We start from the raw sequence: 57,671 nt of genomic DNA on the forward strand, positions 1-57,671 counted from the left end.
TTAAAAATGAATTTTTCCACACATTATCAGACGTAGTGGATAGGTTGTGTGAAACGATAAATAAATTAACAAAAGAGATGGTTAAAAGTATCTCCAATAGGGATTGGTTATATATCTAGATTTAATAGGATAATAGTATAATTATTACATATAAAAAGCAAGTATTTCAACTTGCCCTTTACTTATCATATATGAGATTTAACTTCTGCTATTCTCTCCTCAAGAGTTTTTAAAATAGCTTCATAACTTTCCAACTTATCTCTTTCTTCTTGTACCAATTTTTCAGGAGCCTTGCTTACAAACTTTTCATTTGCCAGTTTTGAACTAGCTCTTTTTATTTCAGAAATAGTCTTTTCCCTTTCATTGTTAAGTCTTTCATACTCTTTGTTGTAATCCACCAAGTCGTTAAGTGGTAAAAATATTTCTGCACCGTCAACAACTATAGACACATTTTCAGAATCCATTTCAAAACTTTCATCCTCAACTGAAACACTTTCTGAAAAAGCTAAGTTCAGCAGATGTCCTTTATTTTCTTCAACAGCACGTCCGGCATCTTGATTTAAAACTTTAATCACTGTTTGAGATTTATTTTTATTTTCTATATTCATCTCTTGACGTCTGTTTCTTATGAGTCTGATTATATCTTTGATATAATCAATATCTTTTTTTTCAGTTTCAAACTTCAATGACTCTTCAACTACAGGCCAACTTTCCACAATCAACGCACCATTTTCGCTTGGAATGTGGTTCCAAATCTCCTCTGTGATATACGGCATAAATGGGTGAAATAATTTTAAAATTCCCTTTAGTACATAGATTAAAGTTGCCTTGGCAGCTTTTTTAGTCTCTTCATCTTCTCCATACAATCTTGGTTTTACCATTTCAATGTACCAATCGCAGAAGTCAGACCATATAAAGTCATATATATCATTTGCCGCAAGTCCTATTTCGTACTTGTCAATCTTAGTTGTCAAAGACTCAACAGTTTCCATATACTTAGTCAAAATCCACTTATCTTCATTTCTTAAATTCTCAAGCTCTAATTCAAAATCACCGTCTTCAAAATTCATAAATACAAATCTTGTAGCATTCCACAGTTTATTTGCAAAGTTTCTGTTTGCTTCAACTCTTTCAGTATAAAAACGCAAATCATTTCCAGGAGTATTGCCTGAAATAAGTGTGAATCTAAGAGCGTCTGCACCATAATCAGCAATCAACTCAAGTGGGTCGATACCATTCCCCAAAGATTTACTCATCTTACGTCCAAGCGAATCTCTTACAAGCCCTGTCAAGAATACATCTTTGAAAGGAACTTCACCCATTTGTTCGATTGATGAAAATACCATTCTAACTACCCAGAAAAATATTATGTCATATCCTGTTACAAGTACATCTGTAGGATAGAAGTAGTCAAGATCAGGTGTCTTATCCGGCCATCCAAGAGTTGAGAAAGGCCAAAGAGCTGATGAGAACCAAGTGTCTAGAGTATCTTCATCCCTTCTGAAAGTCTTTCCTTCATATCCTTCTTTGCCGGTTGGATCCTCTCTGCTAACTACTATCTCATCAGTTTCATTGCAGTAGTAAACAGGAAGTCTGTGTCCCCACCAAAGTTGTCTTGAAATATTCCAATCTCTTATATTTTCAAGCCAATGTTCATAAACTTTTCCAAATCTCTCCGGAATAAAATCAACTTCTCCATTTCTGTAAGCTTCAAGAGCCGGTTTAGCAAGAGGTTCCATCTTTACAAACCATTGTTTTGAAAGCATAGGTTCAATAACCGTTCCACATCTTTCACAATGTCCAACAGCACTGTCGTGTTCCTTTGCTCCAACATATAGTCCTAGAGCATCAAAATCTTCTATTACCTTCTTACGAGCTTCAGAAGTTGTAAGACCACAATATTTTCCGGCATTTTCATTTAAAACTGCCTTTTCATCAAACACAATAAGTTGACCAAGACCATGTCTTTCCCCTACACCAAAGTCATTAGGGTCGTGAGATGGAGTTATTTTTACACAACCTGTTCCAAAATCTTTTTCCACATACTCATCAGCTATTATGGGAATAGCTTTATTGTCCATTATTGACAATAAGACATTCTTTCCAACTAAATCCTTATATCTTTCATCTTCAGGGTGTACTGCAACAGCAAGGTCTCCTGGAATAGTTTCAGGCCTTGTTGTGGCAACTTCTATACTCCCTGAACCATCTTCTAAAGGATATCTAAAGTGGTAGATATGTCTATGTTCATCAACGTGTTCAACCTCTGCATCTGAAATTGAAGTTCCACAATTTGGACACCAATTTATAATTCTGTCCCCTCTGTATATAAGTCCTTTTTCATAAAGTCTTATAAAAACTTCTTCAACAGCCTTAGAAAGTTGGTCATCTAATGTAAATCTCTCTCTTGACCAATCACAAGAAACCCCCAATTTTTTAAGTTGGTTCTTTATATTTCCGCCATACTCGTAAGTCCAATCCCAAGTCTCTTCTAAAAATTTTTCTCTGCCAATATCTTCCTTTGCTATGCCCTGATCCCTAAGTTTTTGCACAACCTTGGCTTCAGTAGAAATACTCGCATGGTCGGTCCCCGGCAACCAAAGTGCTGAATAACCCTGCATTCTCTTAGTACGAGTTAAAATATCTTGTATTGTGTTGTTAAGCGCGTGGCCCATGTGAAGATTTCCGGTTACATTTGGTGGCGGCATCATTATTGTAAAAGGCTTTTTATTCTCATCAACCTCTGCTCTAAAATGATTGTTTGACATCCAAAAGTCATATATTCTGTCTTCAAACTCTTTAGGATTATAATTCTTTGATAACTCTTTCATTTTTCCCCCTATATTCCATCTTACTCTGCCTTTGGCACTATTTTAAACTTCTCAATTTTAATAATAAAAAGACCCCTCATCTCTAAGGACGAAGGGCCGTGGTACCACCTTAATTTCTGAATAAATCAGCTCAAAAAATATATCGGTTATAACCGCTGCATAGCAGTGCAAAAAAGCAACCTTCACTACTTTCAAATAACACCTTACACCGGCCGATGTCTCTCTAAAATCCTACGATAGCTACTCCTCTTTTTTATAGCAAATATTAAATTATTCCCATTATATTAATTAAAACTCATAAAGTCAACTGCACTTGGATAAAAAAGTTAATTTTTACAATGCTATTATCATCCTATAATAAAACTAATGTTTGTTAATTTATTTAACAGCCTATTTGTTTTATTATTTAGTTATCTTATTTGTAAATTTGTCTTATTGTATAGTACAGGTTTACTCACACTACCTTGTTAGCCCTGACCATACATCTTTATTAACTTCTCTAATTTTTCTTCAAGTTCTGCTATGGAACCGTCATTTTCTACCACAATGTCTGACATGACCTTTTTAGTTTCAACACTGATTTGTGAATTTATCTTCTTAATTGCCATCTCTTTTGAAATGCTGTCTCTATTCATAAGCCGTTTTATCTGAGTATCTTTTTTCACATAGACCAACCAAACTTCATCAGCTTTAAATGAATACTCAAGCATCTTATCTTTCAGTTCAAAATATAACGGCATATCCACAAACAACACTTTGTCTTCACTCTCTTGAATCTTTGCATTTATTTCTTTAAAAATCTCTCTGTGCATTATTTTATTTAAGATTTCTAATTTTTCTTTATTCTTAAATACATAATCCGAAAGAGCCGGTCTATTTACTTTCCCATTTAGCAAAAATTCATCGCCAAAGTTCTCTCTAATCTTCTCTGCTATAAATTCTTTTTCCAAAACTTCATGAGCTATTTCATCTGCATCTATGACTTTAAAACCGTGCCTTCTTAATATTTCCGTAACGGCACTTTTCCCCGTTGCTATTGAGCCGGTTATAACTATGACCTTACTTTGTGTCATATAGGCTGTCTCCAACTTTCATATCTATTTTCAACGCCACCTTCATATCAACTGCATTTTCCATAAGTTGGTGCATGATTTCTTTCACTTCTTCAATCTCCTCTTTAACTGCATCAACTATCAATTCATCGTGAATTTGAAGTATCAATTTTGAATTCATATTTTTTTCCCTAAGTGTTCGATAAACTTTGACCATTGCAATTTTTATAATGTCTGCTGCCGAACCTTGTATTGGTGTATTGATTGCTATACGCTCCCCAAATTGACGTATATTGAAATTCTTTGCTGATAACTCCGGAATATATCTTCTTCTGTTTAAAATTGTTTTGACATATCCTCTCTCTTTGGCAACTTCTACTTCATCCGTCATAAATTTTTTAATACCTTTAAAATTTTCCAAATAGTTATCTATATATATTTTCGCCGTCTTTCTTGGAATATTTAAATTTCTTGAAAGTCCATAATCTGAAATACCATAAACTATACCAAAGTTTACTGCCTTGGCTTGTGATCTCATAAGTGAAGTCACTTCTTCAAGAGGAACTTCAAACACTTCAGAAGCCGTCTTTCTATGAATATCGACATCATTTTCAAAAGCCGATATCATATTTTCATCTTCTGTTATGGACGCTAAAACTCTAAGTTCGATTTGTGAATAGTCTGCATCAACTAGCGAGCAACCTTCTGAAGCCAAAAAAGCTTTTCTAATAAGTCTGCCCTCTTCAGTTTTTATAGGTATATTTTGAAGATTAGGGTCTTGTGATGAAATTCGCCCTGTGCTTGCAACGGTTTGATTGAAGTGGGAGTGAATTCTGCCGGTTTTGGGGTTCACTATCTCTTTTAGTCCATCCACATAAGTGGATTTGAGCTTTGTCAATTTTCTATACTCCAAGATATTGCCGACTATCTCCCCTTCATCTATCAGCTTTTCCAAAACTTCTGCTGATGTCGAGTAGCCTGTCTTTGTCTTCTTTATAACTTGAAAACCAAGTTTTTCAAACAATATAACTCCAAGTTGTTTTGGTGAGCTTATATTAAATTCTTCTCCGGCTTGTTCATATATCAATCTTTCAAGTTTTTCTACTCTCTCGTTTAAATCCGCCCCTATTTCATCAAACACAGATGTCTTGGTTTTTATTCCTATAAGTTCCATAGAAGCCAATACTTCAACCAGTGGCAATTCAACATTTCTATACAACTCTTCCATTTCTTGCTCTCTTAGTAGCTCAACTTGTCTATCTCTAAGTTTATATACCGCACTCAAATAAAAAGCTGCATATTTATTTAAATCATCATCAGATAATTGCGAATATTTTTTCTTTTTTACACCTTTTCCCAGAAGTTCTTCTTCATCTTTATATCCAACACCAAAGTGTTCACTTGAAATATTTGAAATATCATAATCCGATTTAGTTGAATTTAGAAGATATTCAGCTATTTGAGTATCATGAGTGAAATTATTTATACTTATTCCCTCACTCATCAAAACCATGATATCTTCTTTTAAATCATGGCCTATTTTTTCTATTTCTTCAGATTCAAAAACCTCTTTGAATTCAGTCAAGTTTTCTATGCCTTGGTATATTACAACGGCTTTCTCCTTAACTTTTATTGCAAATCTGCAAGGTTTAATTCCTTCATAAATTTTTCCATCCGTTATAAACCTAAAGGCAAAAGATTTTTCGTTTTTAATTTCTTCAATTAAATCTTTACAATCAATATCTCTTACTTCAAATACACTCTCTGAAACTTCTACAACCTCTGCCTTTTGAAATTCTTCCGGCAATCTCTTTAGTAGCGTGTAGAATTCATACTCTCTATATAAGTCAGATAACTCCTTTAAATTATACTCTCTTAACCTCAGTTCATCTAATTCAGTTTCTATAGGCACATTTCTTACAATTGTTCCAAGTTTTTTAGACATAAAAGCTTGAGCCTTATTATCTTCTAATTTTTCCTTTTGTTTTTTAGCTGTGATTTCATCTATATGCTCATATAGGTTCTCAATTGTACCAAATTCGTGTATCAACTTAAGTCCCGTCTTTTCACCTATCCCCGGAACTCCCGGAATATTGTCCGAACTATCCCCCATAAGTCCTTTTAAATCTATAAATTGATCAGGTGTTAAGCCATAATTTTCTTGTAAGCTCTCAACCGTTACAAGGTCCATTTCAGTAATTCCCTTTCTTGTCAAAAGTACACTGGTGTCCTTGCCGACCAATTGATAGTAGTCCTTATCTCCTGTAAGTAGTACAGATTCCATACCGACTTCAGAAGCTAATTTAGAAATCGTCCCTGCTATGTCATCAGCTTCGTATACCGGAGATTCTAAAACTATAATGTTCATGAATTTTAATACATCTCTTACAATTGGAAACTGTTGCTCCAGCTCATTTGGAGTCTTTTGTCGAGTCCCTTTATAATCCTTGTATATATCTGAACGGAAAGTCTTACCTTTCATATCAAAACAAACCACAGCATGAGTAGGCTTTATCCTATCGATAGCATTTTCCACCATCTGTATAAAACCGTACAGTGCATTTGTATAAATTCCCTTTTTAGTTTTTAACAACGGCAATGCATAAAAAGCTCTAAAGAAGAGCGACGAACCATCTATAATCAAAATTTTTTCCATAAAATCACATCCTTATAACTATTATACATTATATTTACAACTAATTTCACAATGATAATTAAAAAAGAACCTAATTATAGGTCCATTTTGAGTTTTATTTAATTGTCATTGCAAAATAAAATATACTCTAATAGTTTCGACTTGATTTAATGCTTAAAGTGTTGTAAAATAATTAGGTAATATGCCGGAGTGATGGAATTGGCAGACGTACCAGACTCAAAATCTGGCGGTGGCAACACCGTGCGGGTTCAAGTCCCGCCTCCGGCACCATCTATATGCTCTCACAAAAGTTTTTGTGAGAGTTTTTTTATTTGCTTTTATGTGTTTGTAAGACAGTGTTTGTCGAAATTATTGTCGATTTGCGGACGGGCCTATACTTTTTTACTATTTATAATTTTTATTTGTTGATTTTATTTTGATTCTTTATTTTTCTTGTAATCACGTGCCGCCCCTACATTTTTTGAAATTGTTGGTTATATTGATGTTTTTTATTCTTTGCAGCAAAAAAACGTGGCTTCCCACGCTTTTTTATAAAATTTGTAATTTGCTTTCTTTTACTATATACAACATCATCCAAACTATTCCAACCCCAAGTGCTATGTGACCTAGTCCGGATATTCCCGAGAACATGTTTTGGTTAAATAGTTCTGTATTTTTCCCTATTACTTGATATATTCCTTTTATCCACATCATCACTATTGTCAGTACTAATCCTGCATTCCAAAGTTTCATCGGCATTTTTATTTTTTTATAGTCAACATTTTTTATTCTGCTCAACAAAAGATATAGTATAATGCCAAATACAAACCCCAAAATCAATGTGTGTGTATGAATTACTGAAAGCATTGTTTTTCCTTTAAATGCAAAAATTTTTGTAAATTCTCTAAAAAATACTCCTGCACTCAACCCAAATATCAATGTTATTAGTGCTGTTTCTAAGATATCTGCTGTTTTAAATTGTGTTTTGTAGTGTTTGTAGGCTACATACACGAGCATAAAGTAAGCCACAGTCTTTGGCATCATTAACATTCCAACAATTGCATATTTATCAGCAAATAGCACCACCGGTACATAGAAAATAAATGACAGTGCAATTAAGATTGAGTATTTTCTAAACTGTCCTTTTTCTTTATATGATATTGCTATTAATATAATTCCCATAATTGTAAACGGTATGTTTCTAATGATATTCCAAGTTAAGTTTGGGTCGCTGGTTCCCCATTTGTTTTGAGGGAGTACTGTTAAAATTATTCTTAATATTGTAAGAAAATATATTGTACAATCGAGCATTTTGTTTTCTTTGTGATTCTCTTTTTTGTAGTGTTTATAATACAGTAGATAAAATATCGTCATGGTTATTGAAGTTATCATTTTGCCCCATGAGAGTATTGATGCAAATTGTTCCATTCCATTTTGTGTCATGTGTGCCATAATTCTCGGTACCAAGTGGAATGAATCCCCAAGTCCTAGAACTACCCCCATTACTCCAAATGTTTTTGCACTTTTATCTTCTAGTAATAATAATTTTATTCCTATTGATATCACTAAAACTAGATATAGTGCATCAAATATTGATTCAAATAGTCCTGCCATTTTTAATTCCTCCAAATATCCAACTGCATTGGATGTCATATTTTTCTATAAATGTGTCTTTATCCCAGTTTTCGCTAAATGCTCTCCTAACCAATTCATGCACAATTGCCTTTATGAACATTATTTTTTCTTCCCTTGTACTCTTTAGTGATTTTGTCATTTCCTTTGTCTTATATTTTGTATATTCTCTTTCTAAGTGTTCTGTCCAGTAGAGATACTTATATTTATACAAATTATAGTTTTCCGGGTTGAAAATTTCTTCGCTTATTTCACGTCCAAATTGTTGAAGTGCTTTTTCATGGTCATAGTTGTTTTTCTTTAATAAACTTGCAAACAATTCGTGTGAGTCCACTATATATTTTTCTAATATCAAAAAATATGCTTCTTCTAAATTTTCAAAATATTGGTAGAAACTTCCCCTTGGAATATTTGCTTTTTGTATTATATTTGCTATTCGAGCTTTATTAAATGGTTTTTGCAAAAATTCTTCACGAATTGCATTTAATATCGACTGTTTTTTCTCTTCTGACAAATTAAAAAAAGTGTCCTTCATTTTTTGCCCTTTCTTTATAAATTTATAAGAATTTTTATTATGACACCATGTCATGTTTTGATTGTATATGACACCATGTCGCTTGTCAATTGTTTTTATATTATTTTATAATGTGGCTTCCTATTTTTATTGCTTTTTCACATATATTATCATCTAAAATTCTTTTTTCTCTTTACTGGCAATAAAATTCCTCTTGATCAGTTCTTCTCTATCCCAATCAAGAGGTTCTATACACAAAATTTTAAAACTTATAAAATTTGTGTAAATACTTAATAAAATAGTGTATCCAAGTTAATAATATCAGTTTAATAAACCCTAAAGTTCATTCTTTTATTTATAGATATTATATAGCACTTGTGCTACTTGCGCTCTTGTAAATGGAGTTTTAGGGCTGAAAGTTCCATCTTCCATACCATTTACAATGCCGGCTTTTGCCATTTCTAACACAGCCTCTTTTGCCCATGGAGAAACTTTGTCCATATATTTAAATTTCACTTCTTTATCACCGTTGAGTTCTTTATTTGTAAATTTAAGATATTTTGAAATAATAACTACCATTTGTTCTCTTGTAAGACTTTCTTCCGGCGCAAATTTATTTTTGCCAACACCATCTACAATTTTATTTTCTTCTGCCCAATTTACATATGGAGCATAGTAAGCGTCGGATTTTACATCATCAAATTTAGATTCCTTATACTTATTAATATCTACATTTTGTATTCTTCCAAGTACTGTTACAAAATCCGCTCTCTTAATTGGCAACTCAGGACCAAATTCATTTTCGCCCATTTCTTTGAAATACCCCTTATCTACTGCAAATTTTATCGCATCTTTTGCCCAATAATGTCAGATACATCCTTAAACAAAGTATTCTTTAATTCTTTTGTCAGGTCTGATTTATTATCTTCGACTTTTACTACAGGAGTTGTATGAGCAGTTGCTTTACCTGTAACTTCAGCAGGTTTACCATAGTGTATTGCAGGTCTTTGATACCAATTAACTACTGTTTCATTAGGTTTAGGATCTACCGGAGATATAGGCGCAGGTTTTTCAATTTCCAATACCTTAATTGTAAATTCTTTTTCTACTTTTAAATTACCTCTAGATATTTCAACAGTAAATGTCTTAGTTCCCGGTGTCTCGGTTTCTAAATATGTTTTCAACTTAAAAGTAGTTCCTGAAGGGTACTCAAGTTCTTCTCCAATTCCTTTAAACTCTCCCGGTTTATATTCTGTCTTGCCATTTACCAATGCTTTATGTTCCCATAAATGTTCATCATTTGCTTTAACTACAAGATTTGAATCGGCATTTAAAGAATCGATGTTTTCAATTTCAAGGGTCGGTTTTTCACTATCAATTCTGGTTGTAAATTCGTATTTTGTCTCTCCTTTATTATAGTCACTTAATTCAATATAAAGAATTTGTCCGTCTCTCGATACTCCTTGATGTCTAAATCTTCTTTCCTGTCCTCTCTCTCCGAAAAGATTCCAAAATTCCACATTAACATTGTCTATTTTTAAATACAATCCGGTAGAATCGTCGGAAATTTTTCCTTCTAAAACATAATTTTCGCTAGGGAAGTAAATTTCAGGTTTAGTTGAACTATCTCCTTCAGGCATTTTTACATAATAAGAGAGACTCATATTAATGAGCCTCCCCAATATTTGACATAGAGCCAAATAATATACCATATAGGCGATCAATTGATCCGATTTCTAAGGATGTTTATTTTTCGAGAGATTCTTCCAAATTGTAAATCATCTGTACAATTTCCGCCCTCGTTGCCAACTTTTTAGGAAGTACTCTTCCCTGTTCGTCGCCTTTTATAAGCCCAAGACTATATGCTATCTTCATATCTTCTATTGCCCAATCGGAGATCGTGTCTGCATCTTTAAACTCAATCGCCGCATTGCCTGTGATATCTATATTTTTCATCTTTAGATATCTAACAATCATAGTAATTACTTCTTCTCTTGTTATATTACTATTAGGTGAAAATTCATCTTCCATTCTACCCTTTACTATATTATTTAGGACTAGTTTTTTTACGTCCTTATAGTACCAGTCAGATTTATTTACATCTTTAAACTTGATATCTCCCGCTACATCATCTAAATCAAAGGCTCTATTCAAAATAGATACATATTCTGCCCTTGTTGCCGGATTGTCAGGTCTAAAGGTATTGTCAGGGTAACCACTTACAATTTTTCTTTCAACCGCTTTCAGTATAATATCTTTCGCCCAATGATTGTCTATATCCGTTAATTGTACAGAAATATTCTCCTTCTTGCTACTTTCTTTAGTTGTTTTTTTGTTCTCAACTGCTCTTACTTCACTTACCTTTGAAGGTTGCCTATATCCACTCATTCTTGAATAAGTGTGGTCTGAATAATAACTATCACTATCTAATTTTTCATCTTTTGAGATAGGTGTTATTGGAGTGCTTGGTTTTTCCGTAGGTGTCGAAGGCGTTTTTAAAATATTAAGAGTATACTCTTTTTCTACTTTATTTCCGTAGCTATCACTTATTGTAACTATTATTTTCTTCTTGTTCGGTCCTTCATTTTCACTGCTCTTTAAGGAAACCTTTATTCCCTCAGGTATTTCAAATAAATTGGCTATATTGTTTAATTCTTCCTCATTGACATTTAGTTTGATCAATTTCGCATCAGGAATTGGAAGAATTTCAATATTATATTCTTGTCTATAAGTGTTTCCGTCTTTTGTAAATTCAACTTTTACAAGAGTTTTACCCACTTTATTTGCATCAATTGGCTCTACAAGTTTTGCACTTACTCCTTCAGGTAAATCAAATAATACATCTATTCCTCTTAATTCTTCTGCTAAAAACTTGTCTTTTTTAAGTACTATATCCAAAGTTTTTTCGCCATAACGACCTGGACGTTTTTTAGCCTTTAAATTTTCTTCTGTCTTAATTCCAGAAGCAACTCCTTCTACTTCCTCATAAATAGCTTGTTTAATAGGAAGTGTATATTCTCTTGTCTTATAGATGTTTTCTTCATTCTTTATTCTTATTTTAACCTTTGCTACTTGCTTATTTCCTTCTACTTGTTCAATTTTTGCTTTCTCTAAAACTTCGGCGCTATAACCTTTTGGAAGTTGAAGGATGGCATTTGCATCGGTCAAGTCACTAAAATCAAAGGCTTCTTTTTTCGCTGGTATTTCAGGGAATTGAACTTCCTTATCTTCTTTTTTGCTTGCGTCAATAATCTTTTCAGAAGTATTTCCCGCTCTGTCGGTAGCTATTACTTGGATGATATATTCATCTCCATATTTTGAAAGCTGGCTTCCACTTTCGTAAGGCTTACCATTTACAAGGATAATCTTTGCCTCATCTGCTATACTTCTATCGTCTTTGATTTCAATATCGAGTACATCACTGCCATTAAATGTTTGATTCTTGACATTTATTGTCGGAAGAACATTATCAAAGGCAACTCTATATTTTAAATTCTCAGTCTTGTTGTGATGTCTATCCTCTGCATATAATGTTATTAAGTCGCCATCTTTTACAGATATTTCACGATTGAATTCCGCCTCATTATCTCCCATCATACCTGGTAAATTTGCACTTGCTACATTATCTCCATTAATATACATAGACCAATTGTCATTAGAATCCCTTACCGTACCCTTTATAGTGATAGTGTCTGAATTTGTAAATATATACTCATTAGAGTCAAAAATATTTGAATCGTCTCTTCCAATTCTTGACTTGTCTATTTTAAATTCTGGTGCTTCACTATCTAGTAGTATAATATGTCCCCTACTATATAAAATCTCATCAGGATTATCTTTCTTATAGACAGTGACATTTATAATATTAAATCCTTCTTGAATTTCAAGATGCTGACTTGGAACTCTTCCGCCTGTTCCCAAATCTGAAATATCTGTCATTGGATTATATCCATTTTTGCCATAATTATAAGATGTCAATCTCATTCTATAGTCTTTAGTACCCTCAGGCATGTTGAAAAACTCTGTATTAAAATAAATTTTATCTTCGCTTTTTGATATATCTTCTATACTTAAATTTACTTCACGCCAATTATACATTATTTTTGATAATTCTGGTCTAAGCTCAGCTTCAGTATCATCGTCAAGCTCCGTATAGACTAAAGCACCTGGCCTTGTATCTGCTTTATGAGAACCCGATGTGCTTTCTTCTGTACTTTCTGCAACATTTTTATTTAAGTCTACATTGTAGTCTTCCATAATATTTCCTGCAGTATCCATTGCCTCTATGCGCAGTGTAGATCTAGTTAAATTATTGATATGCTCGTCTAGATTTTCAATTTTATATTCATCATCACTAATCTTTTGAACTGGAATTATTTTTCCATCTATACTTGCTCCAACAAAAGCAAGTCCATGTTCGTCGTTGATTTTAAAGCTAGCTGTATTTGATCCAAAGGTTGGCATCATTGTCATCTTAGGACCTGTATTGTCAATTCTAACAGGCATATATAACTCTTGATAAGGTGCATTTTCCTTAACACGAGCCCTTATTCTAAAATAGTATTGCCCTTCATCGGCAGGAGTCATTATTCCCGGATATGCTTCTTCATCTTCAGATTGACCATCTCTACTTACATATACCTCGCCATCCCATTGTAAAAGTGGATTTGGTGCTAAGAATTTATTATCATATTGCCATTTATTTTCTAGTGGAAAATGTCCAAAAAACTTTCTGAAATATTTAGATGTGGACAATGTCCTCACATGTTTCTTATCTTTATCAACTATTGCAACTTCTAAATCTCTAGCTTCTCTTAACGGAATGATCCTTGCGGCTACTCCGTCCCATGCTCTTATCCCTTTATTTGAAAAAGCAATTTTACTAGGATCTATATTCCCATTCTCATCTTTTCCAAGCTCAATGAAACCTTGTGAATCATCGTGATGTGCTTCCTTTGTAGCGATTACTGTCGTTAATTTATAAATGGAATCTGCTTCCCATGCTGGCGAATCGATGATTTTACCTGCATTCCAATCGCCCTTATATCCAAAGTAAGGAATTGATAATCCTGGTTGTTTTTCTGGATTTTCGGCATCGAGATAGATAAAGCCTTCTACAAATTCATCCTTTGATTTTCCTGTATTTAATGTTACAGTTATATTTTTTTCTTCCTTAGGCTTTAACTCTACATATTCCATATTTGAGTTTATACTTGCATCTACTATTGCCTTTGAACGTGTTTCATAAATAGTATGGTTCTCAAATTCATCTTCAAAATCTTTATATTTTCTCGCCGAATCTGCCATATTAGGCTTTGACATCTCTTTTACTGTTTCTCCAAGCACAGGTCCAAAGTTCACTTGAAATTTTTGAGCTTCATTGGAATAGTTTTTAATTTTTAAGTTAAATTGTACAGTGTTTTTTTGAATCTCCTTTAGTTCAACAGCGCCTTTATCATTGTGCGTAACTAAAACATTGGTCCTTAGTGCATCATAGGCATTTACCATGCCCGCACCCTGTCTACGAGGAGAGGATTCCGTGCTGGAGTTTGCTGTGTCCATAAGAGGCTCTGCAGTATTCATCAGTAGAATCTTGTTTAGTTTTACCCTGCCTCCCTCATAATTAGCTCCACTATTTATAAGTTCTGTTACCTTATTTTTAAGAATTGCTGAAATTCCCGAAATATGAGGTGTTGACATTGATGTCCCTGACATTAGTCCGTATTTCCCATTGTGGTAGGTTGAATAGACATTTTCACCCGGTGCTACTATTTCCGGTTTTAGTTCTAATTCTGCATTAGGTCCCCAACCCGAGAAACCTGATATCTTTGTATCTTTGTTAATAGATACCAGTGTTTTTTCCTCTTTAAATTCGACTTTTTGTTTCGGAGATTTTTTTATCATTTCCCTAAGGATATCTCCTTGCGTGCCGTCAATACTCGTAATCCACATTTTAGATGTATTGATTCTATCTATTGTCAGCTTGTCTGTATCATAATCCATTATCGGATATTGTTTGTAGTGATCTCTACTATAATATATAGGTGCATTTATAAGAATATATCCTACTGCTCCCTTTTCTGCTGCATTTTCAAACTTATCATATATAGTTCCGCCACCTCTAAGACCAACAGCAACCTTTCCATTTAAATCGAGATCCTTTACGGCTGTTTTTCTGCCATTGCCGACAAAGACAAATTCATACTCCTGATTTTTTGTAAATTTCTTATTGTCTTCATCACTTCCCATGTATTTATGATGGAAATCTGTACCGCCAATTTTTACAGTATCTAGTGGAACTTTATTATTAGTTGTAGAACCAACTGAAAGTCCTTCGCCAACAGATGCAATATATGTCATAGCAGAGTTGTCGATCAATTTAGCATTATTATCTGGATAAAAACCATAAGTGTCTCCTGATGCCGATGAACTGTAATTTCCAATAGCCGATACGACGACAACGCCCTTTTCTGCTGCATTTCTAACGGCTTTGTAATAAATATCTCCCACATAGCCATTTCCTGCCTGACCTATGGACATACTGATGACATCGGCTCCATTGTTTACAGCATCTTCCATAGCATGGTAGACTGCATCGTCGCCACCATATTCGAATTGTGCATAATCCTGTGTCCATTCTCCTTCTTTATCCTTAATTGGGAAGGTTCTATCTGAAAATATTCTATACATAAATAATTGTGCATTTGGTGCTACTCCTTTAAAATCTTCTGAATTAGCAGCCACAATACCAGATACGTGCATCCCGTGAGCTCTTGGAGTTCTTTCCATTAAATCAAAGGATCCCCCGAGATAATTAAAACCATGGGGTACTTTTAATGTAAATCCCTTTTGTATTTTATTTTCTTTTATTTTCACAAAGGGTTTCGCATCATCGTCTATTTTCATTGCAGGATGATTAATATCCATGCCAGAGTCTATTACCGCAACTACCGTTCCACGACCGTCAAGTTTTTCATCCCTAACTTCTTCTGCATATTTTACCGCCTCATTTACCTTTGTCATATCTCTTGCATTTAAATTTTGCGGTACAAAAGTCCCATTTTCTTGGATGTTTTTTATTCCATCAATTTCTTTTACTTTTTCAAGTGTATCAGTAGATATTTCTACAGATACACCATCGAAAAGAGAATTATAACTATATTTTATCTTTAATCCTTCAATTTGATTAAGTTTTGCTATTATAGTATCCCTCTTGCCCTTTTCAAATTCTAGTATATATACTCTTCTCTGTATATCTTTTGCAGTATCTACCTTTCCGTCTAAAAATGCCTCTACTAGAGGATAATTTTCTTTAATTGAATTACTTGAGCCTTCGCTTTCAGGGCTCTTTGCCATAACTGAATATGGAATAGTCCCCAAAAATAAAACAAGTGCTAAAATAAAGCTTAAAGCTCTTTTTGATATACTTTTCATACTTCTCCCTTCGAGTGTAGTATTTCACTTTTATAAAATATTATTTTATAATTCTATACTTAGTTTAAACCAACCTCCAATTATTGAAGGTTGGTAATCTTATTTGTTTTTATCTTGTCTTCTCATTTACTACTTTTACAGCTTCAATTAAGACATCACTTGCCGGCATAATAAAGTAAGTCTTGCCTTGTCCGTCTGTCTTAACTTCTACAGTTTTACCCTTTGCAGTTATTTTCAACTTGTGCTTAGTTTTTCCAAAATTAACTGCTTCTACATAGATTTTAGAACCTGAAATACCTTCATCTAACCATTCATTTTTACCAAAGGTAATTGAACCCTCAGTTTCAATTTTATATGTTTTAGATTCTGAATTTGAATTTTCATCCACAGGCTTGCTGCTACCTTCGCCCGGATTTCCTATACTGGCATAGATATAAATCTGAACCTTGTATTCTGTTGCATTATACTGATCAGACTCCCTAGATACATAATCTAAAAGTTCTTGATAACTATTTGCCGTCTTATTGAATAAAACATCATTATGCTCCTGAGTCTCATTTGTCTTCTCTCTTGCAATATAGAAATATCTAAAACCAGGTGTTTGAGATATTTCTTTTAGTTTATCTAACATCTCTTGGTTTAATAAGGCATATTTTTGACCCGTTTTGAAGTTTTCCTGAGTCAAATGATAGCTTGTTTTATTTTTTACACTATTCCAATCATAAATAAGAACTTTGGCATCAATAGCATTTTCATCTACTACCTCTGGTTCTTCCGGCTAATTTTCATCTACATAATTTGGATCTATGCTGGCATAAATATAGACTTGACCTTTATATTGATCTTCATCAAATTCATCAGATTCTTTCAAGCTATAAGCTAATAATTTTTCCAAATTTCCAATAATTGTGTCATTTCTTGTGGAAGAAGATATAGGTTCTCTATAGATATAGAAATACTTAAATCCCGGTTTATTCGCCAACTTTGTCAATGTCTCTTTCATGCTTTCATTTAGATTAGACAAGGGTTGATCCGTCATAAACTCGTCCTGAACATTTTCTTGGTCAACTGAAAATATAAATACTTTCATCGGCACAGACTGTTTTACTTCTTCTTCCTGTTCATCTACAAATATAGTTTTAATTGTAGTATCCTTATCTATTTTAATTTTAATAGGTTTAGTCTCATAACCTGCTATGCCAGTTATCGGATCTTTTTCCCCTTCAAATACTATTGGTTCATTATTTACCAGAATTTGTTTTAAAGTTTTCCCATCTCCAGTATTCAAAGCTACCCTAATATAGATAGAACTTTCGGGGCTTACATCTAGTGTAGTCCCTCTCATAAAGGACATTTCTTTATAGTGAGCCGTTCTATATTCTCCAGCAGGACCTCCTGAATACTCAACATTGGATTTTTTGTCGTCATTTATCTCATAGGAAGCATCCTTCCACTTTTCTATATAATCGTCCCTTCCATATAGGCAATAGGTATATGGATTCATTTCTGTCGAAGTGAAGCTTATTGTATGTTTATTGTCTTTACTTATTAAAGATTTTTCAAATTGTTCCAAGTTAAAGAGCTCTACACTTATTTCTGTAATTGCAGGATTCTCAAGCTTAAGAATTTTTTCCGCTCTTTTAATTGTTTCTTCTAGTCTATTTGCACTATCTGATGTGTATCCACTTAAATCCAGACTTTTAGCGCTTTCAACTTTAGTTTCTAATGTCGCCTTATCTGCTTTTTGTCCCTTTGCTTTAAACTGTGGATTAAGATTCATTACATAATCATCATCCCACTCATCTAACGCAACCATATCTTTTGTAACCTTTAGGTTTAATAGTTCTTCCGTCGTATAAGTTTTGCCCGTCTTTTCTATTTGCCAAGCAGCTACTTCCATGCCCTCTCCTGCTTCAAAATTTAGAATGGCATCTTTAACCTTGTCAACATCAGAAAATTTTTGGTTGATTCGGATTTCTAAATTTTTGTTAGTGTTGGGATCTATGCCGCCGTTTATATAGACAGTTTCGCCTAACTCTACGTCTTCACCTGGTTCTGGTTGTGGTTCAGGCTGAGGTGCCGGTTCTGGTTGTGGCTCTGGTTGTGGACTTGGACTTGGCTCCGGACTTGGTTTACTACCTTTTTCTCTTACTTCTGCACCAATTTTTACATCTTCTCCAGGCATAATAAAGAACGCTTCTGTCTTACTTGTCGCATTTTTAATTTCAGCATTTCCCTTTAGTAAAACAAACTTGTCAAACTCTTTACCTTTGCCTACTTCTCCCATTAAGAAATAAGTCAAGTTAATTTTTTGTCCTTTTTTAGCCTCAAATTCTTCAGCATCTTGTCCGTCAATTTTTATTTGGAACATAACTTTTGAATTATCTAACTCAATTTTATAAGATTTCCCTTTATCCGGACTTGGTGTTGGTGCAGGCTGTGGACTTGGATCCGGTTCTGGTTGTGGTTTGGCTTTTTCTTTCCACAATGCTTTTACAATAGTATCTCCATTTATTGTAATTTTATCTCCAACTTGCTTTTCCGCTCCCTCAACTTCCCAAGCTTTAAATTCTTTTCCGTCTGCCGGTTTAAATGCATTGGCAGGAAGTGTATATTCTTTTCCCTTTTCAACTACCACACTTGCCATACTTCCGCTTCCACCGTTTGAGTTAAAGCTAATTGTAAATTTCTTTGCAGGTGTTAATGGAGAATCCTCTTTTTCCTTCCAAAGAGCCTTTACTTCAATATCTTTATTTATGCTTATCTTATCTCCAACTTGCTTTTCAGTTCCGTCAACTTCCCAAGCTTTAAATTCTTTTCCGTCTGCCGGTTTAAATGTATTAGCAGGAAGTGTATATTCTTTTCCTTTTTCAACTTTAACACTCGCCATACTTCCGCTTCCACCGTTGACATTAAAGCTAACTGTGAATTCCTTTGCAGGTGTCACCGGTTTTGAAGGAGTGCTTCCACTTGAAGAACTTCCTCCGCTTGAAGAGCTGCTTTCACTTGAAGAACCCCACCATCCGAACCATACATTTGAACTTCCGGAAGTAGTATGTTTTGGAGTCGTTTCTTTGTCTTCACGTCTGCCTTTTCTCAAATTTTCTTTTGTTTTTCTCAAACTCTCTTCTTTTAGTTTGGATTTAGTCTCTTCCATTTTATCAAGAGCATTGTAGAGAGCATTAAACACTATATTTCTAATTGCATAGGCACTTGGTGTTAAATTTTCAACTCCGGTTCCCTCTCCAATGATTTTTAGTTCCTTTGCCCAATTGAAATAGCTATCAGGCCATTTAGCATCTTGTATTTGAGTTGATGATAGATTAACCTTAGTTGCAACCACCAAAATTTTTATAAATTCTTGGTAAGTTATCTTATTCTCCGGTTTGAACTGTCCGTCAGGAAAACCATTTATAAGGTACTGACCATTTGGCATTTTAACAGTGCTTGCAACATTTATGACCCCATTCGCCCAATGATCGGTGCCGACATCCGGAAATTTTCCCTTTTGAGATTGCAAATTCTTCGCTAAATCTTCCAATCCCAAAGAATAAACTATAATTTTTACAAGTTCACTTCTGGTGATTACTTGATTAAACTTTAAATCACCCTTTTCATCACCTTGGATGATCCCCTTTTTCACCAGTTTCTCAATTTTATCGTTTTCCTGTTTAGCCTGATTTGCAAATGCAACACTCGGACTAAAACACGAAAACAAAATACAAAAAACTAATAATATTGACCATAATTTTTTCATTATAAATGAATGTCTCCTTCCTTTTATATTTTGATAATTACTATCATTTATGTAATATCACACTTTATCGCTTTTGTCAATATATTAGCTTTTAATTTATTATTATTTCTAGTTAAAATGATAATAAATTAAAAAATTTTAACCATTACGCTTTTTTAAAAGAATTAGAAAACACAAATACAAACAGAAAAATTAAAAATATAAATGTTAAAACAAAATAGGCCCACCCGATAACAAATAAAAATTTCAAAAACCGGGCGGACCTACACAGCTTCATAATATAATTTCCCCATTTGTCAATTACATCAACAAACCCATTATCTATTTCACAGACACGTGCCGCCCCTACGATAAAACAAATAAAATAATAACGTATAATGAAATATTAAAAATCCAAAAAACCTAAATACCAACACAGCCCAAAAGCGTTTTGAGGGTGTAGGGGGAGGGAGCCCGAGGGAGGGCGTGAGGGAGAATCGAGAGGTGAATTTTTTCCGACAGGAAAAAAGAGAGGTTGCCCTGGGGTACAACGCCCTTAGCCCTCCCTCGGAATAAGAAGATCAAGAAGTAAAAAAACAACAGCACATAGAAAATTCAAACCGAAAACAACCCCCAAAAATAACGGGCGGGCCTATATTGCTTTATATACAATTTTCAATTTGTCCATTTCATCATCAACCACAATCTATTTCACAGACACGTGCCGCCCCTACAATATAAAAAATACGGGCAAGCTACACTATTTCTCTTCTCACCCGTATTACAAATCTCAGTTCTTAATTTTTTCTATCTATCTTGGTATAAATCCAACTTTCTTATATACTTTTCTAAGCGTCTTTCTCGCCAATGCAGAGGCTTTTTGTGCTCCCTCTGTGTAGACTTTTTCTAAATATTCTTTATCGTTTCTGATGGAGTGGAATCTCTCCTTGACAGGTCTTAACCCTTCTACCACAACTTCGGCTAAATCTTCTTTAAATTTGCCGTATCCCAAGTCTTTATATTTTTCAACTATTTCTTCAACACTTAGTTTTGAAAAAGATGAATAGATGTCTATTAAATTCTTAAGTCCCGATTGTTCCGAAGAGTATCTGATAACTCCTTCCGAGTCCGTCACGGCACGTTTTATCTTTCTTCTTATTGCATTTTCATCGTCTAAAATCAATATAAACGCATTTTCATCCGAATCCGATTTACTCATCTTATATTGCGGGTCTTGTAGCGACATTATTCTTGCGCCAACTTTCGGCGTCATCATATCCGGAATTGTAAATGTATCAGAATATCTTGAGTTGAATTTTTGAGCCAGATCTCTTGTGAGTTCTATATGCTGTCTTTGGTCTTCTCCAACCGGCACGTATGCGCTTTGATACAACAAGATATCCGCCGCCATAAGCACCGGATAATTTAATATCCCCGCCAATACTTCCCTGCTCTTGCTTGACTTATCTTTAAACTGTGTCATTCTTTGAAGTTGTCCCATGGATGCTATAGTATTTAAAACCCAACCAAGTTCAGCATGTTCCGGCACGTGCGATTGAATATATATAATTGATTTTTCAGGATCAAGTCCACACGCCAAGTACAGCGCCAATATATCCAGTGTATTTTTCCTCAAATTTTTAGGCTCTTGCGGCATTGTTATCGCGTGCATATCCACTATACAGTATAGACAATTGTACTCTTCTTGCAACTCACTAAAGTTTGAAAGAGCCCCTATATAGTTCCCTATTGTAAGCGAACCTGAGGGTTGTATCCCACTGTAAACTACTTTCTTATCCATCCTAAACTCCTTTATAAACCACTTAAAATTCTGTCCGTCAACTTATTAACTTCATACTTAACTTCTTCTTCATCAACATTTAACACCGCTCTATCCTTCATTATAAACTCACCGTTTACCATCATATCTTTGATGTCCTCAGGAGTTGCACTATAACAAAGCGCTCCTATTAAATCATTTTTTGGCGTGAAGTTAATTGAATTTAAATCAAAGAATATCAAATCCGCACTCTTCCCAACTTCAACAGAGCCGTTGTCAAAACCTGTTATCCTACTGCCGTTCACCGTTGCAAGTTTTAACATTTCATTAGCCTGTACACTTGAGCTGGACTTATTTATAGCCTTATTTACTATAGACCCTACGTGTATTTCCTTTAATATACTCAAGTTGTTGTTTGAAGATGAACTGTCAGTCCCTATCCCCAAATTTATATTTGCATCCAGTATCTTTTTAACCGGTGTAAATCCGCTTGCCAATTTCAAATTAGATACCGGATTGTATACCGGATAAAATTCTCTTCCCACTATCATTTCAATTTCCGAATCCGTTATATACACGCAGTGTGCGGCTATTATCTTAGTATCCAAATATCCCAAAGAGTCCAAATACTCTACAGGTGTCATCCCATATAAACTTTTAGAATCTTCAACTTCTTTCATAGTTTCTGAAACATGTATGTGGAGCATCCCGCCATATTCTTTTGAAACCTTTAAACACTCTTTTAAAAAGTCCGTTGAGCAAGTGTAAATAGCATGTGGTCCCAAGACAACTTTAATATCATCCGAATTATACTCTCTGTAGTTTTGTTTAAATACGTCTATTCTCTCTGAACCACTGCCCACTACATCCAAAACTCCCTTGGCAAGAATCCCCTTTATGCCGACTTCCTTACACGCTCTTGCAGTTGCCTCAACCTTGTCGTACATATCAATCACTGCACAAACCCCGTTTTTTACCGATTCAACTGCAGATAATTTAGCCCCCCAATAAATATCTTCTTCAGTGAGCTTTGCTTCAAAAGGCCATATCTTTTTCACAAGCCAATCTTGAAGCTCTAAATCGTCCGAATAATTTCTCATCATGCTCATCCCAAGATGAGTGTGTGCATTCGTAAATGCCGGCACAATAAGTTTCGAGCTGCAATCTATATAATCATTAGCTTGAAAATTTTCGCCCATCTTTACAATTTTCCCGTCTTCTATTTCTATATCAGTTTGTATTATAACTTTACCATTTTTAACGTCTATATAATTTGCATTTTTAAGTATCATTTTACCCTCCGTAGGTTATTATAACACAATTTTCATCTCTTTTCTCTTTACTTTTACTCAGTTATTTAGTATAATGCTTTCGGCTCTTAAATTATCGCGGCGAGAATATATTAGGAGTTGAATAATAAAATGGCAAGAATGATGGTACCAAGATTTAAACAATCAAGAAGATTAGGTCTTAACGTATGTGGACACCCTAAGGCTATGAAGAGAGCCGTAAAGGGTACTGCAAGAAGCGACAAGAAATTAACTGAATATGGTAAGCAATTACTTGAAAAACAAAGATTAAGAGCTTACTATGGTGTTCTTGAAAAACAATTTGTCAACTTATTTAAGGAAGCTAAGAAAACTGCCGGACAAACAGGTCCTAACTTAGTTATCTTCCTTGAAAGAAGACTTGATAACTTAGCTTATAGAATGGGCTTTGCTTCTTCTATAAGACAAGCAAGACAAATGGTAACTCATGGACACTTAACTGTAAACGGTAAAAAGGTTAATATTCCTTCATACAGATGTGACGCAGGAGACGTTATCGAACTTTCTGCAAGAGGTAAAAAAGTTGCTATGTTCAAAGAAAACTTTGAAACAAACTTCGTAACTTCATATCCTTACATCTCCAAGGAAGAAGGCTTTAAAGCTACTTTAGTTTCTATTCCGGCAAGAGAAGATGTGCCAATAGAAATTGAAGACCAATTAATCGTTGAGTTCTACTCAAAGAATATGTAATTAAAAAAAGATGACAGATACTAACCCAATCCGTCATCTTTTTTTGTATATGGGTATATATTAAATATATTTATCAAGGAGGTTTTAATATGTTTAAATTTAATAAAGAAACTGAAAGAGAACCTGAATTCGTTGAATTAATCTCTGTAAACGACAGATTAAAACTTGGCGGGATAATAGGTATTTTAGACGATAACAACATACCTCACTTTGAAGAGTCCTCTCAAATGAATGACTCCACCGCTCAAGTTATCTATGCAAATGTAAACGTCGGAATAAGAGTCTATGTCCCCGATGAAAATTTAGATAAAGCTCGTGAGCTTCTGCAAATCATCGGTGAAATTCCAACATAATATTAGTTTTGATTTTATTTATTTCATCATATGGGCGGCACGAATTTAATGAGGCCCGCCCGTTTTTGTATATATAATTATTTTATTCCTTTTTTTTGGCAACAAAATAAGCGTGGTTTCCCACGCCTGTTTTATTTAGTTTATTATCTCTTTTCTAATTGTAACTTCTTGTTTTGCTTCATCCCATTTGATGTCTTGTCCGTCTTTTAAGCCCAATGCTCTTGCTACGTTTGCTATCGGCAGCATTGTTCTTCCGTTTTCTATCATCGGTTTTACGTCGCTTTGGATTTCTTTTCCGTTTACTATTATTTTATTTGTATCTACCGGAATTTCTATTGTTGTATTTTTCTCTTTTAGAATCGCTGTTCTTGTGTCTTCTCTCCACTCTACTGTGTATCCTAGGGCTTCTGCTACGTATCTTATCGGTAGCATTGTTCTGCCGTCTTTGATGAAGGCCGGTGTGTCCATTTTGATTTCTTGTGTGTGGTTGTTTATTGTTCTTTGTAGTATGTCTGATCCTATTTTGATCTTCACTTCTATTACTGTCTTTTGTTTTTGCACTTCTGTCTTTGTATCTTTACTTGGCGCCTTTATATATCTCCAGTCTATTGTTCCCCTTTGATCGTTGTCATTTCTAAATGCTCTTGGTACCACTCTTATACTTGGTTGTAATGGAGTTGAAGGTATTACTTTTATGCCCGGTGTTAGCGGTGTCGCAGGTATTACTTCTTTTTCCTTTTCTCTTGGTTGTTCAGGTTTTTTAGGTTCTTCCGGTTGTTTTGGTTCTACCGGTTTTTCTTCAGGTTTTTTAGGTTCTTCCGGTTGTTTTGGTTCTACCGGTTTTTCTTTCTTATCTTGTTCTTCTTTATGCTTATTTGCTTCTTCTTGCCATTTATTTTCTAAATCTTTTTCTCTCTTCTTTTCATCTTCCATTTCTTTTTTAAGGCTATCCTTTAATTCTTTTTTAGCTTGTATTATAGATTTTTGTCTTTTAGCTTCGTCTTTATCCTCTTTTCTCCACGCATCTGTTAAATTATCTGTTGCTTTCTGTACGTATGTTGCTGCTTCTATTAGTTTTTCATATAAATCTTCATATTTGCCATTTGTCAAATCGTATGCTTTTTCAAAGTTCTTTTGTATGGGCCTTTTTCTATATTGATTTACAGCTTTTGCCGCTTCATCTTTTTCTTGAGCCAATTCTAATGAAATTTTAGCTGACTCCATACCAGTTGCTGTTTTCAAGGCATAGATGTACATTTCTTTATCTTTATCATTTAAATGTTTTAGTTCACTTATTTCTTCTGCTATTTTTTTCTTTTCTTCATTTCGTTCTTTTGCTATTCCGAAGGCAATATTAACTGAATTACTACTTCGTGATGTCTCCACTCCAGTTATATAGATTTCTTTTTCTTCATCGCTCAAATATTCAAAGTTGTTGATTGCAGCTTTTTTCTTCTTAATATTGTAATCTTTATTAGAGGTATTGATGATTTCATTTAATTCAGATTCAAATTTATCTATATCTTTAGAGATAGAATTGAGTTCCATTAACTTACTTGTATTCTTCTCATTAGAATTTTCTAAATCTTTAAGCTTTTGTTCTAAACTCTTTTCTAATTTATCAAACTTACTTGTAGATGAAGAAATTACAGACCAATAGTCTTCTCTAATTTTTGGACTTGATAGATACGAATCTCTTTTTTGTTCTATATCGTCTCTAATTTTTTCTAATTCATTTTCTAATCTAGCTTTTATCTTGTTTTTTATATGCTCAAATAAACTATTAGAATTACCATTGTCTTTTAAAACAGTTTTAACTCCATCTTCTTGAAGGATCTTAATAAATTTTGATGTCATATCAGTTCCAAACTTATTTTCTAATGCAAACTTTTCGTATTTATCATAAAGTTTTTTTAATAATTCTATACTTTTTTCTTTATTTATGTCTCCTGTACTATCTAAAAAGTTACTCAGATAAAACTCATTGCCGAATATATCATCTTCATTTTTAGAAAACACTTGTATCATTTTTGTAAAATCTTCAGATGGCTCTTCTTCCGCCGCATAAATCACACCACTAAGCTCAGTCTTACCAAAGTTAACTGGTCCAAAAAGCACAAATGCCCCCACTACGCATGAGACAACCCCTATTGATAATCTTCTTATAGAATATCGATATATTCTATTTCGCTTCCTACTTTTAATAAATTCCCTTAAACTCTCCATTCTCGTCCTCCTGTAAATATTCATTGTCATTTATAATTATTCTTAATTGATTTTACAACTCTCACCCTCAAAAATCAAGCTTTTTAGCGGTGTTGCAAGGATTCGAAATATATTACACTCTTTTTGTAAATTAATTAAAAGTTTATAATTTGTTCTTTAAAATCATTTTGCGAGTTCGTCTATTATTTAGCATTTATTTTAATTATCATTCTCATATTTTTTATAAGAGACAATTTTCTAAAATATTGTTTAAATTATTTTTAGGAAAAATATTCAATTAAAATTTAAATTTTATAATTTTTTATTCTAAATTTTAATCTTCTCAGCTTAAAATTATGTTTTTGGTATTTCATTATATGAAATTGAGGTGTTAATTTTTATTTTATCGTAGGGGCGGCACGTATCTGCAAGATAGATTGTGGTTGATGATGAAATGGATAAATTGAAAATTGTATTATAAAGCAATATAGGCCCGCCCGTTATTTTTGGGTTTGTTTTCGGTTTGAATTTTCCATGTGCTGTTGTTTTTTTACTTCTACCGCTTAAATAAATTATTATGATCTCTGTATTTGTTTATTAAATTTTTAGGTTTTTATTGTTTAACATTCTACTAAACATCATATGATATAAATCTTTAGATGATTCTTCTATATTTAGTAATACTTTTTAGTAATACTTGATATTTTCTTTCCTGCGTCCTTTGATGATGCTCCGCAAAGATAAAATGATTCATTCTCTGTTCCATAGTCTATGGCAATGTATCTATCATGGTATTTTTTACCTGCTATCTTCAGCTTCAGGTCTATATTAGGATAGTCTTTTCTAAAATCATCTAAGATATTTTTTGTGAGCATATCCTTATTTTTTTATATTATCACTAAAGATTATGATTTGGATATTATTTCTTGCAGCTCTTAAAAGTTCTAATGTTTTAAGTCCTATGTAGTTGTCTATGGCATAAATGCTTTTCTTTGCTGACTTATATATTTTTGTATATGCTACATCTGCTTCTATTTTATCTCCATTCATCAAAAGGAAGTGTTTATATGTTTGCAGATCTATGAAATTATCCATTACTTTTTTCAAATCTTCTTTTGTGGCTAGGGTGTTCATCTTTCTGTCTATTCTTGCTATATCATTTGTGTTTTTATTTGTTTGAATTGCTATTTGTAATAATTCTTTTGAGCTGATAAAATCTTGGTTTTCAATTATAAAGTCTTTCATCTGATTAAACATTCGTATTAAAGCCTTGCTCTGCTTAACTGCAAGTTCGCCTCTTAATACAGTCATAAGCATATATATGCCCTGTTCTGTAAAGGCATATGGGATATATCTTCTACCACCTGAACCTTCATCTGATTTTGAGGTCAAAAATTTTGACCTCAAAAATCCCCATTCATCTTTTGTAAGTTGAAATCTAAAATCTTCATCAAATTTTTCTATGTTATTCTTGACTTGCTGATTAAATTTTTTTGTTTCATACCCATAGATTTCAGCAAGTTCAAAATCAAGCATAACTTTTTGGTTTCTTATATAGTAAATCTTACTTTTCATTGTAGTTTCATCTATTACTACAATTTCTTTATTTTGCTCTGTCACAAAATACGCCTCCTATATATTTTTGAACTACAGTTTGTAAGCTATTTCTTCACATAATCAATAATCGCCAGTATTTTTAATTAAAATTATTTATGTTATAATATTGTCAATAATATATTATTTGGAGGTTAGAATGCTAGATTTACCAAATTGCCCACAGTGTGGAGAAGGCTATACATATAAAGATAATCATCTATATGTTTGTCCTATGTGTTTTCATGAGTGGACAGATGCAGATATGGAAGCTGCTGAACTTGCTAGTAAAACATTTGATTTTAATGGAGCTGAATTATCTGATGGAGATTCAGTTACTACAATAAAGGAATTACCATTAGGCAAAGATAGATTAAAACAAGGAACCAGAGCTACTAAATTAAAAATTCTCAAACCTGAAGTCAATGGCCACGACATCGAAGCTACTGTCGATGGTGTTGGTAGAATTTATCTTAAATCAAAATTAGTTAAGAAAATAGAAAAATAATAACTCGGATTACTCCGAGTTTAATTTTTTTTATTTTAGTACGGATATATGATTTGATGAAATAGTTAATTTCACTTTCTGTTTAAATTTTATATGTTCAACATAAGAATAAAAACAAAACTCATATAAAAATTTTACAATACATCCCTTAAATTTTGACACTCAACTTAATGAAATTAAATAGTTTATACTCACAACGGAAATGATGGTAGCTTCCGATTTTATAATACTATTGTTTTACTTATAAGCATTTCTATTTTTCAAAATCATAACCGCTTCGAGAGTTGCTCCGCCTAATGCTCTGGCTTTATCAGATATTGTTTTTGGATTTGTAGTAATTCTCGGGTCCACATCTCCTATCTTCATGCCTTCAAATACTTCAGTTCCATTTCTAATAATCCCCCTCAAAATCCCTGAAATTTTAGCTGTAACTTCTCCACCTTCCACTGTAGCTATGACTTCTCCTTGCTCTACTATATCTCCTATATCGTGTCTGTTTATTATCTTGCCGGTCTTAGGCGCATATAGCACTCTCTCTCTTGTAAACCCGTCTATATTCCCTGGTCTATTTGTATTTGGCGCTGCAGGCCCTTCAAATATAAGTCTACCTAAATCGTGCCCTCTGTTCGTTTCAATAACTATGTCAACATCTTCACCGGCAATAAAGCCCGGTCCTAGTGCAACAGTTCCCTTTGCCATATCTATTCTTGTGCCAAGATTTTTTTTAGCTAAAATTGCATCAACTACTACATCAGGTTCAAGTTCTTCTAGGATTTTACATTCGGGGTCAACCATTACAGGCACTACTCCATCTTCAAATGCGTTTTCTATTTCATATATAGTTTCAACTCTTCTGGCTACTATATCTTCTACTCTTGTTTCTCCAACATAAATAGCATCAGATAGTGCAACTGTTCTTCTTATTGCAGTTGGTTGCGCCACTTCAAGACACAATACTTTAAAACCGGAGCGATGTAATCTTTGAATTGAACCGGTTGCAATATCTCCGGCGCCCCTAATTATTATAAGATTATCTAATTTTTTCATATTGTTCCCTTGTATCTATATCTATGTGTTCCATTTCACTTTCTATATCAACTTTCTGTGAATTCTCATCGCTTATTAGAACAACTCCGCCTTCATCTTCTTTTAAATTCAATAATTCATCTTTAAAAGATTTTGGAAAAATCATTGGAGCCCCACGTTTTTTGCCATACATTGGGAAAGTTATCAATTCATCTTCATAAAACTTATCCAATATTTTTCTAACAGTTTCTTCACTGACAAAAGGCTGGTCGCATACAAAGAACATATATCCGTCAACATCGCCTGAGTTTTCAACACCTATTCTAATTGATTCACTCTTCCCGACATCAGCATTTTCGTTGTCATATACTTTCAACTTTCCTTCAGCATATTTTTTAATATCTTCATCGTTTGTTACTAAAATTTTTTCTGAAAAGTCCAAGCTATCTAATAAATCAACTGTGTACTCAAACATTCTCTTGCCTTTTACTTCAAGTTTTAATTTGTTATCTCCCATTCTCTTTGAAAATCCGGAAGCCATTACTATAGCACTAATATTCATACTTACCTCCTAAGTTTTATATCTAATTTCCCAATTTCTTCTTCAAGTTTTGAAATATCTTCCTCAACTCTATTTAAATAAAGATATTTGTCTCCAACTGAATTTTTAAAAATTCCCTCTTTGCAAGATATCATTTTTAAAATTAGTGAATCATCTAAAACTGTGTTTCCAAATCTGTCTTTGAATAATTCAAAATTAAATACATCATCTTCGTTCAATTCATTTAAATACTTCATCATTGGCAACACAGCTATAGTTTTAGTAGTTATATCATATATTACAGGCTCATTTTCACGAGATGCTTTATATGGTTTTTGTTTAGAACCATCAGCTTCAATTAGTACATAATCAAACTTTGACAAGTTCTCTTTTAAGCAATCATAGTTAATACTCGTAATTTTTTTATCTGTAAATTCTCCTCCTGTGACCACTAAATTTATTCCATTGAAATCTCCATCAAAGTTCTCAGCACATATCTCATCATCTTCCAGCTCAGTTGGAATACCTATTTTAGTAGAAGTTGTTATTAATACTTTACCCATTTTTTTCAATTCTCTTCCCAGTTTAAACATTAAAGTAGTTTTTCCGCCACTCCCCACAATGGATACTACATCATTTTTTTGTATTTCAAATTTTCTATACATTTTAAACTCCTAGGTACACTTAAACCTCTCACTTTTAAAATGAGAGGTTTAAAAATAATCTATTTATTAAAAACTTTCTTAGGCTTAGAATAAGCTGTTTCATCAAGAGGAAGTTTTCTTCTTACAACTCCGTCCATTTCCATATATGCTGCTGCCACTGCCGCTGCGGTTGGTATAGAAGATATTTCTCCAATCCCTTTAGCTCCATAGGCAACGTTTAAAAGTTCTTCTTTTTTTATGGCTATAGTTTCTATTTCAGGAACATCTGTTGAGCGTAAAAGTCCTAATTGTCCAAATTTATCAGTAGGAACTCCGTCTTTTAATCTCATATCTTCTGTTAAGGCGTATCCCAAGCTCATTAGAACTCCACCCTCAACTTGTCCTTCAAAATTTATTGGGTTTACTATTTGCCCGGAGTCATGAGCTGCTACTACCTTCTTAACTTTTCCTTCATCGTCTAAGATTACAACGTGTGTTGCATATCCATATGCAATATGTGATTTAGGATTTGGTTTATCTGAAGAAAGCGGATCTGTTGGTTCAAAGTATTCATAGTAATAATCTTTTCCCTCAACGCTGCTAAGGTCGGTTCCTACCATATCTTCTTTTAATAATTCACAAACTTTTTTAATAGCTTCACCTGTCAAAAGGGTCTGTCTTGAGCCTGATGTAGTTCCTGAGTCAGGAGAAGTTTCAGTATTAGGTGGCATAAGAATTATATCATTTCTATCTATACCAAGTGTCTCTACTATAATTTGAACCGCTATCGTCAAATAACCTTGTCCAATATCAGATGCTGCTGCATAAAGATACAACTTCCCATCTCTCACTTCAAGTCTTGCACGACCTTTATCGGGTAGACCTACTCCTACACCTGAATTTTTAAGTGCACAGGCTATTCCGACATGCCCTCTATTTTCTTCGTAGATATCTTTTACTGCTTCAAGAGTTTCTACTAATCCTGTCGACACATCCGCAAACTGTCCATTAGGAAGTACATCTCCCGGTCTAATAGCATTCCTATATCTGATTTCCCATGGAGATATTCCAACTTTTTCGGCTAATTGAGTTAAAATCATTTCAAAAGCAAAGTTTGACTGACAAACTCCAAATCCTCTAAAAGCTCCTGCCGGTGGATTGTTTGTATAGACTCCGTATCCACGGATATCAGTATTTTCATATCTATATGGTCCTACTGAATGTGTACAAGCTCTTTCAAGTACCGGCCCGCAAAGTGATGCATATCCGCCTGTATCAAAATAAATTTCAGCATCCAACCCTTGTATAATTCCATTTTCATCACATCCGACTGTAAAATCAGCTTCCATCTTATGACGCTTAGGATGGAAAGCTATGGATTCAGGTCTTGTGAATTTAGCTTTTACTATTCTATTGTATTTGACTGCTGCAAGAGCTGCGATATGTTGTACGGATACGTCTTCTTTTCCTCCGAAACCGCCACCGATAATTGCATTTTCTACAACTACTCTCTCAGGTTCCCAACCAAACATTATGGAAATTTCTTTTCTTGTGTCAAAAGTACCTTGGTCTGATGTATATATCTTAACACCGTCTTTATATGGCATAGCAATAGCACATTCAGGCTCCATAAAAGCGTGTTCAGTAAAAGGAGTTGAGTAATGTTGAGTTATAACATATTTAGAATTAGCTATGGCTTCTTTTGCGTTTCCCCTTGTAACATGTCTTTGTTGACAAAGATTTCCATTAGAGTGTATCTTTGGAGCATCTTCTTTAAGAGCTTCAAAAATATCTGTTATAGGCTCATACACCTCATAATCTATTTTTACAAGCGCTTTAGCTTCTTCAAGAATCTTTTGATCTTCTGCAACTACAAGTACAATTGCATCTCCTATACATCTTGTGATTTCGCCTTCCGCAATTAAAACATCCCAATCTTGTTGAATGTGTCCAACTTTGTTGTTAGGAACATCTTCAGCTCTTAAAATTCCAACTACACCTTCTAATTTTTCAGCCTCTGATGTATCTATTTTTAATATTTTTGCACGTGGATGAGCAGTTCTCACACATGATGCATAGACCATGCCATCAAATTCCATATCATCTACATATTTTCCAGTACCTAGAATTTTTGCTTCAGCATCAATTTTTATAGCATTTTCTCCAACACCATTTGTATTTTTGTTTTTCATTTCCGTCTTTCCAGAGAAAATTTCTCCGGCAAGTTTAATAGCTTTTTCAATCTTCACATATCCAGTACATCTACAGATATTACCTTTTATTGAAGCTTTTATTTCTTCATCAGTTGGATTTAAATTTTTATCCAACAATCCTTTTGCGCTCATAACCATTCCCGGAGTACAGAACCCGCATTGTACAGCCCCTACTTCTGCAAATGCATATGTATATACTTCCTTTTCTCTATCTGTTAGACCTTCCATAGTTATGATTTCTTTTCCTACAAGCTTGGATAATTTAAATACACAAGCTTTTGTTGCTTTACCATCTACGATTACAGTACAAGTCCCACAAGCACCTTGACTACAACCGTCTTTTACAGACTTAATCTTTAGCTCATCCCTCAAAAAATTTAACAAGGTTATATCTTTATCGTGAATAAACCTTTTCCCATTTACTATTACTTCAAAAGTATTTTCCATAATTTACACCTCTTATAGATTACGAATATTGTTGTTTTTTTATTATAACATAGAATTTTATTATAGATAGAAAAAAATAGGATATTTTTTTTATTTTATCCTATTTTTTAAAATTAATTAACGGTTGTTTGATAAAGTTCTAAATCATTACCAACTTCAAAGGTGTATAAATCTTTTAAAAATTCAGCTCTTAAAATTTGTCCTTCTACTTTTAAATTTAAAATAGTGTAATTCAAAGAATTTACAATTGAAACTACTTTTCCTTTAAATTCAGTATCGCCATAGCTATATTCAGTTTTAAAATTTTTAGGGTTATAGTAAATGTCTCTACCATCTATTTTTATGCATTCATATCCTATTAATCTTGCCATATCTTGATTTAAATAATTTCCAAAAGAATCAACTCTCTCGTCCGCAATTATTTTCCCCTTTTCAATAAATATGATTTCTTCACATAATTCCGTTATATCATCTATATCATGGCTAACTATAACAACTGTCCCGTAAAACTCTTTTAGCATCTCCCTAAGTTCTCTTCTCAGCTTGACTTTTAAATTCATATCAATAGCTGAAAAAGGTTCATCTAAAAGTATTATCTTTGGACTACTTGCCAACATTCTCACCATGGCAACTCTTTGTGCCTCTCCACCACTTATGTTGTTTGGTTTAGAATCGAGCAAATGTCCTATTCTAAATTTTTTGTAAAGGTCTTCCAAATTTTCTACTTTTGATGTCAACTCTATCTGTTTTCTTACAGTCATATGTGGAAAGAGTGCATGGCTTTGAAATAGGTACCCAACTTCTCTATCTTGAGGTCTCACATTTATATTTTTATCTGAATTATAAAGTACTTCACCATCAAGTTTAATACATCCCGATTTAAGTTCTGTTATTCCGGCAATACTCTTTAATAATTGAGTTTTGCCTGCCCCTGATGGCCCAAACAATCCTATTTTTTGGAAATCACTTTTAAATTCAATATCTAAGTCATAACTCTTTAATTTCTTTTTTATAGTTATATCAAGTGTCATTTCTTCTCCGTAAAAAATATAGTTAAAAATATCAACACTGTACTTATTGCAATAACAAGTAACACCAGCATATATGCCCGGTCATAATTCCCAGCCTGTACAGCTGTATATATTGCAGTCGAAAGAGTTTGAGTTTTGCCTTTTATGTTGCCTGAGACCATCATTGTTGCTCCAAATTCTCCAAGTGCTCTTGAAAAAGATAAGATAAGTCCTGAAACCAGTCCATATTTAGAGAGTGGCAATGTTATCTTTCTAAATATTTCTCCATCAGATAACCCTAGTGTCTTTGAAACTAATATGCAATCTTCGTTAACTGATTTAAATGCTGCATACGCACTTTTATACATAATTGGAAAACTGACAACCGTCGCTGCTATAATATTAGCTGTCGGTGTAAAGAGTATTTGTATGTTCAGTGAGTTATAAAATCCACCAAATACACCCTTGTTTCCTAAAACTATTAATAATAAAAACCCAATTACTGTCGGCGGTAATACCATTGGCAGTGTAAATAGTATGTCTAAAATTCTCGACTCTCTTTTTAGAACAACTCGTGCCGCTAATATGGCTAGTATAAATGTAAATATACTAGCCACTATTGCAAATAAGATAGAATTACTTATTAGCTCCATCTATTACCTCATATCCATATTCTTCAAATACTTTCTCGGCATCTTCACCTTTGATGTATTCATAGAATTGTTTTGATTCAGGTTTATCATTTAAAAGAGCTATTGGATAAATTATATCCTTGTGAGTTCCAGCTTCAAATTCATATACAATCTCAACATCTTCTTTAGCAACTAAAGCATCTGTTTTGTATACTACTCCGTAGTCAACTTCTCCGCTCTTAACCCATTCCAATACGTTTCTAACATCTGAACCCAACACAATTTTATCTTGCATTTTGTCAAATAGTCCTAAGTTAGTCAAAGCTTCTTTCGCATACTTACCTGCCGGAACTGATTCAGGTTCTCCAATTGCAAATTTCCCACCATTTAATACATCATCAATTGATGCTAAATCTTTTTTCCCAACTATTACTAATTTATTCTTTAATAAATCTTGAGATTCTTTTACTAACCCCTTATCTTCAAGCTTTGCAACGTGTTCTTTTGAGGCACTGATAAATACATCTGCCGGCGCTCCTGACTCAATTTGAGTTCTTAAAGTACCTGAACCTCCCATGTTGAATTCAACAGGACTTCCATATTGCTCCCCTATAATATCCATAGTTTCTTTTAGTGAAGCTGCAGCAGAAACTGTTATAGGTTCCATAGCTTTAACTTCTTCTTTTGGTGCATTATTTTTAGTTTGTTCAGCTGTTTTGCTTTGACAAGCTGTCAAAACTAACATCAACATCAATACTCCTACCAATACTTTTTGAAAATTTCTCTTACGCATTCTTCTACCTCCGAATTAAATTGAATGTATTTCTTTGCAAATAGCTTTCCCTCTTCAGTTAAAAAACTTTCTCCACCGCCTGTTCCACCTTGTTTTTTCTCCACAACTTTGTATCCCAATCCTCTTTCCATGGTTCTTATCATCTGTAGGGCTTTAGAATAAGAAATATTCATAGCTGCGGCGGCCGATTTAACAGATTGAGTCCTATCTATCAAATTAAGCAGTTGAGCAGTTCCCGGTCCGTAAAATCTCCTATTTTTGTTAAGAGTCAATTTTACTTGACAAGTCATTTTAATATCTCCAGGAGCTTCAAACTCTTCAGTCTCATCTTTAGATGTAACTAATTTAAAAGAACCGTCTTTAACTTTGAAGATACCATTTGCTCCTTCTTTTTCTAGAGTTAAATAGTCAACTCTTAGCAAATCTTCAACTAAGTCTTCAAATATAAACTTTCTATCATACTTGCCAATAATTTTTTCTATCGAACTCTCATCTATAAAAATAGCACCCGATTTTATCAAGTGATTTTTATCAACATTATTTTCCACTACAAAAACGTCGCTCACAGCCGGTTTGACGTTTACCATAAGTGTTCTCAGCACATCTAAGTTGTAATCTTCATCCGGAATTATAATAGCTATTGTCATCTTTCTATCCCCGCACAATTAAATTTTTCAGTGTTTAGCATCTTAAGAGCATGTTCTAACGGACTTAAGATAAAACTTATATTTTCCTTAGCTGCTTTTGGGCTGCCAGGCAAGTTTACCACCAAGCAACTGCCTATTGTTCCACAAACTTGTCTTGATAAAATACCACTTTTCACAACTTCATATGACTTAATCCTCATCAGTTCAGCAAGTCCGGGAACTTCTCTATCTATTACATCTTTTGTTGCTTCAGGAGTTATATCTCGCATGCCCAGTCCGGTTCCACCGGTAGTTAAAATTAAATTTACACTTGCATTTTTAATAAGCTCTTTTTTAATGAGTTCTCTATCATCCGGAACCATACCGGTTCCTACTACCTCATATCCATTTTCTTTCATCAAGTCCACAAGAGCCGGCCCGCTAAAGTCCGCTTTTTGCTCATAATAACCTGAGTCACTCACCGTCAAAATAAATACACTATACATTTTAACCCCCAATATTATTCATATTGAAATCCCTAACTGAATTTACATCAAAATCATTAGCTATTGGTTTCTTATAAATAATTTTTCTCAACTTTTCCTTAAATTCGTCTTTGGAAATTTTCCCTTTAAGAAAATCCAACATAGAAATTCCATCTCCATATTCAAGGCAAAGTCTTAAATTTCCACTTGAATCCATTCTAACTCTATTACAGTTTCCACAAAATCTGTGTCCAACTGCATCTATAAAACCAATCTTCCCGTTAAAGTTTTTAAAAGTATAATATTCAGCCGGTCCATTTCCCAATTTTTCATTTAATAGCTTTTCTCCGCCATATTTTGCCCTTATTTTAGAAATTATTTCTTCTCTCTTGATTCCCTTATAATTTACAGCTTCAGATATCGGCATTAGCTCAATAAATCTGACCGCAACAGGATTATTGTGTGCAAAGTCTACAAAATCTATAATCTCATCGCTATTAATTCCATAAATTGGGACCATATTGATTTTTACATTTTTAAAACCCTTATCCAACAGTTTATCAATTGCATTCTTTACAGAATTAAATTCTCCAAATCGAGTGATTTCTCTGTATTTTTGTCTGTCCATAGTATCTAGAGAAATATTAATTCCATCTATACCGGCTCCTAATAAGCTATCTATATTTTCAGATAATAAAATTCCATTGGTAGTCAATGTAACGGACTCAAATCCAATATCATTTTTTAACGAGTTTACAAACTCGTTAATACCTTTTCTAACCAGGGGCTCTCCCCCTGTTATCTTCACTTTTTTAACGCCCAACTCTCTAAAAACTCTTAAAATTTTCAAATAATCTTCAAAGTCAAGTCTTTCTTCTTCAATTTTACAATTTTCAGGCATACAATAAACACACCTCAAATTACATTTCTGTGTTATAGAAACTCTTATATAGTCTATTATTCTACCTGACTGATCAACAATTCCTCTTGAATTCACCGCTTTTACCACCGGCCTTATATTCTAATTTTATATCGGTTATCTCCATAGTTCTATCCACTGCCTTAACCATATCGTATATAGTTAGCAGCGCCATAGAAACACCAGTTAAAGCTTCCATTTCAGCACCTGTTTTTTCAGAAACTTTTACCTTACAAATAGCTTTTATCTGTAAATTTTCTTCGTCTATTTCAAAATTTAAATCCGTACCCGTAATGCTTATTGGATGTGCCATTGGGATTAAATCAGAAGTTTTTTTTACTGCCATAATCCCGCCAACTTGAGCTACAGTTAAAACATCTCCCTTTTGAATTTCCCTGTTAACTATCTTGCTAAAAGCAAATTTTGACATTTTTATTTTCCCACTTGCAACAGCAATTCTATCAGTTACAGATTTTTCAGTTACATCCACCATTCTTGCATTTCCATTTTCATCAAAATGAGTCAAATCTGTCATAGCAGACCCCCATGTCCAAGTTTGACAACATCCTTCTTTTCCAACTTTATTCCCGCTGCAATCTTAGGTAATATCATATCTAAGATAGTCTTTTCACAGTACATAACAGATCCCGGCAACCCAAACAGAGCTGTATTATCTTTATACGCAACCATAAACATTGCTCCCGGGAGTACAGGTGTACCGTAAGTTATTTTTTCAGATGAAGACTTTTTAATTGCCCCCGGTGTATTGTCATCCGGGTCCACACTCATCCCCCCGGTACAAACTACAACATCTGCACCTTTTGCAACTGCTCTATCTATCTTTTCTGAAATTTCATCTAAATCATCAGATGCATATTCTTGGCTTATCTCTTCAAAGTTAAATTTAGAAAACTTATCTCTTACAACATCTGTGAATTTGTCTTCAATTCTGCCCTTTGAAACTTCACTTCCGGTGGTCACTATTGCATATTTTAAAGCTTTAAAAGGAACAACTTCTATTACTTTTTCATCTTTAATTTCATCAATGACATCTTTTTTTATTTTTACCGGTGTTATTCTAGTTCCGGCTATAATATCTCCTTTTTTTACTGCTATATCAGAAAACTTAGTCGCTATAGTTACATCAGTTATTGAATTCAAATTAAAAAGTTTTTCTACATCAATAATCAATACCCCATCAACATCTGCAATTAAATTAACTTTACCCTCGGAAACATCCGAAAATTTTATATTTTCTCCAGAAATTTTTCTAGCTATTTCTTTTGCTGCATCTTCTTCATGATATTCATCTTCTAATACTTCAAAGATATAAATATGCTCTTTTCCCATTTCTAAAAGCACAGGCACATCTTCTTCTTTTATCAAATGACCCTTTTTAAACCTTGGTCCTTTACTTACGCCCTTTATTATTTGAGTTAAATCATGCCCTAAAACGTGTCCAACAGCATCTTCAGTCTTTATTGTCTTCATACATCCCCCTCGCTACTGCAACTATTTGAGCAGTTATAGAAATTGCTATCTCTTTAGGAGTTTCAGCACCTATCTCAATGCCAACAGGAGAAAATACTCTACCCTTTGCAATCTCTTCATACTCTGTACCTTCTAAGTCTTTAAACATCAAAATAGATTTTTTTCTACTTCCTATGACACCAATGTACTTAGGTTTTTTATCAAGTGCTGACTTAAGTGCAATCTTATCAGAAATATGACCTCTTGTTAGTATTATCACATAGTCATCTCTGGTTATATCCAATTTTTTTACATCTTCATATTCAATTAAATATCTTTTAGAATTTGGGAAATCTTCTTCCTTTAGAAATTCTTCTCTATTTTCTACAACTATTGTCTCATATCCTAGATAATTTAAAATTGGAACTGTTGCTTGGGATACATGCCCCCCACCTAAAATAAACATCTTAGGTTCTGCTTCAATTTTAAATTTGAATAGATTTTCAGAACTTCCACCTTTAGTAAACGGTTTCAATTCTCCATCTACTTCAATAGTAAAACCACAACTCAAATCTAAATCATATACTATAGAAACATCAGCAGTAGAATAATTATCAATAATAAACTTTAAATACTCTCCGGCCAATTCATCACAGGGGTCAATGTATTCAAAGTGAATTCTATTAGTTCCGCCACAAACCATTCCTATATCTTCAGCTTCATTGTTAGTCAATATATATTTATGATCGTCAGACTTCTTTTCTCTAACTAAATTTTTACCTAATTCAATCGCTTGAAATTCTTGAGCTCCACCGCCAACTGTTCCAAAATCATATCCATTTTCAGTTATAATCATAGAAGAACCTTCTCCTCTTGGCGTCGAACCACTCTTAGAAATAATAGTAGCTATTACCAAAGGATTATTTTCTGTATACAACTCGTATGCCCTATAAATTATTTCTTTCATTTTTTCTCACCTCAGAACATTTATTAGAAATAATTATATCAAAACCGGGTTAAATTTTCAATTAACCATAGAAATAGATTTATTATTTCACTTTATAATTTTATTATTACATTGGCATTTTGGGTAAATAAATAAAAATATAATAAATAGGTGGAGATATTATGAAATGGCAAGATAGACGACAAAGTTCTAATGTAAATAAAGGTGGATCAGGAAGAAGAGGTGGTATGGCTCCAATCGGAGGTGGCGGGCTTTTAATAATCATGTTGATAGGATTTTTAATGGGAGGAAATCCACTTGAAGTATTAAATAATGGCTCAAGTAGAAATACAACTCAGCAAGTTTCAACACAACAATCACAAGAAACTAAAACACGTCAAGAATTTCTTTCAGTTGTCTTAGCTGACACAGAGGACGTATGGAATGAAATATTTAAACAACATAACTTAAACTATTCAGAGCCACAACTTACACTCTATACAGGTTCAGCCCAAAGTGCCTGTGGGACAGCTTCATCTCAAACAGGACCATTTTATTGTCCGGCTGATGAAACGGTGTATATGGATACAGATTTTTATGATGACTTGCACAATAAATTTGGTGCAACGGGAGATTTTGCTCTAGCATACGTACTAGCTCATGAAGTTGGACACCATGTTCAACACCAATTAGGTGTATTAGACCAAGTCTTTGCTCTAAAAAATAAATTAAGTGAAGTAGAATTTAATCAATACATGATTAGGCTTGAACTTCAAGCAGATTATTATGCCGGAGTTTATGCACACTATGCGAAAAAAATGGGATATTTAGAACCCGGTGATATAGAAGAGGCTATGAACGCTGCCGCCGGAGTTGGTGATGACAAAATTCAAGAACAAGCTTATGGAAAATCAATACCTGACACTTTCACACACGGTACAAGCGAACAGCGTATGAGATGGTTCAAAAAAGGATATGAATCCGGAACAATTGAAGCCGGAGATACTTTCAGTGTTAAAAATTTATAAAACTACTTGTTGTAAAATAATGCAAATTTGAAGTAATTTGTGTTTGAAAACTCCCCCTGAGTAAGATGACAATAAACATGGGGAGTCTCTATGTCTCTTGAATTTATAATCTAAGCGCAACAAAAATGATTCAAAATTTTCTGATAAAATAGAATTTGCAAATAAAACTAAAAATCTGAAGAAACTATAAATCACTATAAACATTTTCCACTAAAAAGCAAGAAACAATAAAAGGTAAATTTATAATTAACAACTTAATTACATTTAAACTCTTATATAGCTAATTCAGAAGGTACATTGGAAGTTGGAATGCCGATACTATTTTATGACATACAGGTAAATCATATTTATTTACGTTTAATTATCAATAAACTTGAACTTGATTTTACAACTCAAGGCTTTAATTTTATGATCTATCATTTTTTAATAATATTTAAGTTATATTATTAAAAAAATGATTTTAGCATAATTTCATTAGTTTTAAAGTTTTCTAATGAAAATTCATAAATTTTGTAACAACTTATAAATGCTAACGATTAATTTTTGAAAGCACATTTAACTTTCTACCTCTATTTCTTTTCCCAAAAGTAAATTTTTCCATTCTTTTGATGGTTCTTGGTCTGTTATTATAGTGTCTATGCCTTCAATTTCCGTGAAAATAACTGCCGATTCATCTGTAAATTTTGTATGGTCCATTAGTAATATTTTATTTTTACTATGTTTTAACATGTTTTTTCTAATTTTTAAGTTTTCTATGTTATTTTCTCCTAATCCAAATTCCATATCTATTGTAGGAAAACTCACAAATGCTATATCCGCTCTGTATGTCTTTATCATATCTAGAGTTTGGTGCCCTATAAATGAGTTCGTTTTGTTGTGAAATTCTCCTCCTATTGCTATTAAATTTATATTTTCTGAAGTTGAGCAAAGGTTAGCTATTTCCAATGAGTTTGTTATCACTGAAACATATATTTTTTTATCTATTAGGTTTTTGGCTAATTCTACACATGTTGTGCTTGAGTCCATGATGATTAAGTCTTTTGCTTTTATGCGTTTCATAGCCATAATTGCTATGTAATTTTTTTCATCCTTCATCAACTCTTTTTTTATATAGTTTCCAAATCCTCTATCGTATATGTTTTCTAAATATGCTCCACCTCTTGTCCTCTTTAATCTGTTTTGTTTTTCTAATTCTATTAAGTCTTTTCTAATAGTCTCTTCGCTACATTTTAGTATTTCTGCTATTTCAGCTATGCTGAGTACATTATGGGTTTCAAGATATCTTATTATTTGGCTATGGCGTTCTATTTTTATCATTTTGCACCTCTTTTTAAGATTTTTCTTTGCAGATTTGGTTTTGCGGACGGGTTTTTGTTGTTTTATTATTTTATTAGATTTGGCGGGTCGACCACGCTGTCGCATTCTTGCGGCCAATACATTTTTTACAACTGTTGTTGGTTTGCGAGGACCTCGCTAAACTCGTGCCGCCCCTACGTTTTTTATAATATTAATGTTTTTAAAATTATCTTTTTGAGGGCGGGCCTTTATTTCTTTTTATCTATTCTTTTTATTTGTTTAATTTTATTTTAATTTTTTATTTTTCTTGCAGATACGTGCCGCCCCTACGTTTTTGATAATATTGATGTTTTTAAAATTATTGTCCAACAAAAAATCAATCGTTTATTGTGTATGCTTTACCTATTGTTCTTGCGTAATAATATATTTTTGCCAAGTCTTCTACATATTCTGCTGATAAAAATGCTTTTTCCATATTTTCTCCACAACATATAACTCCATGGTTTGCCAAAAGGCATGAATTAGTTTTTTCTAAATAAGGTATTATGGCTTTTGCAAGTTCAATTGACCCTGCTCTTTCAAATGGTGCAACTTTTAATTTTCCACCTATAAAAGGCTCCATTTCTATTGAAATAAACGGTATTTCTTCTCTCGCAACTGCAAAGGCTGTTGCAAATGTTGAATGTGTGTGAACTACTGCACTATATTTAGGATATTTTTTATATATTTCAAGATGCATTTGCCATTCTGATGATGGTATTTGTCCTTCTACATATGGGTTTCCGTCAGCATGAATTTTCACAATATCTTTTTCTTTTATTTTTCCATAGTCCATACCACTCGGTGTTATATAAAAACTGTCTTCATCTTCTCCTCTAAGGCTGATGTTGCCGCTTGTTCCCGCTACTAATTTTGTGTTGTATAACTTTATCCCTGCTTCTACTAAAATTTTTCTATAATTCATTTTCTACCTCTAATTTAAATTTTTTTAATTTATATTTATTTATTAAGTATATTTTAAATACAATAAACTTGCAATTGATTTTTTGGAGTTTTTTGGATTTTACACAAATATTTTTGTTATTTATTGGTTTTTATTTGTTTTTATATCATTTTTAATTTTAATTATTATTTTTTTCTCTATTTTATCAAGTTTATTCGATTTTTATTTTTCCAATTTTAACCAATTTAATTTGACTTTTTAATGTATAATGTTAAAATAAAATTATAATTTTATTTTAAGGAGGATTTATGAAAAATTCTAAAATTTCTTTGTTGGATTTAATTGGAATTGGTGTCGGACAAATAATTGGTTCCGGAGTAATGATTTTAACCGGAATTGCCGTTGGCAAAACCGGTCATGGTGTTACTTGGGCTTTTATAGTTGCCGGAATCATCGTTGCCATAACTAATTTATGTCTTGCAACTCTCGGTTCTGCAATTCCTGCTAATGGCGGCATGTATACATACGTAAGAGACTTAATCGGTAAAAAAACCGGTTTCTTCTATGTCGCACTCTTAGCTGCCGGTCAATTGGTATTGGCAAATTATGCAATCGGTTTCTCCGAATACCTAAAGGAGCTTATCCCCGCAATAAATGTAACTTTGGTTTCAGCTATTATGATGACTACAATTTTTATTGTGAATTTAACAGGTATAAAAACTGCTGTTAAATTCCAAAACCTGCTTGTTATAGTACTTGTAGTATCTATTGGTTTGTTCATTGTCCTAGGTCTTCCTAAGATAAATGATTTTTCTCCTTATATGGATATCACTAAAGTTATGCCTAATGGTTTTTCTGATTTTATCGCAGCTATATTTCTTGTTAGATTTTCACTTGTTGGAGCTGAATACATAAATGAATTTGGTAATGATGCTGAAAATCCCGGCAAAAATATTCCTCTTGCAATGATAATTTCAACTATTATAGTTTCTATAATTTATTTGGGGGTTGGGTTTGTAGCTACCGGTGTACTTCCTGTCGAAGAGGTGGCTTTTAAGACTCTTGGAAGTGTTGCTAAGGAAATTTTTTCTCAACCTGTTTATTATTTCTTCATGGTTGGCGGAGCGATGTTTGCTGTTGCTTCTTCTTTAAATGCTGTTTTTGCTTGGGCTCCCAAAGGACTTAAGGTTGCAATTGAAGATGGTTGGCTTCCAGAATTTTTAGCTATTGAAAACAAAACCTTCGGAACTCCACATTATCTGCTTTTAATTTTCTACATACTTGGTATGATTCCTATTTTAACCGGCGGAACTTTGGAAATTATAGCTGTTCTTGGAAATAATATCGGTCTTATATTTGCCGCTCTTCCAATTGTCGCTGTACTTTTCTTACCCTCAAGAAACAAAATCGCATACGAAAATGCCTATTTCAAATTACCTTTATGGGCTATGAGAGTACTTCCTGTTCTTTGCTTAATAGTTTTTGCCGCAGGTTTTTATTCTAATGTAGACTTCATAGGTCCTTTAGGAATAAAAGTATTGTTTGGATATTGTTTAATTGTAGCTATTTATGCTAAGCTTAGAGAGCCTTATATCAAAAAGTCATAATTAAGTGAGGTTTTTATGTTAAAAGAAAAAATTTTCAGTGTTTATAAAGAAAGTGCAGATTATATTTTATCTAAAATAGGAGCTCCTGTTGATTTTGCCATAGTACTTGGAACCGGTCTCGGCACTCTACTCGACTCTATGGAAGATAAAATTGAGATACCTTATGAAGAAATTCCGGGATTTTTAATCTCTACTGTTAAAAGTCACCCTGGGAAATTTATATACGGTAAATTGTCCGGCAAAAACGTAATTTGTATGTCCGGCAGATTCCACTACTATGAAGGCTATGACCACAGCGAGTTGGCAACTCCAATGTATGTTTTAAAACTTGTTGGTGTTAAGACTGTAATTTTAACTAATGCTGCCGGTGCAATAAATTATAATTTTCATCCTGGAGATATTTGCGTTGTAACTGACCACCTAAATTTCGGTGGAGTTTCTCCTACTCGTGGAAACAACTTAGATGAATTTGGCGAAAGATTTTATCCTATAGACAATCTATATGACAGAGATTTAAGAACTTTTGCAAAAAATTGTGCTATTGAACTTGGCTTTTCCCTAAAGGAAGGTGTTTATTTCTATACTGTAGGACCTTTCTTTGAAACTCCGGCCGAAATAAGAGCTATAAGACTTTTAGGTGGCGACTTAGTCGGAATGTCTACTATTTCTGAATCTCTGACCGCCGGACATTGCGGTATAAAAGTTCTATGTCTTTCTTTGGCTACTAATTACAGCTCCGACAGAGTGGAAAACATGGACGGTAGCGAAGTTGAAGATGTTGCAATGGCAGCTTCTGAAAAATTCAGAAATTTAATACTTAAAATATTAGAAAAATTCGAGGGTTAATATGGAAAGACAAGATTATAATCTGCCATTTATGCTTCAATATGAACACGTTGCTTGGTATGAAAATGGTAGTGTTAAAATTTTAGACAGAAGAATTTACCCCAAAGAGGTTACATTTGTAGAATGTTTTAGTCATGTTGATGTGGCTCAAGCTATAGCTGACATGGTCACTCAAAGTGCCGGACCTTATACCGCAGCCGGAATGGGTATGGCTCTTGCAGCTTATGAGGCTCGTGATTTAAATGATGATGAAAAAATTATTTTTTTAAAAAAGGCCTCTGATAAAATTTCCAACGCACGTCCAACTACTGCAAACAGAATGAGAAAAATCACTGAAGACTCTGTTAAAGTTGCAATCAATGCTATGGAAAATGGTCTTGACCCGATCCGGACTATCTTTGAAAATACTGTTGTCTCTTTAAACAGAAGATATTCTACTATGAACAAAGTTGCAAAATATCTATGTGAGTTAATTCCTGAAAATGGAAAAGTTTTGACTCAGTGTTTCGGCGAAACTATAGTTGGAATGATGCTTAGAAATTTAAAAGAAAGCGGAAAAACTGTCAGCTTCTACTGTGCAGAAACTCGCCCTTATTATCAAGGCGCTCGTCTAACTGCGACTTGTTGCAGCGAAATGGGCTTTGAGACAACTATTCTAACAGACAATATGATCGCATATGCTATGGAAAATATTGGAATAGATTTATTCACTTCAGCTGCTGATACTATAACGCGCGATGCTCACGTAGCAAACAAAATAGGTACTTTCCAAATTGCTATTTTAGCTAAAAAGTTCAATATTCCCTATTTTGTAACCGGCATTCCTGACGATGATAAATTTTCAAAAGATGATATAAAAATTGAATTGAGAGATCCATCTCTTGTTTTGGGAGATTGGACTGCAAAGGGTGTAAAAGCTATATATCCTTCGTTTGACATCACTCCGCCTATGTTAATTCACGGTGTCGTAACTGACAAGGGACTTTATGAGCCTTCTGAACTACCAAATTATTTTGATTCTAAAGTAAATAGATTTTATTAATTTTAAAAGCGTATCTTGGTATCAAACCAAAATACGCTTTTTCCGTCTCTATTATTTATTATTTAGAATATTTTATTTCCCCTTACAAATTTGTGTTTAATATCTTTGTGTTGAGACAAATATATTGTCCTCTCTAATCTTTGGCGTAAATTTAAATCTTCTGTTCTATATTCTGAATCATCTATTACAACTACATCTAATTCATATCCTCTTTCAAACGAACCAACTTTTCCAAAAAATTCTCCACCGCCAAGTGTTCCCAAATAAAATACTTCTTCTACTTTCAATGGGTTTGAATTTTCATCTATAAGTCTCCAGAAAAGTTTTGAAACTTGGATAGCATCTGTCATCTGTCTAAAAATAGATAAATATGCTCCACCTGCAACGTCACTTCCAAGTCCAACTCTCTGACCTTCTTCTAAGTATTTTCTAATTGGAGCTATTCCTGAAGAGAGATTCATATTTGAATCAGGACAGTGTGCTATGTAGACCCCTCTATCTTTTAACAATTTTCTCTCGTATTCGTCTGACCATACACAGTGAGCCATTATAGTCTTGGAATATTCTCCAAACAGTCCAAATCTGTCATAAGACTCTCCATAGCATTTTGTTCCGGGGCATAGCTCTTTAACCCATTCTATTTCTGATTGATTTTCAGATAAGTGTGACTGCACCGGAAGTTTTTCCTCTTTTGTAATTTTACCTAAGCTCTCCATCAATTCGTCAGTACATGATGGTGTAAATCTTGGAGTTATTATCGGATATGTGTTTTTATATTTTACTTTGGTTTCATCTAACCACTTTATTGTATTCTCAATACTCTCTCTTGCACCAACTTCTTGTAATTCCGGTATTGAGTTTCTGTCCATATTGACTTTTCCAACGTAAGAAACCAATCCTGAATTTTCAAGCATACCCATTAAAATTATGGTGCTTGGTACGTGTAATGTTGCAAACACAACCGCTCTTGTAGTTGCACTACTTACCAAGTCTCCTACAAATTTTTCATATGTTTTTTTAGCATATTCTGTGTCTATATACTTTGCCTCATGAGGGAATGTATATGTATTTAGCCAATCCAAAAGTTCCAAATCCATTCCAAGCCCTCTGAAATGATATTGTGGCGCATGAACATGTAAATCTATAAGACCCGGTATTATTAACTTATCACTATAATCATAGACCTCCAAGTCCTTATACTCATCAGGTATTTCATCAAATACCCCACATGAATAACCTTCCACACACACCAAATAACTATTTTCTCTTGTTGTTAAATTTTCCAGATTTTCGCTATAGCAAATATCTCCTTTTATTATAAAAGATGCTCTCATAAACATCCTCCATTCTTTAACCTAATGAAATTAATACATATCGTAATGCAAAAATAACTGAAACCACTGCTGTTAATAATTTTATATCCTTAATTTTTCCAGTAAATAATTTCAATAAACAAAAACTTATTAATCCCATTGCTATACCATTTGCAATTGAATATGTAAATGGCATAAATGTTATCGTAATAAATGCCGGAATAGCATTTGTAATATCACTAAAATCAACATCTTTTACATTAGATAGCATTAAAACCCCTACATAAATTAAAGCCGGTGCTGTTGCTGCTGCTGGAATTATACTTACAAATGGAGCACAAATTATTGCTGCTATAAACAACATAGATGTTGTAAGCGCTGTTAACCCTGTACGTCCTCCCTCTGCTATTCCCGCACTTGATTCTACAAGAGTTGTTACAGTTGGCGCCCCAACTAAAGCTCCTGTAAGTGTCGAAATTGCATCTGACATAAGAGCTTGCTTCATTCTTATAACTTCTCCATTTTCATCTATCATATTTGCTTGTTTAGCAGCTCCAAGTAATGTTCCTAAAGAATCAAACATATTAACTAACGAAAAACTTACTACCAACATAAATACTATAAATATATTGTGTATTAAATCTTCCCCTGCAAAAAGTCCCACAAAATCTAACTTAAAAAGTGATACTTCGTAAAAATCATGGAATTTTGTAGCCAAGTTCAAATCAAAAGCGTCAAATTTTGTAACTCCTAATGGCACTCCTATTAAAGTAGCAATCACTATCCCTATTAATATAGAGCCCTTTACTTTCTTTGCGTTCAATACTCCTATTATTATAAGCCCTATTAATGCAACCGTTGCACTCATTATTAGTTGTGTATCAAATTCAGGATTTTGCCATTGTGAAAAATCGATCATACTGACCAATGTCGCCGGGTTATCTACTACAATATTGGCACTTTTTAAACCTATTATAGTTATAAATAAACCTATCCCAGGTGTCATAGCATCTTTTATACAGTTTGGAATTGCTCTTATTATAGCTTCTCTAAGTCCTATGGCAGTGATTATTATAAATATTGCCCCTGATAAAAATACTATTACTAAAGCTTGTGAATATGTGTAACCCATTACTAACATTACAGTATATGCAAAGAAAGCACTAAGTCCCATCCCCGGAGCTTGTGCAAATGGAAGCTTTGCATAAACAGCTACTAAAAAGGTTCCTATAAAAGCTCCTATACACGTAGCTATAAATGCACCGTTTGATACTTTTGTCGCATACGCATCTTGCCCTAATATTCGTAAAGGCTCTGAAACTGTCATTGGTATAATTATTAATATGTACGCAATTGTTATAAACGTAGTAATACCGGCTAAAATTTCAGTCTTTACATTTGTGTTGTATTTTGAAAGTTCAAAAAATCTTTCAAAAAATCCCTGTTGTTTTTGTTTCATAACTTTCCCTCCTAAAATATGACCGTTAAAATAGAGGAGACAAACTTCTACATACTATTTTCTAATTTAAAAATAAAAAAACTACTCAAAAACCCACTATAAATTAAAAAACATTGCAAAACTACAGAGATACAGGCATAACAATGTATTTTATAATTTATAGTCGGACTATTAGGTAGTCGATAGATACGCTTAACCAAATTATAAGCTTATATAAATTATATTATTAAATTATAATAGATTTTATTTCATAACGTTTTCCTCTATTTAATAATATTATAATGCTCTTTATCACATTTGTCAATTAAAAAATTAACAATTTTATCCAATTTAGGCAATTTTAAAATTTATTTATTAATTTTTTAAAATTGCCAGAGTATTATATGAACAAAGTCCGGTAGATAATAAACTATGAGAAAAAATATTGTAATCTATATATGACTTATTTTTTCTCCACCCATCAAATACCTCTATAAATTTTATATTCATCCCCTTATATCTAAATATTTTATACCCACTAATGGTTACAGTATGGTTGTGATACTCTCCAAAAGCTATATTCATAAGAAGTGGTCTTCCTGCATCTATTTCGCTTTTTACAGGATTATAAAAATTAGAAAAATACCTTCCCTTTGCCTTAACTTTTATTCCATAGTATCTAAAATAGTCTTTCATTATATCATCTATTTTTGATGGCAGTGTTCCAATTGTTTCATCAAATCCGTAACTTTGTGCAATTGTAAAAATTTGGTCGAAAATTTCTTGTTCCGATAAATCTCCAAAAATTTTGTCGTAGTAACTCAAAACTCGAGTTATTGAAACTATTGAGCAGTTTTTATTTGATTTTTTAAATTCACTTTGTAAAAAATCTTTTAAATCCAAGCTTTTTTCTTCCAACAACACTGCTCCATTATAATTTTTAGTTATATATCCGTACAAATAATCTATTACTTCATATCCTGTAAATTTAATCAAATCAATCACTCTTTTCTATATCTTTTTCAGGGAGATATTTCCAATACTTCTTAGGCATATTTGACATCATAAGTTTTTTATTCTTTCTTTCATCTATACCCACTGCACTATAAAATTTCTTCCACGCACTCTTAAAAAATATCTCTCTATCACTATCTACCGCTTCTATATACTCAACTTCCATAAATTCACAATTCCCATGCACACAAAAAGCTGCTGTTTTTCTATTCACATCATATATAACAAACTTTTCATTTGGCATTCTCTTTAAAAAATGTGGAGTTATAAATTTCAATATATCGTTGTGAGGTGTGAACTCTGCAAATAAAAATCCGTCTTGAATTTCTCTAAATCTAAGAAGCCCTTTGTAATCATGATTCTCTGAGACAAAATTTTTTAAAATACTTCTATACATCACAGCTTCTTCCTGCGCCGAATTCAAATATGACAATCCGTACTTATAAACACCTTTTATACACTTTGCTATAACATCTGCTTTTTGCAAATTATCAGAGTGATAAACTATAACTAAATCATTAAAAAAGCTCTTAGAAATATTTTTTATAATAGAGTTTTTAACTCTCTCATATTTTTTTAAATCCGTACTCACGTGAATATCTTCAAAAAAATTCACTTGCTCAGTTTCAATTGAGAAATTAACATTTTCTATTATAGAATATGCTTCAAACACAGCTGTTAAAAGCCCTTCAAAACTTCCGTCATATATATATTTCATAATCACCACATCTTCAACTGCTCAACTGAATTAGGATCGTATTGCCCCATAAAATCTTTTAGAGATTCTTTTGTAGAAAAATTTTTCCCTCTATAAACTCCTCCAACAGTTATAAAATTAACAGCTCTCTTAGTAGATATTTTCAAACTCTTTAAGTCGTCATACTTTAGAGCTGCAAACTTTCTTGCATTTATGATTCTAAGAGCATAATTTCTACCAAATCCCGGAATTCTCATAAGCTCTTCATAAGTTGCCCTATTTATTTCAATCGGAAATAAATCTATATTTTCTATTGCCCAATTTGCCTTTGGATCTATTCTCAGATCAAAAAATGGATTTTCTCGTTTTAAAATTTCATCTGCCTTGAAACCATAAAACCTTAGCAACCAATCAGCTTGATAAATTCTGTGTTCTCTAAGGAGTGGAACTTTTTCAATTCCCTTTGTATACTTAGATTTTACAACCGGCACATAACCTGAATAATAAACTCTCTTCATATCAAAAGTTCCGTACAATGCCTCAGCTCTGTTTATAATAGTCAAATCATCTTCTCCAGTTGCTCCAACAATCATTTGAGTAGTTTGTCCCGCCGGTACAAATTTTGGTGCACTTCTAAATTTTTTTCGTTCTTCAATATTTTGTAAGAGATTATTTTTTATATCTTCCATAGGTTTAAATATCTTTAGATAGTTTTTCTGTGGGGCCAACAGAGCCAACGAATTTTCAGTTGGGAGTTCTATATTTATGCTAATTCTATCAATCAAAATTCCCAAACTTCTTATCAGTTCTTCACTAGCTCCCGGAATTCCCTTCATATGAATATAACCATTAAAGTTATATTCATATCTTAAAATCCTTGCAATTTCAATCAACTTTTCCATAGTCTTATCCGGACTTTCAGCTATTCCCGATGACAAGAATAACCCCTCTATGTAATTTCTCTTATAAAAATTTATAGTCAAATCCGCAACTTCTCTTGGAGTGAATTCTGCTCTTAATACATCATTATCTCTTCTATTGATACAGTACTCACAATTGTATACGCATTTATTGGTAAGTAAAATTTTAAGAAGTGAAATGCACCTTCCATCTTCACTCCAAGAATGGCAAATCCCCGCTATGTGTCCATTGCCAAGCCCTTTATTATTTTTTCTATCCGAACCACTAGAGGAACAACTTACATCATACTTTGCAGCATCTGTTAAAATTTTTAATTTTTCTTGAAGTTCCATGCTCTCACCTCTTAAAAAATTATAACATCTGTCACACCCGTTGTAAACATACGTTCTAAATCCTTGACTTTTGTTCTTTCTCCTTAAAATAATTTCTATAATAAAAACCTATACCTACACAAACTTTTATAAAAAACAAACTCCAACTTACTTAGTAAATCAGAGTTTGTCATTATTAATCTTCTAATATTTTCTATAATTAATGTATTAATAATTCATTTTACGTAAAAAATTCATCTTTATTTTAATATATTTGGCAAAAAAAGAATTATTTGAGGTATATAAGCAAATAACAAGACAGTTAGTAATTCTATAATCAAGAACGGTAAAACTCCTTTCACAATATCATTAAATTTTAATCCTGTTATCGATGCTGCTGTAAACAAATTATATCCAAAAGGAGGCGTAACATATCCTATAACCAAATTTATTACAAAAATCATTCCTAAATGTAACGGATCTATTCCAAGTTGTAATCCAAAAGGAACAATTACAGGAGCAATTATAATAATTGCTGCAACAGTATCCATTAAAGCCCCTACAAAGAATAAAATTATCATTAGAACTAATAAATATACATACTTATTAGTTATTATTCCACTCAAATATAATGCTATTGTAGACCCTATATTAGTTACTGACATTATCCAAGAAAGCAAATTTGCTGCCCCCATGATTATACCTACCATGGCTGATGTCTCCATCGCTTTTAATAACGCCCCTGGTAATTCATAAATTTTTATCTCTCTATATATTACCATACCTAATACTAATGAATACACTACTCCAATAGCAGCTGCCTCTGTAGGTGTAAATATCCCCGAGTAAATTCCCCCTAATATTATTATCGGTAAAAGTAGGGCTCCAAGAGCTGACCATGTAGATTTTATTAATTCTGTAAAATTAAACTTTTTCCTGTCATTCTCCATTATTTTCGGATTATTTTTTATAATTACAAAATTTACTAAAATCAAAAATAACATCATTACAATTCCAGGTATAATACCGGCTATGAACATTTTAGGTATTGAAATTCCCATTGTAACTCCATAAATTATCATAGGAATGCTTGGAGGAATTATAGGTCCTAAAGCTCCCCCGGCAGCAACCATTCCTGCGGCTGTTTTTTTATCATACCCATTCTTAGTTAAAGATGGTATCATTGTACTCCCAATAGCTGCTACTGTAGCAGGACCTGACCCCGTTAAAGCTGCAAAAATAGCACATGAAACTATTGTTACAACTCCTAATCCCCCTGGTAACCAACCAATCAATTCATCCGACCAATGAATCATCCTTTTTGATATTCCCCCTTTATCCATTATCTCTCCGACTAATACAAATAATGGTATTGCCAATAAAGGAAATGAATCTAATCCTGTTATAAATCTTTGACTTACTAATAATAAAGGTTTCATGTCAGTTATTAATAAAAATACAATACCTGAACCCAATATAGACAAAAACACTGGTAACCCTATAAAAATTAATATGAACATTAACAAAAACATAATTCCTACCATTAAATATCATCTCCCATATAGTTTGCCATATTCATATATATATCATATATAGAATAAAAAGTTATCAATGCTCCAAATATTGGTGCCGCCATATATACAAATGCCATACTAATCCTCAATGCAGGACTAAGTTGAGTTCTAACCGCCCAAGCTACTTTTGATCCAAAAACTATTAATATAGTTCCTATTAAAATCGTTAAAATATTTATTATTAAACTTAGTTTCTTTCTATTCTTATCACTTATATTTTCTGTAACTACACTCACGGTAGCGTTACTTTTGCTTTTTGTACATAATGCTGCTCCTAATAAATTAGCCCATATAAAGCTATATCTAGCTAATTCTTCTGTCCATGATAAAGAAGAGTTTAGAATAAATCTTGTGAATACTTGTAATACACATGATATTATCAACGCTAAAAAAACTGTTATAATTAATATTTTCAATACTTTAGTAATCAAATTATTTAACTTCACCATAAAATCCACCTTTATAAATTTAATTCACTCGATAATTCATCAAAATATTCTTCTCCGATAACTTGAGATCTACTTTTATAAAAATCTTTAAACTTTTTCTTAAAAGCATCCTTATCTATATCTCTGATTATTTTCATACCTTGATTTTCCATTTCTTTTAACATTTTAGTTTCTTTATCTGCATTACTAGTTCTAGTAATCTTACCTGCATATTCTGCGGCTTGTCTCAGTATTTCTTTCTCTTCTTCATTTAATTCATCATATATATTTTTTGATATACATAGAATTAATGGCGAGTAAAAATGCCCTGTTAAATTTAGGTCTTTTGCTATATCTACAAACCCATTTGTATAAGTTACGCTTATTGGTATGTCTAACCCATCTATAGTGCCTTGTTGTAATCCTGTTATAGTTTCTGACCATGACATTGGAACCGCATTAGTCTCTAATTGTTGATATGTCTTTATATATGTATCCGTTTCCATACATCTGATTTTTAAACCTTTAAAATCACCAGGGTATCTAACTTCTGCATTAGCTGTTACTAAATGTCTAAATCCTCCTTCTCCATACGCTAATGCTTTTATCCCATATTTTTCATACTCATTCAAAACTTTTCTTCCTATATTTCCATCAAGTATACTTGCAGCTTCTTTTGAATTCCCAAAAATAAAAGGTAAATCAAATAACCCTGCTTCTTTTATATAACCACTTATATATGCATTAGTCATGATAGCCATATCAGTTGTACCTATTTGCATTCCAGTGAACATTTCCCCTTCTTGCCCAAGCTGACCTGAACCTTTTATGTCTATAACAATTTTTCCATTTGTTTTTTTATAAACTTCATTCGAAAAATTCTTAGCAAATATAAAATAAGGGTCATCTTCAACCGGAGCTGTTGTAAAACCAATTTGAAATACTTTATTTTCAGTTTTGCTCTTCGAACAACCTACTAAATTTAATATTAATAATGAAATAATTACTACTATTGCATATTTTTTCAATTTCAGCCCTCCACTAAATTTTTAGGTGTAAACTTTATCATCTTTTCTATATTTTTTGTTTCTATTCCACTTTCTAAACAAAATTTGATAGCATCTTTCATTGAATTTATAGGTGTTTTTTTATTATATATCCCCCTATCAGTACTAATAAAAATGTTTTCATAATCTAGATTTCTCATTACATTTAAAAACTTGTTTTTTGAGCAATCTCCATCTTCTAAATTGGCCCAAACTTTTTCTAATATTACTCCTTTTTTTGCTAACATTAATTGTGTGTCAATATCAATATCAGTTCTTAGCCAATCAGGATGTGTTAGCACTATTTTAACCTTGTTTTTAATTGATTCTTGACACAAAATAATACTTTCTTCAACACTAAGATGCCCCGTAGCTATAACTGCATTATATTTTTTAACAACCTCAATAATTTCGTAAACCTCTTTTTTCAATTTTCCTTTATCATCTAAAATACTTATTCCTTTTCTATTAAAAAAATCTCCTTTCATATTTCCATACTTTAAAGAATTTTCTGAATCTCTAGTAGGAAACCAAACAAATACTCCACCTAATTTTAAAGAACTTTCACATGCATATGGATTCAATCCTCCTACTGGATAATTTAATACTATTCCTCCATAGGCTTTAGTATTAAAATTAAAATGCGAATTTATTAATTGTGCCCTACCTATAGTTGATTCATAATGATTTTTTATCATTACGCCACTCATATTATATTTATTTGCATTTTTTATTAAATCTATATCATCTATGCTTCTTTTTACATGAGATGGACTACTATGTGTATGTAAATCATATGAACCTATTAATAAATCTAAAATTAAATCTTCCACTTTTTCCCCTTTCTAAATATTTTCATATTTATTTTATAAACTTAATTTAACAAAGTAAAACAAGCGATTTTTTTATTAATTAAAGTTTTAACTTGTTATATCATTGTATAATGTTATAATTTATGTATTATTAATGTTTTATTGATCAAATAAACTAATAATTTTTATTTAGTACAAGTTTTTTCAATAATGTATAATTATTAACAATATATTTCTTGTGAGGTGACATTATGACGCAAAATCAAAAAATTTTTTTATTTATTGCTGAAAATTTAAGTTTTAATAAAGCTGCTAAACATTTTTTTGTTACTCAACAATGTATTAGTGACCATATTAACAGAATAGAAAATGAATATGGAACTAAATTATTTTATAGAAAGCCATACCTACATTTAACTCAAGCTGGAGAAGCAGTATATAAATCATTATCTACTATAAATAGAATCGAAAGTGATTTAAAATCAAGTATTGAAAATTTTTCTAATGAAAAAAGGGGTTCATTTACTTTCGGAATTAGCACATCTCGATCTAAGGTTTTGCTTCCAAAAGTTCTTAATAAATACTATGAATATTTTCCAGAAGTTAATATTTCTTTTTTTAGTGGAGATACCTCTATATTAGAAAACAAATTATTAAAGAATGAAATTGACTTATTTCTTGGAATTAATTCTAGTTTAGACTTAGATTTAGATATTACTCCTGTCGCAGAGGATTACATGTACATAGTAATTAATAAAAATTTATTTAAAAAGTATTTTTCAAAAGAACAACTTCAATTATTTAAGCATGGATTCGATTTAAATTTATTAAAAGATATTCCTATTACTATGTACTATAATACCGGGGCTTTATATCAACTTATGCAACAGCATATTCTAAGCCATGGTATACAATTAAATAAAACTCCTTACTTTATAAGTGAATGTGATGTTCAAATTAGTTTATGTTTAAATAATACTACTTGTGCTATTGTCCCTAGAATGTTATCAATACATTTATTAGACAATCCAGAAATCTTCTTATTTCCTATAAAAGATTTTAATTATCCTTTAAGAATTGATATTGTTAAGAATAAATACATAGATCTACCACATTATGTCAAAGCATTTAATAATCTATTAATAGAAGAAATTAAAAATATTCAAAAACTACTCTGAGCTAATTTTAATATAAGTCCAAAAAATGCTCACAAATTTATTAGAAAATAGTATTTGTATAAAATAACTATATTTTGGAAATTCAAATCAATAAAAAACAAACTCCAACTTACTTAGTAAATCAGAGTTTGTCA

General features: G+C 32.7%; 45 protein-coding genes, 1 tRNA gene, 1 pseudogene and 1 riboswitch. Of the genes and pseudogenes, 9 read left to right on the top strand and 38 right to left on the bottom strand.

All coding sequences use genetic code 11. The features are described 5' to 3' along the window. Positions 1-185 precede the first annotated feature (185 nt). From SOR77_RS06450 to polA, 3 genes are all read right to left on the bottom strand, one after another. On the bottom strand, positions 186-2,831 hold the full coding sequence (locus tag SOR77_RS06450; protein WP_320636325.1) for a valine--tRNA ligase: 2,646 nt from the start codon (positions 2,829-2,831) through the stop codon (positions 186-188). 467 nt (positions 2,832-3,298) lie between these two features. Next, positions 3,299-3,904, bottom strand: a complete 606-nt coding sequence (gene coaE / locus SOR77_RS06455) for a dephospho-CoA kinase (protein ID WP_320636326.1) — start codon at positions 3,902-3,904, stop codon at positions 3,299-3,301. Further along, positions 3,891-6,539: a DNA polymerase I gene (gene polA, locus SOR77_RS06460; protein WP_320636327.1), complete on the bottom strand. Its 2,649-nt coding sequence runs from the start codon at positions 6,537-6,539 to the stop codon at positions 3,891-3,893. Before polA ends, coaE begins: the two co-directional genes overlap by 14 nt. 183 nt (positions 6,540-6,722) lie before the next feature. On the opposite strand from polA, the gene SOR77_RS06465 reads away from it, so the two are divergent. Then, positions 6,723-6,809: transfer RNA gene (locus tag SOR77_RS06465), tRNA-Leu, on the top strand. 258 nt (positions 6,810-7,067) lie between these two features. On the opposite strand, the gene SOR77_RS06470 is transcribed toward SOR77_RS06465, so the two are convergent. From SOR77_RS06470 to SOR77_RS06510, 9 genes are all read right to left on the bottom strand, one after another. Continuing rightward, positions 7,068-8,132, bottom strand: coding sequence for a DUF2871 domain-containing protein (locus tag SOR77_RS06470; protein WP_320636328.1), 1,065 nt, complete (start codon positions 8,130-8,132; stop codon positions 7,068-7,070). Continuing rightward, the gene (locus tag SOR77_RS06475; RefSeq protein ID WP_320636329.1) at positions 8,116-8,685 is read right to left on the bottom strand and encodes a TetR/AcrR family transcriptional regulator; all 570 of its coding nucleotides are present in this window, start codon (positions 8,683-8,685) and stop codon (positions 8,116-8,118) included. The genes SOR77_RS06470 and SOR77_RS06475 overlap by 17 nt, the downstream gene beginning before the upstream one ends. 330 nt (positions 8,686-9,015) lie before the next feature. Continuing rightward, complete coding sequence (locus SOR77_RS06480; RefSeq protein WP_320636330.1) at positions 9,016-9,474, bottom strand: S-layer homology domain-containing protein; 459 nt, start codon at positions 9,472-9,474, stop codon at positions 9,016-9,018. A gap of 32 nt (positions 9,475-9,506) precedes the next feature. Continuing rightward, entirely contained in the window at positions 9,507-10,328 is an 822-nt protein-coding gene (locus SOR77_RS06485; protein WP_320636331.1) for a hypothetical protein, read from the bottom strand. An 82-nt stretch (positions 10,329-10,410) separates the two neighbouring features. Beyond that, complete coding sequence (locus tag SOR77_RS06490) at positions 10,411-16,098, bottom strand: S8 family serine peptidase (RefSeq protein ID WP_320636332.1); 5,688 nt, start codon at positions 16,096-16,098, stop codon at positions 10,411-10,413. A gap of 109 nt (positions 16,099-16,207) precedes the next feature. Continuing rightward, a complete protein-coding gene (locus SOR77_RS06495; RefSeq protein ID WP_320636333.1) occupies positions 16,208-16,729 on the bottom strand; it encodes a hypothetical protein in 522 nt (173 codons plus the stop codon). A gap of 147 nt (positions 16,730-16,876) precedes the next feature. Beyond that, the gene (locus tag SOR77_RS06500; RefSeq protein WP_320636334.1) at positions 16,877-19,855 is read right to left on the bottom strand and encodes an InlB B-repeat-containing protein; all 2,979 of its coding nucleotides are present in this window, start codon (positions 19,853-19,855) and stop codon (positions 16,877-16,879) included. 790 nt (positions 19,856-20,645) lie between these two features. Beyond that, complete coding sequence (gene trpS / locus SOR77_RS06505; RefSeq protein ID WP_320636335.1) at positions 20,646-21,635, bottom strand: tryptophan--tRNA ligase; 990 nt, start codon at positions 21,633-21,635, stop codon at positions 20,646-20,648. 11 nt (positions 21,636-21,646) lie between these two features. Beyond that, the gene (locus SOR77_RS06510) at positions 21,647-22,906 is read right to left on the bottom strand and encodes an amidohydrolase (RefSeq protein ID WP_320636336.1); all 1,260 of its coding nucleotides are present in this window, start codon (positions 22,904-22,906) and stop codon (positions 21,647-21,649) included. A 129-nt stretch (positions 22,907-23,035) separates the two neighbouring features. Here SOR77_RS06510 and rpsD point away from each other — a divergent pair, with 129 nt between their 5' ends. Together rpsD and SOR77_RS06520 are read left to right on the top strand one after the other, a co-directional pair. After that, entirely contained in the window at positions 23,036-23,632 is a 597-nt protein-coding gene (gene rpsD / locus SOR77_RS06515) for a 30S ribosomal protein S4 (RefSeq protein WP_004822591.1), read from the top strand. Between the two features lie 89 nt (positions 23,633-23,721). Further along, complete coding sequence (locus tag SOR77_RS06520; RefSeq protein ID WP_320636337.1) at positions 23,722-23,985, top strand: DUF2007 domain-containing protein; 264 nt, start codon at positions 23,722-23,724, stop codon at positions 23,983-23,985. Between the two features lie 135 nt (positions 23,986-24,120). On the opposite strand, the gene SOR77_RS06525 is transcribed toward SOR77_RS06520, so the two are convergent. After that, positions 24,121-26,211 (bottom strand): stalk domain-containing protein, encoded by a 2,091-nt coding sequence (locus SOR77_RS06525; RefSeq protein WP_320636338.1) that lies wholly within the window; start codon positions 26,209-26,211, stop codon positions 24,121-24,123. A 576-nt stretch (positions 26,212-26,787) separates the two neighbouring features. Beyond that, positions 26,788-27,810: pseudogene (locus SOR77_RS06530) on the bottom strand (ORF6N domain-containing protein). A gap of 133 nt (positions 27,811-27,943) precedes the next feature. On the opposite strand from SOR77_RS06530, the gene SOR77_RS06535 reads away from it, so the two are divergent. Continuing rightward, the gene (locus tag SOR77_RS06535; protein ID WP_320636339.1) at positions 27,944-28,291 is read left to right on the top strand and encodes a zinc ribbon domain-containing protein YjdM; all 348 of its coding nucleotides are present in this window, start codon (positions 27,944-27,946) and stop codon (positions 28,289-28,291) included. 237 nt (positions 28,292-28,528) lie between these two features. Here the strand turns inward: SOR77_RS06535 and yqeB are convergent, their stop codons facing one another. The 13 genes from yqeB to SOR77_RS06600 form a co-directional block, all read right to left on the bottom strand. Further along, a complete protein-coding gene (gene yqeB, locus SOR77_RS06540) occupies positions 28,529-29,338 on the bottom strand; it encodes a selenium-dependent molybdenum cofactor biosynthesis protein YqeB (RefSeq protein WP_320636340.1) in 810 nt (269 codons plus the stop codon). Further along, complete coding sequence (locus SOR77_RS06545) at positions 29,322-29,879, bottom strand: nucleotidyltransferase family protein (protein WP_320636341.1); 558 nt, start codon at positions 29,877-29,879, stop codon at positions 29,322-29,324. The genes yqeB and SOR77_RS06545 overlap by 17 nt, the downstream gene beginning before the upstream one ends. A 2-nt stretch (positions 29,880-29,881) precedes the next feature. Continuing rightward, positions 29,882-30,523 carry a selenium cofactor biosynthesis protein YqeC gene (yqeC, locus tag SOR77_RS06550; RefSeq protein WP_320636342.1) on the bottom strand — a complete coding sequence of 214 codons (642 nt, stop codon included), beginning with the start codon at positions 30,521-30,523 and terminating at the stop codon, positions 29,882-29,884. A gap of 59 nt (positions 30,524-30,582) precedes the next feature. Continuing rightward, positions 30,583-33,162, bottom strand: coding sequence for a selenium-dependent xanthine dehydrogenase (gene xdh / locus SOR77_RS06555; RefSeq protein WP_320636343.1), 2,580 nt, complete (start codon positions 33,160-33,162; stop codon positions 30,583-30,585). Between the two features lie 113 nt (positions 33,163-33,275). Beyond that, the gene (locus SOR77_RS06560; protein ID WP_320636344.1) at positions 33,276-34,193 is read right to left on the bottom strand and encodes an ATP-binding cassette domain-containing protein; all 918 of its coding nucleotides are present in this window, start codon (positions 34,191-34,193) and stop codon (positions 33,276-33,278) included. Beyond that, positions 34,190-34,825 carry a molybdate ABC transporter permease subunit gene (gene modB, locus SOR77_RS06565; RefSeq protein ID WP_320636345.1) on the bottom strand — a complete coding sequence of 212 codons (636 nt, stop codon included), beginning with the start codon at positions 34,823-34,825 and terminating at the stop codon, positions 34,190-34,192. Before modB ends, SOR77_RS06560 begins: the two co-directional genes overlap by 4 nt. After that, complete coding sequence (gene modA / locus SOR77_RS06570) at positions 34,809-35,597, bottom strand: molybdate ABC transporter substrate-binding protein (RefSeq protein WP_320636346.1); 789 nt, start codon at positions 35,595-35,597, stop codon at positions 34,809-34,811. The genes modB and modA overlap by 17 nt, the downstream gene beginning before the upstream one ends. Next, a complete protein-coding gene (locus SOR77_RS06575; protein ID WP_320636347.1) occupies positions 35,564-36,244 on the bottom strand; it encodes a winged helix-turn-helix domain-containing protein in 681 nt (226 codons plus the stop codon). Before SOR77_RS06575 ends, modA begins: the two co-directional genes overlap by 34 nt. After that, positions 36,241-36,729: a MogA/MoaB family molybdenum cofactor biosynthesis protein gene (locus tag SOR77_RS06580; protein ID WP_320636348.1), complete on the bottom strand. Its 489-nt coding sequence runs from the start codon at positions 36,727-36,729 to the stop codon at positions 36,241-36,243. The genes SOR77_RS06575 and SOR77_RS06580 overlap by 4 nt, the downstream gene beginning before the upstream one ends. Before the next feature lies 1 nt (position 36,730). Then, positions 36,731-37,705 (bottom strand): GTP 3',8-cyclase MoaA, encoded by a 975-nt coding sequence (gene moaA / locus SOR77_RS06585; RefSeq protein ID WP_320636349.1) that lies wholly within the window; start codon positions 37,703-37,705, stop codon positions 36,731-36,733. Further along, the gene (gene moaC, locus SOR77_RS06590) at positions 37,683-38,162 is read right to left on the bottom strand and encodes a cyclic pyranopterin monophosphate synthase MoaC (RefSeq protein WP_320636350.1); all 480 of its coding nucleotides are present in this window, start codon (positions 38,160-38,162) and stop codon (positions 37,683-37,685) included. The genes moaA and moaC overlap by 23 nt, the downstream gene beginning before the upstream one ends. Further along, complete coding sequence (locus SOR77_RS06595) at positions 38,159-39,118, bottom strand: molybdopterin-binding protein (protein WP_320636351.1); 960 nt, start codon at positions 39,116-39,118, stop codon at positions 38,159-38,161. The genes moaC and SOR77_RS06595 overlap by 4 nt, the downstream gene beginning before the upstream one ends. Then, a complete protein-coding gene (locus SOR77_RS06600; RefSeq protein WP_320636352.1) occupies positions 39,099-40,064 on the bottom strand; it encodes an XdhC family protein in 966 nt (321 codons plus the stop codon). Before SOR77_RS06600 ends, SOR77_RS06595 begins: the two co-directional genes overlap by 20 nt. A 161-nt stretch (positions 40,065-40,225) precedes the next feature. Between SOR77_RS06600 and SOR77_RS06605 the strand changes: the two genes are divergently transcribed. Further along, positions 40,226-41,071: a neutral zinc metallopeptidase gene (locus SOR77_RS06605; RefSeq protein WP_320636353.1), complete on the top strand. Its 846-nt coding sequence runs from the start codon at positions 40,226-40,228 to the stop codon at positions 41,069-41,071. Positions 41,072-41,626: 555 nt separating this feature from the next. Here SOR77_RS06605 and SOR77_RS06610 read toward each other — a convergent pair. Beyond that, positions 41,627-42,388 carry a DeoR/GlpR family DNA-binding transcription regulator gene (locus SOR77_RS06610; RefSeq protein ID WP_320636354.1) on the bottom strand — a complete coding sequence of 254 codons (762 nt, stop codon included), beginning with the start codon at positions 42,386-42,388 and terminating at the stop codon, positions 41,627-41,629. Between the two features lie 355 nt (positions 42,389-42,743). Then, the gene (locus SOR77_RS06615) at positions 42,744-43,331 is read right to left on the bottom strand and encodes a class II aldolase/adducin family protein (RefSeq protein WP_320636355.1); all 588 of its coding nucleotides are present in this window, start codon (positions 43,329-43,331) and stop codon (positions 42,744-42,746) included. Between the two features lie 287 nt (positions 43,332-43,618). On the opposite strand from SOR77_RS06615, the gene SOR77_RS06620 reads away from it, so the two are divergent. Genes SOR77_RS06620 through SOR77_RS06630 form a run of 3 tightly spaced genes read left to right on the top strand, consistent with a single transcriptional unit; the run spans position 43,619 to position 46,805 of the window. Continuing rightward, positions 43,619-44,917, top strand: coding sequence for an APC family permease (locus tag SOR77_RS06620; RefSeq protein WP_320636356.1), 1,299 nt, complete (start codon positions 43,619-43,621; stop codon positions 44,915-44,917). Positions 44,918-44,932: 15 nt separating this feature from the next. Next, the gene (locus SOR77_RS06625) at positions 44,933-45,763 is read left to right on the top strand and encodes a purine-nucleoside phosphorylase (RefSeq protein ID WP_320636357.1); all 831 of its coding nucleotides are present in this window, start codon (positions 44,933-44,935) and stop codon (positions 45,761-45,763) included. 1 nt (position 45,764) lies between these two features. After that, complete coding sequence (locus SOR77_RS06630) at positions 45,765-46,805, top strand: s-methyl-5-thioribose-1-phosphate isomerase (protein ID WP_320636358.1); 1,041 nt, start codon at positions 45,765-45,767, stop codon at positions 46,803-46,805. A gap of 62 nt (positions 46,806-46,867) precedes the next feature. Here the strand turns inward: SOR77_RS06630 and SOR77_RS06635 are convergent, their stop codons facing one another. The 9 genes from SOR77_RS06635 to SOR77_RS06675 form a co-directional block, all read right to left on the bottom strand. Beyond that, positions 46,868-48,139 carry an amidohydrolase family protein gene (locus SOR77_RS06635; RefSeq protein WP_320636359.1) on the bottom strand — a complete coding sequence of 424 codons (1,272 nt, stop codon included), beginning with the start codon at positions 48,137-48,139 and terminating at the stop codon, positions 46,868-46,870. Positions 48,140-48,155: 16 nt separating this feature from the next. Further along, the gene (locus SOR77_RS06640) at positions 48,156-49,577 is read right to left on the bottom strand and encodes an NCS2 family permease (RefSeq protein ID WP_004820828.1); all 1,422 of its coding nucleotides are present in this window, start codon (positions 49,575-49,577) and stop codon (positions 48,156-48,158) included. A gap of 140 nt (positions 49,578-49,717) precedes the next feature. Further along, positions 49,718-49,814: riboswitch (purine riboswitch) on the bottom strand. Between the two features lie 117 nt (positions 49,815-49,931). After that, positions 49,932-50,552 carry a C39 family peptidase gene (locus SOR77_RS06645; RefSeq protein ID WP_320636360.1) on the bottom strand — a complete coding sequence of 207 codons (621 nt, stop codon included), beginning with the start codon at positions 50,550-50,552 and terminating at the stop codon, positions 49,932-49,934. A gap of 1 nt (position 50,553) precedes the next feature. Beyond that, positions 50,554-51,288: a TIGR03915 family putative DNA repair protein gene (locus SOR77_RS06650; RefSeq protein WP_320636361.1), complete on the bottom strand. Its 735-nt coding sequence runs from the start codon at positions 51,286-51,288 to the stop codon at positions 50,554-50,556. A 2-nt stretch (positions 51,289-51,290) separates the two neighbouring features. After that, a complete protein-coding gene (locus tag SOR77_RS06655) occupies positions 51,291-52,520 on the bottom strand; it encodes a putative DNA modification/repair radical SAM protein (protein WP_320636362.1) in 1,230 nt (409 codons plus the stop codon). Positions 52,521-52,759: 239 nt separating this feature from the next. Next, on the bottom strand, positions 52,760-54,043 hold the full coding sequence (locus SOR77_RS06660) for a TRAP transporter large permease (RefSeq protein ID WP_320636363.1): 1,284 nt from the start codon (positions 54,041-54,043) through the stop codon (positions 52,760-52,762). Continuing rightward, positions 54,043-54,522, bottom strand: a complete 480-nt coding sequence (locus SOR77_RS06665; protein WP_320636364.1) for a TRAP transporter small permease — start codon at positions 54,520-54,522, stop codon at positions 54,043-54,045. The genes SOR77_RS06660 and SOR77_RS06665 overlap by 1 nt, the downstream gene beginning before the upstream one ends. A gap of 11 nt (positions 54,523-54,533) precedes the next feature. After that, positions 54,534-55,529 (bottom strand): TRAP transporter substrate-binding protein DctP, encoded by a 996-nt coding sequence (gene dctP, locus SOR77_RS06670; protein WP_320636365.1) that lies wholly within the window; start codon positions 55,527-55,529, stop codon positions 54,534-54,536. A gap of 2 nt (positions 55,530-55,531) precedes the next feature. Next, positions 55,532-56,380, bottom strand: a complete 849-nt coding sequence (locus SOR77_RS06675) for a DUF6282 family protein (protein ID WP_320636366.1) — start codon at positions 56,378-56,380, stop codon at positions 55,532-55,534. A 230-nt stretch (positions 56,381-56,610) separates the two neighbouring features. Here SOR77_RS06675 and SOR77_RS06680 point away from each other — a divergent pair, with 230 nt between their 5' ends. Further along, on the top strand, positions 56,611-57,537 hold the full coding sequence (locus SOR77_RS06680) for a LysR family transcriptional regulator (protein ID WP_320636367.1): 927 nt from the start codon (positions 56,611-56,613) through the stop codon (positions 57,535-57,537). The last annotated feature ends 134 nt before the right edge of the window (positions 57,538-57,671 follow it).

The organism is Peptoniphilus sp. (genome assembly GCF_034090345.1).
In the GTDB taxonomy this organism is placed as follows: domain Bacteria; phylum Bacillota; class Clostridia; order Tissierellales; family Peptoniphilaceae; genus Peptoniphilus.

Excerpts from the sequence above, each read along its gene's own strand:
- SOR77_RS06615 (WP_320636355.1), bottom strand. The coding sequence starts at position 43,331 with ATGAATTATAGAAAAATTTTAGTAGAAGCAGGGATAAAGTTATACAAC.
- SOR77_RS06535 (WP_320636339.1), top strand. The coding sequence starts at position 27,944 with ATGCTAGATTTACCAAATTGCCCACAGTGTGGAGAAGGCTATACATAT.
- SOR77_RS06655 (WP_320636362.1), bottom strand. The coding sequence starts at position 52,520 with ATGGAACTTCAAGAAAAATTAAAAATTTTAACAGATGCTGCAAAGTAT.
- SOR77_RS06605 (WP_320636353.1), top strand. The coding sequence starts at position 40,226 with ATGAAATGGCAAGATAGACGACAAAGTTCTAATGTAAATAAAGGTGGA.
- SOR77_RS06495 (WP_320636333.1), bottom strand. The coding sequence starts at position 16,729 with ATGTTAGATAAACTAAAAGAAATATCTCAAACACCTGGTTTTAGATAT.
- SOR77_RS06610 (WP_320636354.1), bottom strand. The coding sequence starts at position 42,388 with ATGATAAAAATAGAACGCCATAGCCAAATAATAAGATATCTTGAAACC.
- coaE (WP_320636326.1), bottom strand. The coding sequence starts at position 3,904 with ATGACACAAAGTAAGGTCATAGTTATAACCGGCTCAATAGCAACGGGG.
- SOR77_RS06575 (WP_320636347.1), bottom strand. The coding sequence starts at position 36,244 with ATGACAATAGCTATTATAATTCCGGATGAAGATTACAACTTAGATGTG.
- SOR77_RS06650 (WP_320636361.1), bottom strand. The coding sequence starts at position 51,288 with ATGAAATATATATATGACGGAAGTTTTGAAGGGCTTTTAACAGCTGTG.
- SOR77_RS06640 (WP_004820828.1), bottom strand. The coding sequence starts at position 49,577 with ATGAAACAAAAACAACAGGGATTTTTTGAAAGATTTTTTGAACTTTCA.
- SOR77_RS06475 (WP_320636329.1), bottom strand. The coding sequence starts at position 8,685 with ATGAAGGACACTTTTTTTAATTTGTCAGAAGAGAAAAAACAGTCGATA.
- SOR77_RS06680 (WP_320636367.1), top strand. The coding sequence starts at position 56,611 with ATGACGCAAAATCAAAAAATTTTTTTATTTATTGCTGAAAATTTAAGT.
- SOR77_RS06600 (WP_320636352.1), bottom strand. The coding sequence starts at position 40,064 with ATGAAAGAAATAATTTATAGGGCATACGAGTTGTATACAGAAAATAAT.
- SOR77_RS06470 (WP_320636328.1), bottom strand. The coding sequence starts at position 8,132 with ATGGCAGGACTATTTGAATCAATATTTGATGCACTATATCTAGTTTTA.
- yqeB (WP_320636340.1), bottom strand. The coding sequence starts at position 29,338 with ATGAAAAAATTAGATAATCTTATAATAATTAGGGGCGCCGGAGATATT.
- SOR77_RS06480 (WP_320636330.1), bottom strand. The coding sequence starts at position 9,474 with ATGGGCGAAAATGAATTTGGTCCTGAGTTGCCAATTAAGAGAGCGGAT.
- rpsD (WP_004822591.1), top strand. The coding sequence starts at position 23,036 with ATGGCAAGAATGATGGTACCAAGATTTAAACAATCAAGAAGATTAGGT.
- SOR77_RS06485 (WP_320636331.1), bottom strand. The coding sequence starts at position 10,328 with ATGAGTCTCTCTTATTATGTAAAAATGCCTGAAGGAGATAGTTCAACT.
- SOR77_RS06580 (WP_320636348.1), bottom strand. The coding sequence starts at position 36,729 with ATGTATAGTGTATTTATTTTGACGGTGAGTGACTCAGGTTATTATGAG.
- polA (WP_320636327.1), bottom strand. The coding sequence starts at position 6,539 with ATGGAAAAAATTTTGATTATAGATGGTTCGTCGCTCTTCTTTAGAGCT.
- SOR77_RS06545 (WP_320636341.1), bottom strand. The coding sequence starts at position 29,879 with ATGAATATTAGTGCTATAGTAATGGCTTCCGGATTTTCAAAGAGAATG.
- SOR77_RS06500 (WP_320636334.1), bottom strand. The coding sequence starts at position 19,855 with ATGAAAAAATTATGGTCAATATTATTAGTTTTTTGTATTTTGTTTTCG.
- SOR77_RS06510 (WP_320636336.1), bottom strand. The coding sequence starts at position 22,906 with ATGATACTTAAAAATGCAAATTATATAGACGTTAAAAATGGTAAAGTT.
- SOR77_RS06635 (WP_320636359.1), bottom strand. The coding sequence starts at position 48,139 with ATGAGAGCATCTTTTATAATAAAAGGAGATATTTGCTATAGCGAAAAT.
- SOR77_RS06625 (WP_320636357.1), top strand. The coding sequence starts at position 44,933 with ATGTTAAAAGAAAAAATTTTCAGTGTTTATAAAGAAAGTGCAGATTAT.
- modA (WP_320636346.1), bottom strand. The coding sequence starts at position 35,597 with ATGCGTAAGAGAAATTTTCAAAAAGTATTGGTAGGAGTATTGATGTTG.
- SOR77_RS06520 (WP_320636337.1), top strand. The coding sequence starts at position 23,722 with ATGTTTAAATTTAATAAAGAAACTGAAAGAGAACCTGAATTCGTTGAA.
- moaC (WP_320636350.1), bottom strand. The coding sequence starts at position 38,162 with ATGACAGATTTGACTCATTTTGATGAAAATGGAAATGCAAGAATGGTG.
- SOR77_RS06665 (WP_320636364.1), bottom strand. The coding sequence starts at position 54,522 with ATGGTGAAGTTAAATAATTTGATTACTAAAGTATTGAAAATATTAATT.
- trpS (WP_320636335.1), bottom strand. The coding sequence starts at position 21,635 with ATGGATAAGAAAGTAGTTTACAGTGGGATACAACCCTCAGGTTCGCTT.
- SOR77_RS06450 (WP_320636325.1), bottom strand. The coding sequence starts at position 2,831 with ATGAAAGAGTTATCAAAGAATTATAATCCTAAAGAGTTTGAAGACAGA.
- modB (WP_320636345.1), bottom strand. The coding sequence starts at position 34,825 with ATGGAGCTAATAAGTAATTCTATCTTATTTGCAATAGTGGCTAGTATA.
- SOR77_RS06490 (WP_320636332.1), bottom strand. The coding sequence starts at position 16,098 with ATGAAAAGTATATCAAAAAGAGCTTTAAGCTTTATTTTAGCACTTGTT.
- yqeC (WP_320636342.1), bottom strand. The coding sequence starts at position 30,523 with ATGTATAGAAAATTTGAAATACAAAAAAATGATGTAGTATCCATTGTG.
- xdh (WP_320636343.1), bottom strand. The coding sequence starts at position 33,162 with ATGGAAAATACTTTTGAAGTAATAGTAAATGGGAAAAGGTTTATTCAC.
- SOR77_RS06560 (WP_320636344.1), bottom strand. The coding sequence starts at position 34,193 with ATGACACTTGATATAACTATAAAAAAGAAATTAAAGAGTTATGACTTA.
- SOR77_RS06595 (WP_320636351.1), bottom strand. The coding sequence starts at position 39,118 with ATGAAGACAATAAAGACTGAAGATGCTGTTGGACACGTTTTAGGGCAT.
- SOR77_RS06620 (WP_320636356.1), top strand. The coding sequence starts at position 43,619 with ATGAAAAATTCTAAAATTTCTTTGTTGGATTTAATTGGAATTGGTGTC.
- SOR77_RS06630 (WP_320636358.1), top strand. The coding sequence starts at position 45,765 with ATGGAAAGACAAGATTATAATCTGCCATTTATGCTTCAATATGAACAC.
- SOR77_RS06660 (WP_320636363.1), bottom strand. The coding sequence starts at position 54,043 with ATGGTAGGAATTATGTTTTTGTTAATGTTCATATTAATTTTTATAGGG.
- SOR77_RS06525 (WP_320636338.1), bottom strand. The coding sequence starts at position 26,211 with ATGGAGAGTTTAAGGGAATTTATTAAAAGTAGGAAGCGAAATAGAATA.